At 60.5% G+C, this 44,021-nt stretch carries 49 protein-coding genes and 1 pseudogene; 31 read left to right on the top strand and 19 right to left on the bottom strand.

Annotation, left to right across the window (positions count from 1 at the left end; all coding sequences use genetic code 11):
- Positions 1 to 224 precede the first annotated feature (224 nt).
- Positions 225 to 770 carry a hypothetical protein gene (locus EN808_RS37450; protein WP_245525189.1) on the top strand — a complete coding sequence of 182 codons (546 nt, stop codon included), beginning with the start codon at positions 225 to 227 and terminating at the stop codon, positions 768 to 770.
- Complete coding sequence (locus EN808_RS34410; protein ID WP_245525188.1) at positions 746 to 1,654, top strand: porin; 909 nt, start codon at positions 746 to 748, stop codon at positions 1,652 to 1,654. The genes EN808_RS37450 and EN808_RS34410 overlap by 25 nt, the downstream gene beginning before the upstream one ends.
- A 329-nt stretch (positions 1,655 to 1,983) precedes the next feature.
- Here EN808_RS34410 and EN808_RS37445 read toward each other — a convergent pair whose 3' ends face one another.
- Positions 1,984 to 2,256: a hypothetical protein gene (locus EN808_RS37445; protein ID WP_127275987.1), complete on the bottom strand. Its 273-nt coding sequence runs from the start codon at positions 2,254 to 2,256 to the stop codon at positions 1,984 to 1,986.
- A gap of 93 nt (positions 2,257 to 2,349) precedes the next feature.
- Positions 2,350 to 2,934, bottom strand: coding sequence for an alpha/beta hydrolase (locus tag EN808_RS34400; RefSeq protein WP_245525187.1), 585 nt, complete (start codon positions 2,932 to 2,934; stop codon positions 2,350 to 2,352).
- 50 nt (positions 2,935 to 2,984) lie between these two features.
- Here EN808_RS34400 and EN808_RS37440 point away from each other — a divergent pair, with 50 nt between their 5' ends.
- From EN808_RS37440 to EN808_RS34370, 7 genes and pseudogenes are all read left to right on the top strand, one after another.
- Positions 2,985 to 3,377: a hypothetical protein gene (locus tag EN808_RS37440; RefSeq protein ID WP_245525186.1), complete on the top strand. Its 393-nt coding sequence runs from the start codon at positions 2,985 to 2,987 to the stop codon at positions 3,375 to 3,377.
- The gene (locus EN808_RS37435) at positions 3,287 to 3,754 is read left to right on the top strand and encodes a DUF1214 domain-containing protein (RefSeq protein WP_245464257.1); all 468 of its coding nucleotides are present in this window, start codon (positions 3,287 to 3,289) and stop codon (positions 3,752 to 3,754) included. Before EN808_RS37440 ends, EN808_RS37435 begins: the two co-directional genes overlap by 91 nt.
- Before the next feature lie 126 nt (positions 3,755 to 3,880).
- Positions 3,881 to 5,964 (top strand): annotated as a pseudogene (locus EN808_RS34390) (mechanosensitive ion channel family protein); the annotation flags it as partial.
- A 128-nt stretch (positions 5,965 to 6,092) separates the two neighbouring features.
- Positions 6,093 to 6,524 carry a potassium channel family protein gene (locus EN808_RS34385; protein ID WP_127275975.1) on the top strand — a complete coding sequence of 144 codons (432 nt, stop codon included), beginning with the start codon at positions 6,093 to 6,095 and terminating at the stop codon, positions 6,522 to 6,524.
- Positions 6,525 to 6,732: 208 nt separating this feature from the next.
- Positions 6,733 to 7,701: a helix-turn-helix domain-containing protein gene (locus EN808_RS34380; RefSeq protein WP_135918160.1), complete on the top strand. Its 969-nt coding sequence runs from the start codon at positions 6,733 to 6,735 to the stop codon at positions 7,699 to 7,701.
- A gap of 144 nt (positions 7,702 to 7,845) precedes the next feature.
- A complete protein-coding gene (adh, locus tag EN808_RS34375; RefSeq protein ID WP_127873536.1) occupies positions 7,846 to 9,363 on the top strand; it encodes an aldehyde dehydrogenase in 1,518 nt (505 codons plus the stop codon).
- Positions 9,364 to 9,425: 62 nt separating this feature from the next.
- The gene (locus EN808_RS34370; RefSeq protein WP_127275978.1) at positions 9,426 to 9,761 is read left to right on the top strand and encodes a DUF779 domain-containing protein; all 336 of its coding nucleotides are present in this window, start codon (positions 9,426 to 9,428) and stop codon (positions 9,759 to 9,761) included.
- Positions 9,762 to 9,864: 103 nt separating this feature from the next.
- On the opposite strand, the gene hemN is transcribed toward EN808_RS34370, so the two are convergent.
- Positions 9,865 to 11,214: an oxygen-independent coproporphyrinogen III oxidase gene (hemN, locus tag EN808_RS34365; RefSeq protein WP_127873535.1), complete on the bottom strand. Its 1,350-nt coding sequence runs from the start codon at positions 11,212 to 11,214 to the stop codon at positions 9,865 to 9,867.
- 162 nt (positions 11,215 to 11,376) lie between these two features.
- Between hemN and EN808_RS34360 the strand changes: the two genes are divergently transcribed.
- A complete protein-coding gene (locus tag EN808_RS34360; protein WP_127275980.1) occupies positions 11,377 to 12,105 on the top strand; it encodes a Crp/Fnr family transcriptional regulator in 729 nt (242 codons plus the stop codon).
- 2 nt (positions 12,106 to 12,107) lie between these two features.
- On the opposite strand, the gene EN808_RS34355 is transcribed toward EN808_RS34360, so the two are convergent.
- On the bottom strand, positions 12,108 to 12,518 hold the full coding sequence (locus EN808_RS34355) for a hemerythrin domain-containing protein (RefSeq protein WP_127275988.1): 411 nt from the start codon (positions 12,516 to 12,518) through the stop codon (positions 12,108 to 12,110).
- Positions 12,519 to 12,767: 249 nt separating this feature from the next.
- Between EN808_RS34355 and ccoN the strand changes: the two genes are divergently transcribed.
- From ccoN to EN808_RS34305, 10 genes are all read left to right on the top strand, one after another.
- Positions 12,768 to 14,378 (top strand): cytochrome-c oxidase, cbb3-type subunit I, encoded by a 1,611-nt coding sequence (gene ccoN / locus EN808_RS34350; RefSeq protein WP_127275981.1) that lies wholly within the window; start codon positions 12,768 to 12,770, stop codon positions 14,376 to 14,378.
- An 11-nt stretch (positions 14,379 to 14,389) separates the two neighbouring features.
- Complete coding sequence (gene ccoO, locus EN808_RS34345) at positions 14,390 to 15,121, top strand: cytochrome-c oxidase, cbb3-type subunit II (protein WP_135918159.1); 732 nt, start codon at positions 14,390 to 14,392, stop codon at positions 15,119 to 15,121.
- A gap of 12 nt (positions 15,122 to 15,133) precedes the next feature.
- Positions 15,134 to 15,283: a cbb3-type cytochrome c oxidase subunit 3 gene (locus EN808_RS34340; protein ID WP_127275983.1), complete on the top strand. Its 150-nt coding sequence runs from the start codon at positions 15,134 to 15,136 to the stop codon at positions 15,281 to 15,283.
- A 2-nt stretch (positions 15,284 to 15,285) separates the two neighbouring features.
- Complete coding sequence (ccoP, locus tag EN808_RS34335) at positions 15,286 to 16,149, top strand: cytochrome-c oxidase, cbb3-type subunit III (protein ID WP_135918158.1); 864 nt, start codon at positions 15,286 to 15,288, stop codon at positions 16,147 to 16,149.
- 178 nt (positions 16,150 to 16,327) lie between these two features.
- Positions 16,328 to 17,887, top strand: a complete 1,560-nt coding sequence (ccoG, locus tag EN808_RS34330) for a cytochrome c oxidase accessory protein CcoG (RefSeq protein WP_127873531.1) — start codon at positions 16,328 to 16,330, stop codon at positions 17,885 to 17,887.
- The gene (locus tag EN808_RS34325) at positions 17,884 to 18,381 is read left to right on the top strand and encodes a FixH family protein (protein WP_135884091.1); all 498 of its coding nucleotides are present in this window, start codon (positions 17,884 to 17,886) and stop codon (positions 18,379 to 18,381) included. Before ccoG ends, EN808_RS34325 begins: the two co-directional genes overlap by 4 nt.
- Complete coding sequence (locus tag EN808_RS34320; protein WP_135918157.1) at positions 18,378 to 20,666, top strand: cation-translocating P-type ATPase; 2,289 nt, start codon at positions 18,378 to 18,380, stop codon at positions 20,664 to 20,666. Before EN808_RS34325 ends, EN808_RS34320 begins: the two co-directional genes overlap by 4 nt.
- Entirely contained in the window at positions 20,663 to 20,818 is a 156-nt protein-coding gene (gene ccoS / locus EN808_RS34315) for a cbb3-type cytochrome oxidase assembly protein CcoS (protein WP_127275575.1), read from the top strand. Before EN808_RS34320 ends, ccoS begins: the two co-directional genes overlap by 4 nt.
- A gap of 206 nt (positions 20,819 to 21,024) precedes the next feature.
- Positions 21,025 to 22,131, top strand: coding sequence for a copper-containing nitrite reductase (nirK, locus tag EN808_RS34310; RefSeq protein WP_135918156.1), 1,107 nt, complete (start codon positions 21,025 to 21,027; stop codon positions 22,129 to 22,131).
- Positions 22,132 to 22,199: 68 nt separating this feature from the next.
- Positions 22,200 to 23,054: an SUMF1/EgtB/PvdO family nonheme iron enzyme gene (locus tag EN808_RS34305; RefSeq protein WP_245525184.1), complete on the top strand. Its 855-nt coding sequence runs from the start codon at positions 22,200 to 22,202 to the stop codon at positions 23,052 to 23,054.
- Between the two features lie 57 nt (positions 23,055 to 23,111).
- Here the strand turns inward: EN808_RS34305 and EN808_RS34300 are convergent, their stop codons facing one another.
- Positions 23,112 to 24,287, bottom strand: coding sequence for an NnrS family protein (locus EN808_RS34300; protein ID WP_135918155.1), 1,176 nt, complete (start codon positions 24,285 to 24,287; stop codon positions 23,112 to 23,114).
- A 99-nt stretch (positions 24,288 to 24,386) separates the two neighbouring features.
- Complete coding sequence (locus tag EN808_RS34295; RefSeq protein WP_127275571.1) at positions 24,387 to 24,824, bottom strand: pseudoazurin; 438 nt, start codon at positions 24,822 to 24,824, stop codon at positions 24,387 to 24,389.
- A 150-nt stretch (positions 24,825 to 24,974) separates the two neighbouring features.
- Between EN808_RS34295 and EN808_RS34290 the strand changes: the two genes are divergently transcribed.
- Positions 24,975 to 25,676, top strand: coding sequence for a Crp/Fnr family transcriptional regulator (locus tag EN808_RS34290; protein WP_127275570.1), 702 nt, complete (start codon positions 24,975 to 24,977; stop codon positions 25,674 to 25,676).
- Between the two features lie 3 nt (positions 25,677 to 25,679).
- Here the strand turns inward: EN808_RS34290 and EN808_RS34285 are convergent, their stop codons facing one another.
- Positions 25,680 to 25,895, bottom strand: a complete 216-nt coding sequence (locus EN808_RS34285; RefSeq protein ID WP_127275569.1) for a DUF1858 domain-containing protein — start codon at positions 25,893 to 25,895, stop codon at positions 25,680 to 25,682.
- Between the two features lie 169 nt (positions 25,896 to 26,064).
- Positions 26,065 to 26,760: a VIT family protein gene (locus EN808_RS34280; RefSeq protein WP_127275568.1), complete on the bottom strand. Its 696-nt coding sequence runs from the start codon at positions 26,758 to 26,760 to the stop codon at positions 26,065 to 26,067.
- A 331-nt stretch (positions 26,761 to 27,091) separates the two neighbouring features.
- Here EN808_RS34280 and EN808_RS34270 point away from each other — a divergent pair, with 331 nt between their 5' ends.
- The 3 genes from EN808_RS34270 to EN808_RS34260 are packed head-to-tail and all read left to right on the top strand — an operon-like array spanning position 27,092 to position 30,109.
- Entirely contained in the window at positions 27,092 to 27,853 is a 762-nt protein-coding gene (locus EN808_RS34270; RefSeq protein WP_127275567.1) for an FMN-binding protein, read from the top strand.
- Between the two features lie 25 nt (positions 27,854 to 27,878).
- Positions 27,879 to 28,601: an FAD:protein FMN transferase gene (locus tag EN808_RS34265; RefSeq protein ID WP_245464236.1), complete on the top strand. Its 723-nt coding sequence runs from the start codon at positions 27,879 to 27,881 to the stop codon at positions 28,599 to 28,601.
- The gene (locus EN808_RS34260; RefSeq protein ID WP_127275565.1) at positions 28,598 to 30,109 is read left to right on the top strand and encodes an RnfABCDGE type electron transport complex subunit D; all 1,512 of its coding nucleotides are present in this window, start codon (positions 28,598 to 28,600) and stop codon (positions 30,107 to 30,109) included. Before EN808_RS34265 ends, EN808_RS34260 begins: the two co-directional genes overlap by 4 nt.
- Positions 30,110 to 30,116: 7 nt before the next feature.
- On the opposite strand, the gene EN808_RS34255 is transcribed toward EN808_RS34260, so the two are convergent.
- Genes EN808_RS34255 through EN808_RS34245 form a run of 3 tightly spaced genes read right to left on the bottom strand, consistent with a single transcriptional unit; the run spans position 30,117 to position 32,394 of the window.
- Entirely contained in the window at positions 30,117 to 31,460 is a 1,344-nt protein-coding gene (locus EN808_RS34255) for a HAMP domain-containing sensor histidine kinase (RefSeq protein WP_135918154.1), read from the bottom strand.
- A complete protein-coding gene (locus EN808_RS34250; RefSeq protein ID WP_127275563.1) occupies positions 31,460 to 32,125 on the bottom strand; it encodes a response regulator transcription factor in 666 nt (221 codons plus the stop codon). The genes EN808_RS34255 and EN808_RS34250 overlap by 1 nt, the downstream gene beginning before the upstream one ends.
- Positions 32,125 to 32,394 carry a hypothetical protein gene (locus EN808_RS34245; RefSeq protein ID WP_245464237.1) on the bottom strand — a complete coding sequence of 90 codons (270 nt, stop codon included), beginning with the start codon at positions 32,392 to 32,394 and terminating at the stop codon, positions 32,125 to 32,127. Before EN808_RS34245 ends, EN808_RS34250 begins: the two co-directional genes overlap by 1 nt.
- A 185-nt stretch (positions 32,395 to 32,579) precedes the next feature.
- On the opposite strand from EN808_RS34245, the gene EN808_RS34240 reads away from it, so the two are divergent.
- From EN808_RS34240 to EN808_RS34230, 3 genes are all read left to right on the top strand, one after another.
- Positions 32,580 to 32,813, top strand: coding sequence for a hypothetical protein (locus tag EN808_RS34240; protein ID WP_127275561.1), 234 nt, complete (start codon positions 32,580 to 32,582; stop codon positions 32,811 to 32,813).
- A gap of 43 nt (positions 32,814 to 32,856) precedes the next feature.
- Positions 32,857 to 33,396 carry a DUF2231 domain-containing protein gene (locus tag EN808_RS34235; RefSeq protein WP_127275560.1) on the top strand — a complete coding sequence of 180 codons (540 nt, stop codon included), beginning with the start codon at positions 32,857 to 32,859 and terminating at the stop codon, positions 33,394 to 33,396.
- A gap of 135 nt (positions 33,397 to 33,531) precedes the next feature.
- A complete protein-coding gene (locus EN808_RS34230; RefSeq protein ID WP_127275581.1) occupies positions 33,532 to 34,230 on the top strand; it encodes a CBS domain-containing protein in 699 nt (232 codons plus the stop codon).
- Between the two features lie 76 nt (positions 34,231 to 34,306).
- On the opposite strand, the gene EN808_RS34225 is transcribed toward EN808_RS34230, so the two are convergent.
- The 4 genes from EN808_RS34225 to EN808_RS34210 all read right to left on the bottom strand — a co-directional run bounded on the left by EN808_RS34225 (position 34,307) and on the right by EN808_RS34210 (position 38,773).
- Positions 34,307 to 34,855: a hypothetical protein gene (locus EN808_RS34225; RefSeq protein WP_127275559.1), complete on the bottom strand. Its 549-nt coding sequence runs from the start codon at positions 34,853 to 34,855 to the stop codon at positions 34,307 to 34,309.
- Between the two features lie 107 nt (positions 34,856 to 34,962).
- The gene (locus tag EN808_RS34220) at positions 34,963 to 35,232 is read right to left on the bottom strand and encodes a DUF6455 family protein (protein ID WP_127275558.1); all 270 of its coding nucleotides are present in this window, start codon (positions 35,230 to 35,232) and stop codon (positions 34,963 to 34,965) included.
- Between the two features lie 113 nt (positions 35,233 to 35,345).
- On the bottom strand, positions 35,346 to 37,964 hold the full coding sequence (mgtA, locus tag EN808_RS34215; protein WP_245521058.1) for a magnesium-translocating P-type ATPase: 2,619 nt from the start codon (positions 37,962 to 37,964) through the stop codon (positions 35,346 to 35,348).
- Positions 37,964 to 38,773, bottom strand: a complete 810-nt coding sequence (locus tag EN808_RS34210) for a universal stress protein (protein ID WP_189343564.1) — start codon at positions 38,771 to 38,773, stop codon at positions 37,964 to 37,966. The genes mgtA and EN808_RS34210 overlap by 1 nt, the downstream gene beginning before the upstream one ends.
- A gap of 187 nt (positions 38,774 to 38,960) precedes the next feature.
- Between EN808_RS34210 and EN808_RS34205 the strand changes: the two genes are divergently transcribed.
- A complete protein-coding gene (locus EN808_RS34205) occupies positions 38,961 to 40,517 on the top strand; it encodes a PAS domain S-box protein (protein WP_127275556.1) in 1,557 nt (518 codons plus the stop codon).
- Positions 40,504 to 41,118: a response regulator FixJ gene (fixJ, locus tag EN808_RS34200; RefSeq protein WP_127275555.1), complete on the top strand. Its 615-nt coding sequence runs from the start codon at positions 40,504 to 40,506 to the stop codon at positions 41,116 to 41,118. Before EN808_RS34205 ends, fixJ begins: the two co-directional genes overlap by 14 nt.
- Here fixJ and EN808_RS34195 read toward each other — a convergent pair.
- Positions 41,115 to 41,339: a hypothetical protein gene (locus EN808_RS34195; RefSeq protein ID WP_127275579.1), complete on the bottom strand. Its 225-nt coding sequence runs from the start codon at positions 41,337 to 41,339 to the stop codon at positions 41,115 to 41,117. The two genes, fixJ and EN808_RS34195, sit on opposite strands and share 4 nt — an antisense overlap.
- Before the next feature lie 4 nt (positions 41,340 to 41,343).
- Complete coding sequence (locus tag EN808_RS34190; protein ID WP_127275554.1) at positions 41,344 to 41,598, bottom strand: hypothetical protein; 255 nt, start codon at positions 41,596 to 41,598, stop codon at positions 41,344 to 41,346.
- A 34-nt stretch (positions 41,599 to 41,632) separates the two neighbouring features.
- On the opposite strand from EN808_RS34190, the gene EN808_RS34185 reads away from it, so the two are divergent.
- Positions 41,633 to 41,872 (top strand): lipoyl domain-containing protein, encoded by a 240-nt coding sequence (locus EN808_RS34185; protein WP_127275553.1) that lies wholly within the window; start codon positions 41,633 to 41,635, stop codon positions 41,870 to 41,872.
- Between the two features lie 99 nt (positions 41,873 to 41,971).
- Here EN808_RS34185 and EN808_RS34180 read toward each other — a convergent pair whose 3' ends face one another.
- A complete protein-coding gene (locus EN808_RS34180) occupies positions 41,972 to 42,262 on the bottom strand; it encodes a cytochrome c (protein WP_127275552.1) in 291 nt (96 codons plus the stop codon).
- Between the two features lie 76 nt (positions 42,263 to 42,338).
- A complete protein-coding gene (locus EN808_RS34175; protein WP_127275551.1) occupies positions 42,339 to 42,722 on the bottom strand; it encodes a phasin family protein in 384 nt (127 codons plus the stop codon).
- A 213-nt stretch (positions 42,723 to 42,935) separates the two neighbouring features.
- Between EN808_RS34175 and EN808_RS34170 the strand changes: the two genes are divergently transcribed.
- The gene (locus tag EN808_RS34170; RefSeq protein WP_127275550.1) at positions 42,936 to 43,760 is read left to right on the top strand and encodes a universal stress protein; all 825 of its coding nucleotides are present in this window, start codon (positions 42,936 to 42,938) and stop codon (positions 43,758 to 43,760) included.
- The last annotated feature ends 261 nt before the right edge of the window (positions 43,761 to 44,021 follow it).

Genomic DNA, 44,021 nt, shown 5'->3' with positions numbered 1-44,021 from the left:
AGAAACCGGAGATCCATCTCAAGACGCTCGGCAAGTCGGCCGAAGAGATGGTAGATACCCTGGAACACTGGCTGGACGAGCGTGACATTGCCGAAGAGCAATATGACAATGGCGGCGGCATCTGACGCTTTTTGCTTTAGAATACGAGTGACGCGTCGATTGAAGGAGAACGCTGGCATGGTTCGGGTCGTTGGCTTCCTGCTCTGGCGTGTGCCAAGCCCGGCATGCTGATTGGCAAGCGGAACCCGTCGCCAGTTGCGCCCGTGGCACGGTCGTTCTCGAACGCTGCAAGCCTTTCGCAGGATGACAAAGAGGGCCGTCGGAAGCTGGGCGTGTTACGTGCGCCTGGCTCATCCGTTGACGCAAACAAGTCGCATGACGGTGTGTCGGCATCCACGGGACTGCGCCAAAACTCCGGCGAGGTAGTATTTGGGCGCCACGTTCGCCGCTTTTGCATGATCTGCTTGTGTCTCTTTCGCTTGTTGTCGCCGGCTTTCGCGCAGGACGATGGCGAGGACGAGGACGAAGAAGATAGCGCCGTGTGCGACATCGATGTCGGCGGGTCCGGCTCGGAAAGCAAACCGCTCAGCGCCACCGATGGCACGGGGTCGCATCGCTACCTCGTCAACGGCGTTTGCTACGATCTATCCGGAAGCCTGCAGGGCACCCTGCAACACACCAATGCTCCGGAGCCGCATTTGGGACTGGTTCAAGAACCGCCCGGACTTTCAGCTCCGAAGCGGATTTGCGCCTTGCAGCTGCGCGGCTGACGGGATCAGGACCGTTCAAGTTCGTCTTCGGTACTTCCTGGAGCTATAACTCCGACGATGGTTTCGACGCAGCGCCCACCTTGTCCGAAGCAACAATCGAATACGCGGGGGTAAAAGTTGGCTACGCTGAATCCCTCATGAACGTCTGGTCGGGCGATTTCCAGTTCACCGCGTCGTCGCCGTCGCTGAGCAGTTATCTGGCTTCCTACAAATACGAGATCACCGACGATCTATCGTCCTCTGTGGCGGTCGAGGCCGGTCCTCCGACCAGCCGCGGTGCAACCACCTGGGAATTCCCCAAGACGCCGCCGTATTTCACGGCGCAGCTCCATTACGAAAAAGACGACTGGATCATGCAGGTTTCGGCGGCCGCTCGTCGGCAAGAGACGCCGGCCGCGCGCTTGCTCGATTTGTCGGCCGGCAGCCGATTCGGTTGGGCAGCGGCAGCCGGCCTTACGGCGCCGGTTAGATTTGCCGGTGAAGACGATAATTTTAGCGCCGGCCTTGCCTATTCGGTAGACGCGCCTGCATTCCTTGGCACCGAAGCCGACGCCGCCGCTTTCGCCGCGCGCTTCCCCACCGTCGGCCCGATACAGGGTTGGAGCGCCGTGGCTTCGTACCATCATGAATGGTCGGACAAATGGGAGTCGAACGCGTTCGTAAGCTATGTCGCGGTGAATCTCGACCTGTTCGCGACCAACCCCTCGATCAGAACGAAGCGATACGGCGTAAATTTGATCTATCAGCCCGCGGAAAAGTGGACGATCGGCACGGAAGTGGATGCGCTTAGCACACATGTCGCGCTCAACGGCGCGGTCGGTCTTATTCCGGGTGCCGATTTGAAAGGGACGACTGACTTCCTGTGGGTTACACGTGAATTTTGATCGGTTCGATGTAAACACGATCATCAAAGCTGTTGCCTCGCGGGATCTTCGACTTTTCTCCGCGCTACGAGAGCAAGAAGCCCGACAAACCTATCGTGCTAATTAGTGGGCCGTTTCGGATCGCCGGCTGAAGCTCCTGGGCGGCATCCCCGCCCAGGAGCGAAAGGCGCGCGTGAACGTCCCGTGATCAGCAACAGCGCTGCGCTCCGGAACAAATGGGGCTCCTTCGGCGCAAACCGGGACGGTGGGACCGCAGAAGGCTGGCACGGCCCCAACGGACAGGCGCATCGCGCCTGTCCGGGAGCACTATTGCCAGAAGCCACCCAAAGTCACTGTATGTTGACGACGACGTAGCGCCCGCTGGAGGCCTGATAATACCTGCCGCCACAGTGCCACAGTACGGGGCCGTAGACGGTGGTTTTCACGCATGCGGCCGGGAGGCTGTTCACGTAGACACTCGTCCGACGGATTGTTCGGCGGGTGGTGCGCCTCGCAACGCCAGCGACGCTGCCGGGCGTGAGCGGATGGCCAACTCGCGCCTGCGCGTCGCCGACGAAAGAGGGGAGCGGTACAACTGTGTCGATCAGTCCGCCAAAAATCATGGCGACGGCGATCGCAGCCGCACCACCGGCCAATCTCAAGCTAAGTCTTGTCATCGTTCATCCTCTCTATAAGTCAAATACCTGCGGCAAGCGCTACTTGGCCGTCAGGATCTTTATCGGCGCCGCGACGGGTAAAGTAAGAACGCGGGTCGTGGCGCCGGCCAGCCCGCCCTCTTCCTGATCTGGAATACCCTGCGCCAGGGCCTTGCGAAGATCCGGCGCAATTTCCGCGACTTGGGCGAACTTGCCGTGATTGGTCGCATCGTTGGCTTTCACATCAGACAAGTCAACGACTATCGCGCCGAGTTCTGCGAGTTCCGCCGTGTTGCTGCTCGCCCCAATCCGATCTTTGCCGCCAGCGATAAGCCTCGACAGACCCAATGCTTTGTCGTCGCGCGAGACAATGATCAAAAACGGCTTTTTTGGTTTCCCAATTCGCTGCATTTCCGATTTGAATACGTCCTCGTCGATGTCGGGGGCGGCGAGTATCACCGTACCAAGCTTGCTGGCGGAAGTGAGGTTTCCCGATATCTTGATTTGCCGAAATGCCTCGACGGTCACCCAGTTGCCCATCGAATGCGCGAGGACGTTGATTTCATCGGCATCGCTGGCCAGCAAAAGGCGCAGCGTCCGCTCCAATCCGTCGCGAGCGATGGTCGCGCTGTTGTTGTCGTACACGCAGTCCAGCATCTTGCCCCGCGAGGCCCAAACGCGATAACCCGCCGAAGATGGAATTCATCAGCGGATCGCGGAAGCCGGTGAACACCATCCACGCCATCGACTACGAGTTCTATGAAGAGCTCCACACGGTCATCGAGCGTGAGCCGAGTTCGATGCTCGATCCGGAAATGCTGGGCCTGTTTGCCTCCATCGGCATCCAGAAGGGCAAGCCCTTCGCACCGGACGAGCGAATGAAGAAGCTGCTGGTCGAAGCGCTCGCTATCGGCAACGCAACCGCCCGCGCGCTGGCCTTCCGCCCTCGCCTCGACGGCGCCCAACTCTATCCAAACAGCTCCTGGAACGCGGCTTCGTGGACGGCAGCTATGAATGGCTCCGGGACGGCGGCGAGGGCGGCCGCAATCTCGACTCCAGGACCATGTTCTTCTACCAGGCGACGGTGAACACGCCCGCCATGGTGCAGAAAATGATCGGCGTCGGTTCCCAATACGCCTATGCCTCAACCGACGTGAACGGCGACTATCTGGACGGTGCCAAGACGTACAGCCTCCACATTCCCGCTAATCCGCCGGTCAAGGATTTCTGGTCCGTGGTGATCGGCGATCCGCAGACGCGCTCGGAGCTTGAGACGGGCCAGACCTTCCCGAGCAAGAACAACAAGCGCGACAAGCTCGCCGAGAACTCCGACGGTTCGGTCGATCTCTATTTCGGCCCGAAGGCCCCTGAAGGTAAAGAGGCGAACTGGGTCCAGACCGTCGCCGGGAAGGGATGGATGGTATCCGATTCTTCGGCTTTATGGCCCGCTCGAACCCTGGTTTGACAAGACCTGGCGGCCGGGCGAGTTTGAGGTGGTCAAGTAGCAGGGTTCCGCGTTCGATCCGGCATGGTTCGTTCGATTGCGGGAACGTCTGGTCGTACTGTCGATCGAAACTTGCCGGAGCGCTCGATGAGCAATGCACTGCCCACTCGAATTGGTCTTCTACTGTCGGCCGTCATTCCGATTTTCCTTTGGGTGCTCCTTGGAGCTTCCTGGGCCCAGCAGCCTCCGGACGGCGTGCCGCCCGAAAAGGCACGGCAATTCCTCGACCTGCTGTCCGATCCGGAGGTCAAGGTATGGCTCGAAGGAAAGATACCGGTAGCCGCCGAGGAACCGTCTGCCGCATCGCTGGCCGACGCAATCTCGAACTGGGAGCTGGCCGTTCGCGCACGTCTCGTCGCGCTCACCGATGCCATTCCTCGCATCCCGCAGGAGGCAGCTAACGCCGCCGGCGTCGTCTCGCGCGACGTGAATTCAGGTAGGCCCGGGCTGGTGATCCTGATCCTGGCAGTGCTGACTGTCGTCGGCTTCGGCGCCGAGTGGTTGGTCCGCCGGGCTTTGTCGCCTGGCGGTTCTGACCCAACAATTGATCCCGGACAGGCAGCCCTGTCCGAGGTCGCTGCCTTGCTGACATTTGCTCTGGCAGCCATCGGCTCGTTCCTCGCGTTCGACTGGCCGCCTTTGCTGCGCCGCATCGTGCTGACTTTGCTGCTCGCCTTCATCGCCGTGCGTGTCGTCCGCGCAATTGTCAGGTTGCTGTTTGGACTCGCCGGCGCGGAGAGCAGGACGCCGGATGAGACGCTGACAACAGTTCCTGTTGCAAACTCGACCGCGCAGCGTTTCTGGCTTCGGCGCGTGAGCCTCATCGCCGGCTTTCTGCTGTTTGGCTGGGCCGTGGTCAGCCTCATGCCGAGCATCGGTTTCTCGGTCGACGTGGCGCGGGTGGTTGCCCTGCTTTGTGGCCTGGGCATGTTGGCCATCGCCATCGAAATCGTCTGGCGGCGGCCGGGCAGCGCAGCTTCCGCTGCCAGGCATTCGCTGCTGACGCTCTATCTGATCGCGCTTTGGCTGGCCTGGGTGGCAGGACTGCTCGGCGTGCTGTGGCTCGGCCTCTATGCGCTGCTATTGCCGGTGGCGGTGCGTGGGGTTGGCAACGTCGCACAGGCCTTCGCCAGCAGAGCGCAGCGCAGCGGCGCCCTCGGCATCATGCTGAACGTGCTGATCGTCAGGGGAGCCAGGGCAGCGATGATTGGCGCGGCGGTCGCTTGGCTCGCCTATGTCTGGCGCATCAGGGCTGCTGCCCTTGCCGGCAGTGAAACAGGCGCGATCGTGATTTCGGGCCTGCTCAATAGCATCATCATCCTCCTGGTAGCGGATCTGCTGTGGCAGCTGGCGAAGGCGCTGATCGCTTATCGGATGGAGCTCGCGTCAAAAGACGGGTCAAGCGCGGACGACCTTGCCCGCAGCGGCCGGCTGCGTACGCTGCTGCCGATATTCCGCAACGTGCTTGCTGTCTTCATCGCGGCCGTCGCAGTGCTGACAATCCTGTCCGGACTGGGCGTGCAGATTGCACCTTTGATCGCCGGCGCGGGCATTTTCGGCGTCGCTATCGGCTTCGGTTCGCAGACACTGGTCAAGGACGTGCTGAGCGGCGTTTTCTATATGCTCGACGACGCTTTCCGTGTCGGTGAGTATATCCAGAGCGGCAGCTATAAGGGCACCGTCGAATCGTTCAGCCTGCGATCAGTCAGGCTGCGGCATCACCGCGGCCCAATTTTCACCGTGCCGTTCGGCCAGCTCGGCGCCATCCAGAACATGAGCCGTGACTGGGTGATGGACAAGATGGCTCTCAGCATCACCTACGATTCTGACATAGACCTCGCTCGCAGGCTCATCAAGAAGATCGGTCAGGAGCTGGCCGCGGATCCCGAGTTCGCGGCCGATACGATCGAGCCGCTGAAAATGCAAGGTGTCGACAGTTTTGGCGACTCCGGGATCGACATCAGGATGAAGCTGATGACCAAGCCGGGAGGTCAGTTCGGCATCAAGCGGCGAGCCTTCATGATGATCAAGAAGGCATTCGACGAGAACGGCATCAAGCTCGCTGTTCCCACCGTGCATGTGGAGGGTGGCGGCGACAACGCGGCCGCCGCGCAGCAACTACTCAAGCTGAAGCAGGCTAAGAGCTAGCGGCAAACCCGGCGCCTGATGGCACTTCCGAATCCGGCCCGCTTTGTGACAACGCCACTGCGAGACTTGGCGAAAAAGGCCGGGACACCCCCTGCACTGCAGATTTGATCTGGCACAAATTGGGTCGTGATTTCGATCGGTATGATTATCTATGGTTCTAAATCTGCTCATCGGCACAATCGTCATAAGCCTGACGGTGCTGGTTCATACCTTTGGCCTTATCGCCGTCACACATGCGATGGGATACCTTGTGTCCCGCTTTCGCATGCACGGGCGCCGCAGCCGCATCGTCGCGATGATCAGCGTGGTGATGGGTCTCTTTGCCGTCATGACCACGGAGGTCTGGCTTTGGGCTGGGCTATACCGGATGCTCGACATCTTCGCCGATTTCGAAACTGCCTTGTACTTTTCCACCATCACTTTCTCGACGGTTGGTTACGGCGACATCGTGCCCGCCCATGCGTGGCGCGTCCTGGCGGCACTCGAGGGCGTGAACGGGTTCCTGCTAATCGGCTGGTCGACAGCCTACCTGATAGCAGCAGGCACCCGCATCGGGCCCTTCAAGGCCGGCGAGCATTTTTGACCGCAGCAGATGCTCCCATTTGCTCCCGATCAATGAACGCGCGTCAATCTGTCGGTAGGCTTTCTGTCGATGGTAACCACGAATTGCTCAGAGACAGGCGAGAGGAAGACATCCGCTTTCTGCTTCTTTCGACGAATTGACTATGTGCTACGGGAACCGCAGACCGGTCAGATCGGGAGGAAAGACATCAGGTTGGGAGGATTTAAGCATGGGCGAGGATCTATACGGCCATCATGCCGACCGCATCCAGGCGGCGATTGCCTCGGACGCTGCAGCGAAGTCCGCACTGGTTGCTTCCTGGCGACGGTCTTCCAATTTGCATCGGCTCGATCCAGCCGACTGTAGCCCCCCACGCTATCTGACGGAGGCGGAACTGGGACAGGCCGGGCAACGCATCGAACCTCTCGTCCAAGCTGCCCAATCGAGTCTCGACCGGCTCTATCTCGCGGTTGGCGGCGTCGGGTGCTGTGTCCTGCTTGCCGATCGTGACGGGGTGCCGGTCGAACGGCGCGGTGCGCCCGTCGATGACGAGATGTTTCGTTCCTGGGGTTTATGGACTGGCTCCGTCTGGAACGAGGAAAGCCAAGGCACCAACGGGATCGGCACCTGTCTGGTCGAGCGGCGCGCTCTCACGATTCACCGTGACCAGCATTTCCATACGCGCAACACGCTGCTCAGTTGCACCACCGCTCCTATCCACGATCATGAAGGGAATCTTGTAGCCGCGCTTGACGTGTCTTCCTGCCGGGCTGATCTGACCGAAGCCTTCGCCAATCTCATCTCGATGGCTGTGGTCGACGCGGTGCGTCGGATCGAAGGTGAAAACTTCAAGATGGCATTCCCAAAGGCGCGAATTCTGCTCGCCCCAGTGACTGACAAAGGCTCCGGAGCGCTGATCGCCGTTGACGCGGACGATCTCGTGGTCGGCGCGACCCGTTCGGCGCGCCTGGCGCTTGGCATTACCCAGCAGTGTCTCGACAAGCCGATGCCCGCCGCCGATTTGTTCGGCTGGGCTGAGCGCGGCTCCAAAATTCTCGCTGAGGCAGAGCGCGGGGCTCTCCAGCGTGCACTCGCGCGCGCTGACGGAAATGTCTCGGCTGCAGCTCAGGCGCTAGGGATCAGCCGCGCGACGCTCCATCGCAAGCTCAACCGCCTGGATGTCCATCGGTCTCACTGAACTCCCTTGGCGACCATGACTGTCGCAATTCTGCGACACATCATGTCCGACCGCGGTGACCAGTGCGGTGACAACTACGGGCGAAAATCGCAAGTCTCTTCCGAAGCGTCGCATCCCGCGACGTCAGCTTTGGGAGGAAGACACATGAACAAGGTTGAATTTTCACGCTCGGTCAAGGCGCCCTTCGACAAGCGCTATGGCAATTTCATCGGCGGCAAATGGGCCGAACCGCGGTCCGGCCGTTACTTCGAGAACCACTCGCCGGTAAACGGGCAGCTGCTGTGCGAGGTGGCGCGCTCAGATGCCCAGGACATCGATGCGGCCCTGGACGCGGCCCATGCCGCCAAGGATGCCTGGGGACGGACCAGCGTGGCCGAGCGGTCGCTTATCCTCAACCGCATCGCCGACCGCATGGAGGAGAACCTCGATCTCCTCGCCTGTGCAGAAACCTGGGACAATGGCAAGCCGATCCGGGAAACGACCGCGGCCGACCTGCCTCTGGCCATCGACCATTTCCGCTATTTCGCCGGCGCCGTGCGCGGCCAGGAAGGCAGCCTTTCGCAGATCGACGACGACACCGTCGCCTATCACTTCCATGAGCCGCTCGGCGTGGTCGGTCAGATCATCCCGTGGAACTTCCCGTTGCTGATGGCATGCTGGAAACTTGCTCCCGCGCTTGCGGCCGGCAACTGCGTGGTGCTGAAGCCAGCCGAGCAGACCCCGGCCGCTATCCTGCTCTGGGCCGATCTTATCGGCGATCTGCTGCCGGCAGGCGTGCTCAATATCGTCAACGGTTTCGGCCTCGAGGCCGGCAAGCCGCTCGCTTCGTCACCGCGCATCGCCAAAATCGCCTTTACCGGCGAGACCACGACGGGTCGGCTGATCATGCAATATGCCAGCCAGAACCTCATTCCCGTCACGCTGGAACTGGGAGGCAAGTCACCCAACATCTTCTTCAAGGATGTCGTCGCCGAAGACGACGATTTCTTCGACAAGGCTATCGAAGGCTTCGTCATGTTCGCGCTGAACCAGGGCGAGGTCTGCACCTGCCCCAGCCGGGCGCTCATCCATGAATCAATCTACGACAGGTTCATGGAACGCGCCCTCAAGCGCGTCGAGGCGATCGTGCAGGGCGACCCGCTCGATCCGGCGACGATGATCGGTGCTCAGGCCTCGTCTGAGCAGATGGAAAAGATCCTGTCCTACATCGACATCGGCCGCCAGGAAGGAGCGGAGTTGCTGACCGGTGGGGCGCGCAATCTTCTGCCGGGCGACCTCGCCGGCGGCTACTACGTCCAGCCCACGGTGTTCAAGGGTCACAACAAGATGCGCATCTTCCAGGAGGAAATATTTGGGCCGGTGGTATCGGTCACGACCTTCAAGGACGACGACGAAGCCCTCAGCATTGCCAACGATACGCTCTACGGTCTGGGCGCAGGCGTCTGGACACGCGATGCCAACCGCGCCTACCGCTTCGGCCGGGCAATCCAGGCTGGCCGCGTCTGGACCAATTGCTACCATGCCTACCCCGCGCATGCGGCCTTCGGCGGCTACAAGCAGTCCGGCATTGGCCGGGAGACCCACAAGATGATGCTCGACCACTACCAGCAGACCAAGAACATGCTGGTCAGCTACAGCCCGAAGAAGCTCGGCTTCTTCTGATCGCTGCGCCCATGCGCGCGGCCCCAAGGGACCGCGCGCATGACTGGAAACCGGATAAGACCATGCATGCAAAAGTCACAGCGACGCCGGCAGCCCTTGAACTGATCACGGAGATCGTCACCGATCATGGCCCGGTGCTGTTCCATCAGTCCGGTGGCTGCTGCGACGGCTCTTCGCCAATGTGCTATCCGGTGGCTGGCTTCATCATCGGTGACCAGGATGTGTTACTCGGCCACATCGGTGAGGCGCCATTCTACATCGGGGCCTCGCAATTCGAAGCCTGGAAGCACACCGATCTCATTATCGACGTAGTGGCTGGTCGCGGCGGCATGTTCTCGCTCGACAATGGACGCGAGAAGCGATTCCTGACGCGGTCGACGATTTGCGCTGTCAGATGAGGATGTGGGTCATCCATCGGGTCATGGACACGGCCGTCATAGGCTTGGCGGCCCTGACACAACGTTCGGTCCCATCGCATTCGGTTCGCGACCAAGCCGCCGCTCAGACCGCTACCGAATGTCTCGCCTTGCCGGTTTCGAAATACTTGTCGAACTTCGCGGCGACGCTTCTGACAAAGGGCCGGCTTTCCACCGGCACGACGAAGTGGTCACCGTTCAATTCAAGCATCGGCGCTGGATCAAGCAGGGCGGTCGAGCTTGCCTTGCTGAGAAGCTTTTGGCCGGCTTCGCCGAAGCGCTCAACCAAGTCGATCGCGGAAAAGGCGAAATCGCACATCAGCCGTTCGATGATCCAGCCGCGAACGCGATCATCCACGGAGAACGCGATGCCTCTGACGGTCGCCAGCCCGCCGTCAGCCACCATGCGGCCATACTCTGTGGTCGAAGGCATGTTCTGTGCATAGCCTTGCCGATACTGGCTGATGGATGACGGACCGAGGCCGATCAAGGTTTCGCAGCGATCCTCGGTATAGCCCTGGAAGTTGCGGTGCAACGTCCCTGAGCGCGCGGCCAGCGCCAGCGCATCGCCTGGTTTTGCGAAATGGTCGAGCCCAATTGCTTCATATCCTTGGTCGAGGATGGCGCGCGCTGCCAGTTGCGATTGGGCGAACCGCTCCTCCGGGCCTGGCAACCAGGCGTCGTCGATCATTGTCTGATGTTTCTTGAACCATGGCACATGAGCATAGCCAAAAAGCGCGATCCGGTCCGGCTCCAGCGACAGCGCCTGTTGGACCGTGGATAGGACACTCTCCCTGGTCTGGTGCGGCAAACCGTAGAGCAGGTCCAGGTTGACCGATTCGACACCGCGCGAGCGAACGCCGTCGACGACGGCTTTGGTCTGCAAAAAGGTCTGCTCGCGATTGATGGCCTTCTGGACCTTGGGGTCGAAATCCTGGACGCCGAGGCTCGCTCTCGTCATGCCTATTTCGGCAAGCGCGTCGAGGCGGGCTTCGTCCATGTCGTTGGGTTCGATTTCGACGCTGATCTTGGCGCCGGGGAGGAATGCAAAGCTGTTGCGCAGCACTGTTGCCAGCGCCACTATGTCCTGCGGTTTGAGCATCGTCGGCGAACCGCCGCCGAAATGGACGGCATGCACGCGGCCCTTGCCTCCGACAAGACTGGCAACGGTAGAGATCTCGGCATGCAGTGAGCGAAGATAGGCCGTCACGGGCTCGTAGTGGCGCGTCTGCTTGGTATGGCAGGCACAGAACCAGCAAAGCTTGTCGCAATAGGGGATGTGCAAATAGAGCGAGATCTCGTCGCCCTCGTTGAGCGCCTGCAGCCAGCCACGACAAGCGGCAGCATCGACGCCCGGATGAAAATGCGGCGCCGTTGGGTAGCTGGTATAGCGCGGCACGTTCTCACCAAGTCTGGCAACTAGATCTGGCCGCATGTCGCAATCAACTCCGGGCTGTGTCGCGCGATACTGCTCACCAGGGGCGACAACCGCCTTGATCTCGGTCAATGCCCATCGGCTGCGGACAAACTGCCGCAAGGCTTTTTGCTGGGCCGATGCTATATCCTGACGGGACCTTTGGTTCCGCGGACGACCACGATGACAGTGCGCCAGGATGTACACAGCGCCGGCATTCCCGTGCTTTGCCAATCATGCGAAGCGCGGCACCACGGTGTTTGCGGAGCGCTCGATCCCGAACAATTGGTCGGCCTCGCCAAGACCTCGTCGAAGCATACCGTTGAACCGGGCGTGGAATTGATTGGCGACGCCGAAACCGTCGACAGTTACTCGAACGTGCTTTCCGGCGTGGTCAAGCTTACAAAGAGCCTTTCGGACGGGCGCCAGCAGATTGTCGGGCTTCAATTTGCTCCCGATTTTCTGGGCCGGCCCTTCAAGGTGGAAAGCGCGATCAACGCCGAAGCCGCAACGGCAGTCTCCCTGTGCTCGTTTCCGAAGGCCGCCATCGAACGGATGATGAAGGAATCGCCGGAACTGGAGCACCGTCTCTTCAAGCAGACGCTGAATGAACTCGATGACGCCCGCGATTGGATGGTGACGCTGGGCCGCAAGAGTGCTTCGGAAAAGGTGGCGAGCTTTCTTCTCATGATCGCCAGAAACATCGACCCCACGCTTGACCCGGCCGCCCAGTCGACAAGTTTCGACCTGCCTTTGACCCGCGCCGACATCGCCGATTTCCTTGGTCTGACCATCGAGACCGTCAGCCGCCAGCTGACCAGGCTGCGATCAGATAGCGTAATCCGGATAGAGAACAATCGGCATGTTGTCGTGGATAGCTTGGACCGGCTGCAGCGACGCTCCGGCGCCTAGGATCAATCGACGATCCCGATCATAGGGAGGACGTGCTCGCGTTCAAACGCTATGTGCCGGCGCAAGTTCTCGAACAGGCCGCGTAACATGAAGCCGATGGCCTCGGGGTTCTCGACTGTCTCGCCATGACCGATGGCCAGCAGAATTTCGGTCACCTCACCGGCAAAGCACTCATCTTCCACATGTTCAGCCCGCAGTCGCCGGGTTGAAGCAAGGTTCGCATTACTGCCGACCACGGCCTCCTCGTAGGCGGGGAAGATGACTGTCTCTTCATATCGATGGATGTCGCGCAGCAGCGGGACGATGGCGTTGGCCGTGCCGAGGCACTTCAGACGATCGACGCTGGGCAATGCATCCGCGATTCTCTCCAAGGCATCGCAGAGTTGCAACTTTTCCCTGTGCGCGCGCTTCATCACCGCGGCCGGGACCACTTCTGTGGATCGGTCAACTGGTGCGGCATCTCCATCGCGTACTTCGAACAGCGACGATCCTGGCCCTTTCTTCCGGCTCAACGGCGACCCTCCAGTCATTTGCAGACCAACGCTGCCCAATCCGAAAGCACTGAGCTTTGACATGGATCAAGGCGGCGACAACGCAACTGCTGAATTGGTGTCCACGCGGATTGGCGTCCGCGCATCGGTATACAAGGTCGGGGGCATCTCATGAAGTTCGGCACACCAATCTTCGCTTTGGGCCTGTTCACATTTGCGGCTCTGGTAGCCGCCGGCTTCGGTGCAGATGAGCCTTTCCGACAGCATATGTGGGTGCTTTTTTTCGTGCTGCTCGGTTTTGTCGCCATCCTCCTCCGCAACACGAAATTCGACGTGGCCGCGCCGGTCGACCCCTCCGCTTACATGGACGGACCCATCCGCTACGGCGCCATCGCTACAATGTTCTGGGGGGTGGTCGGCATGCTGGTCGGCGTCGTCATCGCGCTGCAGCTTGCCTACCCTGATCTCAATATCCAGCCCTGGTTCAATTTCGGCCGCCTGCGGCCGCTGCATACGTCGGGCGTCGTCTTCGCCTTCGGCGGCAATGCGCTGCTGTGCACATCATTATACGTCGTGCAACGCACCTGTCGCGCCCGGCTCTTCGGTGGCGATCTCGCTTGGTTCGTGTTCTGGGGTTACCAGCTCTTCATCGTGATGGCCGCGACCGGCTACTTGCTCGGTATCACCGAAAGCCGCGAATACGCCGAACCCGAATGGTATGTCGACATCTGGCTGACAATCGTCTGGGTTGCCTACCTCATCCTGTTCCTTGGCACGATCCTGAAGCGCAAGGAACCGCATATCTATGTCGCCAACTGGTTCTATCTGTCCTTCATCGTCACCATCGCGATGCTGCACGTCGTCAACAATCTGTCGATGCCGGCTTCTTTCCTTGGATCGAAGAGCTACTCGGCGTTCTCGGGTGTCCAGGACGCCCTGACGCAATGGTGGTACGGCCACAATGCCGTCGGCTTCTTCCTCACGGCCGGCTTCCTCGGCATGATGTATTATTTCGTTCCCAAGCAGGCGAACCGGCCGATTTATTCCTACCGGCTGTCGATCATTCACTTCTGGGCGCTGATCTTCCTCTACATCTGGGCCGGTCCGCACCACCTCCACTACACGGCCCTGCCCGACTGGGCGCAGACATTGGGCATGGTGTTTTCGATCATGCTTTGGATGCCGTCATGGGGCGGCATGATCAACGGCCTGATGACGCTCTCGGGCGCCTGGGACAAGATCCGCACCGATCCAATCATCCGCATGATGGTGATGGCCATCGCCTTCTACGGCATGTCCACCTTCGAGGGACCGATGATGTCGATCAAGACGGTCAACTCACTGTCGCACTATACCGACTGGACCGTCGGCCACGTCCATTCCGGTGCGCTCGGCTGGGTCGGCATGATCTCGTTCGGCGCGATCTACTACATGGTGCCGAAGCTCTGGAACCGTGAACGTCTTTATTCGCTGCGGCTGGTCACCTGGCACTTCTGGCTGGCGACGCTCGGCATCGTTGTCTACGCGGCGGTGATGTGGGTATCCGGCATCATGCAGGGTCTGATGTGGCGTGAATACGACGAGCAGGGTTTCCTGGTCTACTCCTTTGCTGAAACCGTCGCCGCCATGCACCCATACTATGTCATGCGTGCCATCGGCGGGGCCATGTACCTCTCCGGCGCCCTGATCATGGCCTGGAACATCACCATGACCATCCTTGGATACAAGCGCGCGGAAGAGCCGATGCCGGGCTCCGCACCCTCCCTGCAGCCTGCCGAATAAGGAGCCAGAGAATGAGCCTGATGGACAGACACGCACTCATCGAGAAGAACGCCACGCTTCTTCTCGTTGGCTCGCTTCTTGTGGTGACCGTCGGCGGCATCGTCGAGATCGCGCCGCTCTTCTACCTCGACAACACGATCGAGAAGGTGGAAGGCATGCGCCCCTATTCGCCGCTCGAACTTGTCGGGCGCAACATCTACGTGCGCGAAGGTTGCTACCTCTGCCACAGCCAGATGATCAGGCCGTTTCGCGACGAGGTCGAGCGTTACGGCCACTACAGCCTGGCTGCGGAGTCGATGTACGACCACCCCTTCCAGTGGGGATCCAAACGCACCGGGCCAGATCTCGCCCGGGTTGGTGACCGTTATTCGAATGCCTGGCACGTCGCGCACCTTGCCGACCCACGCTCGGTGGTGCCGGAATCGGTCATGCCGAGCTATGCCTTCCTGAAGGACGCGCAGATCGAGGTGAAGGATTTCTCTACGCACCTGATCGCCAACAGGCGTGTCGGTGTCCCCTATAGCGATGACATGATCGCCAACGCCAACGCCGATCTGATGGCGCAGGCCGACCCGAATGCCGACACCTCCGGCCTTCAGAAAAGATATCCCAAAGCCAAGGTCGGCGACTTCGACGGCAGTCCGCAAAAGGTGACCGAAATGGATGCCCTCGTTGCGTATCTGCAGATGCTCGGCACATTGGTCGATTTCAAGAATTACGACGAAGCCGCCGGCTACCGCTGAGGAGAGTTATCCATGCAATACAATTTGATGCGGGAGTTTGCTGACAGTTGGGGCCTGGTCGCCATGGCGCTTTTCTTTGTCGGGGCAATTGTCTTCTCCCTCCGCCCTGGCAGTCGCAAGCTGGCCGACGAGGCTGCCCGGATCCCCCTTGAGGACGAGTAATCATGAGCGACGAGCACATCGACGAAATCTCTGGCGTCTCAACCACGGGCCACGAATGGGACGGCATCAGGGAGCTGAACAATCCGCTTCCGCGCTGGTGGGTCATGACTTTCTACCTCACCATCGTCTGGGCGATCGGCTACACGATCGCCTATCCGGCATGGCCACTGCTGCACTCGGCGACGAAGGGTGTGCTCGGCTATTCCAGCCGCGGCGAGGTCAAGAACGAGCTGACCACGGCTGAAGCCGCCAAAGGCAAATATGTCGCGGCGGTGCAATCCAAGACCGTCTCGGAGATAGCCGCGGACGATGCCTTGCGCGAATTCGCAGTCGCTGCAGGTGGCGCCGCATTCAAGGTCAATTGCGTGCAATGTCACGGCTCCGGTGCCCAGGGCTCCAAGGGCTTTCCCAATCTCAACGACGACGACTGGCTTTGGGGCGGCAAGGCTGAGCAGATCCAGCAGACGATCACGCACGGTATCCGCTTCGCGTCCGATCCGGACACGCGCTTGTCGGAAATGCCGGCCTTTGCCGACATCATTACCGCCGACCAGATCGCACAGGTCAGCGCCTACGTCGCCAGCCTGTCCGGCAAGGTCCACGATGCTAGTCTGATCCAGCCCGGGGCCAAGGTCTTCGCAGAAAACTGCGTTGCCTGTCATGGTGACAACGCGAAAGGCAACAAGGAGCTCGGCGCCCCCGACCTGACCGACGCGATCTGGCTCTATGGCTCGGGCGAGACGGCAATCGCCGATCAGGTTCGCGCACCCAAGCAGGGCGTCATGCCAGCCTGGGGAGCGCGTCTTGGCGAAACCAAGGTCAAGGAACTGGCCGTCTACATCCATTCGCTTGGCGGTGGAGAATAGGAAGCGGGGACCTGTTCTCGACCCTTCACCTTCCAGGCGACGAGGCCCGGCCCAGCCGGGCCTCGACTCTTTTCCGCAACGCCAAGATTGACCTGCATCAACGCGGGCAGGTCCACCGGGCGGCATTGTTGCCCGGCGCATTCAAATCGCCGTCTGCGTGTAGAGCGGAGAAAAGTCGTTGCTGGACAATACGCAGGTAGAGCGGTTGGAAGCCGAGGCGGTCAATTCCGCCAAGATCCGTCAGCCTCTTTATGCGCCGCGCAAGAAGATCTTTCCAAAGCGCGCCTCAGGCAGCTTTCGCCGCTTCAAATGGCTGGTGATGGCGATCACGCTTGGCATCTACTATCTGACGCCGTGGCTGCGTTGGGACCGTGGTCCGTTTGCACCCGACCAGGCGGTGCTGCTCGATGTCGCCAATCGGCGCTTCTACTTGTTCTTCATCGAGATATGGCCGCAGGAATTCTTCTATGTGGCGGGCCTCCTGGTCATGGCCGGCGTCGGTCTTTTCCTGATCACCTCGACTGTCGGCCGTGCCTGGTGTGGCTATGCGTGCCCTCAGACGGTGTGGGTCGATCTGTTCCTCGTCGTCGAACGCGCGATAGAAGGCGACCGCAATGCCCGCATGAAGCTCGATACGGGTCCCTGGACCGCCCGCAAACTGGTGCTGCGCGTATCAAAGCACGCGATCTGGCTGGTCATCGGCGCGGCGACTGGAGGCGCCTGGATTTTTTACTTTGCTGACGCACCGACACTGCTCGGCCAGCTCTGGACCGGCAGCGCCGCACCCGTGGCCTACATCACCATCGCCGTGCTGACGGCAACCACCTACACGTTCGGCGGCCTGATGCGTGAACAGGTCTGCACCTATATGTGCCCATGGCCGCGCATTCAGGCGGCCATGCTTGACGAAAATTCTCTCACCGTCACCTACAACGACTGGCGCGGCGAACCGCGTTCGCGTCACGCCAAGAAAGTGCTGGCGGTTGGCCAGCCCGCAGGTGACTGTGTCGACTGCAACGCCTGTGTCGCGGTCTGCCCGATGGGGATCGACATTCGCGATGGCCAGCAGCTCGAATGCATCACCTGCGCGCTTTGCATCGACGCCTGCGACGGTGTCATGGACAAGCTCGGCAGGGAGCATGGGCTGATCGCTTATGCGACGCTGTCCGACTACAACGCCAATATGATGCTGGCGACAGCAGGCGGCTCCAGCCCAGTCAATCCATCGCTCGTCAGGACCGCTGGCGGCGCTTTCTCCGACAAAGTAGCGCATTTTCACATTCGCAAGATCTTTCGGCCGCGCACCTATGTCTACATGGGCTTGTGGTCGCTGATCGGCCTTGGCCTGCTCTATTCCCTGCTGACGCGCGATCGGCTCGAACTAAACGTGCTGCATGATCGCAATCCTCAGTTCGTCACGCTTTCCGACGGGTCTATCCGCAATGGCTATACCGTCAAACTGCTCAACATGATCCCCGAGCCGAGGACGATCGTCGTCACGATTCAAGGCTTGTATGGAGCTGACATGAGCGTGGTCGGCGAAGACATCCCGGCAGGCCGCTCCTTTGCCATTCCGGTCGAACCCGACCGCCTGAAAATGCTGAAGGTCTTCGTCCGCCAGCCGGCGGACCAGATCCGCGCCCCGGCGCAGACCTTCAAATTCCGCGTCGAGGACAAGGCCAGCTTCGAGTCCAACGAATACACCGCCACTTTCAACGCTCCAGAGGCCGCCAGATGACCGCCAATGCCCAGAAGCCTCGGGAATTCACGGGCCGGCACATGCTGGTCATTGTCCTCGCCTTTTTCGGGGTGGTGATCGCGGTCAACCTGACCATGGCAACGCTTGCCAACACCAGTTGGACCGGCCTCGTCGTCGAAAATACCTATGTTGCGAGCCAGCAATTCAACAAGCAGGCGCAGGAGGGCCGCGCGCAAGCGGCACTCGGCTGGACAGGCAAGCTAACCATCGCATGGGGCGAAGTCCGCTACAGCATCGCCGACGCAGCCGGCAAGCCGGTTCCTCTGCACGGCGTGAAGATGCTGTTTCGTCATCCCGCATACGAGAAGGAGGACAAGTCGGTCACGCTGGCCCTTGCTTCAGGCCAGGAATTCGCGGCGCAGCATATGCCAAAGGACGGCGTCTGGATCGTCGAGGTCGACGCCGATGCCGGCCTGGACAGGCCGTACCGCGACGTCCGTCGAATCATGATTTCCCATGGAGGGCTGCAATGAGTTGTTGTGCACCGGGCGCCGAAATGGCGCTGGACCTGGGCAGCTCCGCATCGACGCTGCCATCCAGCCAGGAGATCCGGCTCGCCAGCCGCTCGCTTGGCGACAATCTTCGGCAGACCGATCTTTCAGTGCCGACGGTTCATTGCGCCGCCTGCATCCAGACGATCGAGACGGCGCTGGGAAAGCTCGGCAATGTCGAAGGCTCGCGTGTCAACCTTTCGACGAAACGCGTCGCGATCCGGTGGCGTGGGGACGAGGTGCCACCCTTCGTCGCCGCGCTTGGCAGACTAGGCTACGAGGCGCACCTGTTCGAAGCCGACGCTGATAGGAGAGACAGAACGCTTGCCGAACTGATCCGCGCCGTCGCCGTTGCCGGCTTCGCGGCCGGAAACATCATGCTGTTGTCGGTCTCGGTCTGGTCAGGCGCCGAAGGGGCCACCCGCGACCTGTTTCACTGGGTCTCCGCGCTGATCGCCATCCCGGCGCTCGCCTTCGCCGGCGGTATCTTTTTCCGATCGGCCTGGAATGCGCTGCGCCATGGCCGCATGAACATGGACGTTCCGATCGCGGTCGGTGTTTCACTTGCCTACGCGATGAGCCTCTATGAGACGATCAACCATGGCGAGCACGCCTATTTCGATGCTTCGGTATCGCTGCTGTTTTTCCTGTTGATCGGCCGCACGCTGGATCACGTAATGCGGGAACGTGCCCGCACCGCGGTGAAAGGCCTGTCGCAGCTGGCCTCGCGTGGCGCCATGGTGGTTCGCGGCGATGGTGCGCGCGACTATCTACCAGTCGGCGAGATCGAACCGGGCATGCGGTTGTTGATCGCAGCTGGCGAAAGAATCCCCGTCGACGGCAAGATCATCCAGGGAGCGTCGGATCTCGACTGCTCGCTGGCTTCAGGCGAAAGCACGCCAAAAAACGTAGGGCCCGGTGAAGCCGTGCAGGCCGGCGTGCTCAATATCACCGGCCCGCTGACCATCGAAGCCACTGCCGCCGCAAGGGATTCGTTCCTGGCGGAGATGGTGCGGCTGATGGAGGCCGCGGAGGGCGGCCGCGCGCACTATCGCCGCATCGCCGACCGCGTCTCGGCGCTCTACGCCCCCGTGGTGCATCTCACCGCCTTCTTGACATTCCTTGGCTGGGTGGCGGCGACCGGCGACTGGCACCGGGCCATGACGATCGCTATCGCTGTTCTCATCATCACGTGCCCCTGCGCGCTTGGCCTGGCAGTGCCGATCGTTCAGGTGGTCGCCGCGCGGCGCCTGTTCGAGAACGGCATCATGGTCAGGGACGGCTCGGCCATGGAGCGCCTGGCAACAATCGACACGGCTGTGTTCGACAAGACCGGCACGCTGACGCTCGGCCAGCCCCGACTCGTCAACGCGCCATCGGTCAGCCCAGATATGCTGGCCCTGGCAGCCGACCTGGCCACGCATTCGCGCCATCCGTTCTCAAAGGCCATAGCCGGCTTTGCCACTCTGGGCGGCCGGTTCAAATTCGAGGCCGTCACCGAGCATCCTGGGTTCGGAATCGAGGCCACTGCAGCCGGGAACACATGGCGCCTGGGCCGACGCGGATGGGCCGGCTGGAAGGCTCGAACTGGCGGCGAAGGCAAACACGGATACGGTGGAACGGTCCTGACAAAGAATGGGATGATTGTCGCATCCTTCATTTTCGACGATGTGCTTCGCGCCGATGCCACACCAGCCATCGATCGGTTACACGACGCCGGGGTATCTGTCGAAATGCTGTCAGGGGATACAGCGGCAGCCTGCGCCGACGTTGCGAAGGTGCTTGGTGTCGAAGACTTTGTCCCCTGCCTGCTGCCATCCGGCAAGGTCGAACGCATCGAGACCTTGGCGAAAGACGGACACAGGGTTCTGATGGTTGGCGACGGTCTCAACGACACGCCGGCCCTAAGCGCTGCGCATGTATCGATTGCACCGGCGACCGCCGCTGATATTGGCCGCAACGCTGCGGACTTCGTCTTCCTGCGCGAGAGCCTTATGGCCGTCCCGCTGGCGTTGGACGTCTCGCGCCAGGCAGGACGCCTGATCCGGCAGAACATCGTCATCGCGATCGTCTACAATGCGGTCGCAGTACCGATAGCGATCCTCGGGCACGTTACGCCCCTGATCGCGGCGATCGCCATGTCCGCCTCATCGCTGCTTGTCATTGGCAATGCTCTACGCCTGCGATCGTCGCAACCGTTCTCAACGGCCAAGGATGTTCGCCGCAACAGGGTGTCCAACTTCAACAACCTGGTCCGATCGTCATGACCACTCTCACCTACCTCATACCCGTCGCTCTCTTTCTTGGTGCGCTTGGCTTGGGGGGATTCCTGTGGGCATTGAAGAGTGGCCAATACGAAGATCTCGACGGAGCCGCCGAGCGAATCCTGATTGATCTGGAAGACAAAAGCGGCGACTGATATTCAGAAAGACGCTGGTGGAAGCGCACCGTTACTGAAAACCGCGACACCGAACTTTTACATGTCAAATCGTGACCCACAAGACCTCTGCATCCCGAGCTGTTGTTCCTGCGATTAACAACACAGTTTGAGCCAGCGCAAAGAGGGCTAGCGTCAGGTCATGTACCTTCTGCTCATCCGCAACGGTCGAGAGACAGGAGATTGACATGATTACGCGACGCGAAGCCCTCTTTGGAGCCGCGCTTGGCGCTGTTGCTGTTGCAGCACTGCCCGCATTGTCGGCCACGGTTACAAAGGCAGAGATTCGCGGGCTGCCCCGCGAGAAGATCACGCTCGTAGCACCACCGTTCGTGCATCCGCATGATCAGATCGCCAAGGGCGGTCCGAAGATCGTCGAATTTGCCATGACGATCGAAGAAAAGCCTGTCGTCATCGATGCCGAAGGCACGAAGCTCAATGCGATGACGTACAACGGCTCGATCCCTGGCCCACTGATGGTCGTGCATCAGGACGACTATATCGAGCTGACGCTCATCAATCCCGATACCAACTCGCTAGCCCACAATATCGATTTCCACGCGGCTACCGGCGCGCTGGGTGGCGGCGGCTTGACCTTGATCAATCCCGGTGAACAGGTGACCCTTCGCTTCAAGGCGACGCGGACGGGAACGTTTGTCTATCACTGCGCACCTGGGGGCGCGATGATCCCATGGCATGTCGTTTCCGGCATGAACGGCGCCATCATGGTGCTGCCGCGTGACGGGCTCAGGAACGACAAGGGCGAACCGGTCAAGTACGACAAGATCTTCTACATCGGCGAGAGTGATTTCTATATTCCGCGCGACGAGAAGGGCAATTTCAAGAGCTACGAATCCGCCGGCGACGGCTACGACGACACCGTCAAGGTCATGCGCGGTCTCGTTCCGACGCATGTGGTGTTCAACGGCAAGGTCGGATCCCTGACCGGCGACAACGCCATGAAGTCGAAGGTCGGCGAAACGGTGCTTATCGTCCATTCACAGGCCAACCGCGATACGCGGCCGCACCTGATCGGCGGCCACGGCGATTACGTCTGGGAACAGGGCAAATTCGCCAACCCGCCGTCCAAGGATCTCGAGACATGGTTCATCCGTGGCGGTTCTGCCGGCTCGGCGCTCTACACCTTCCTGCAACCGGGCGTCTACGCCTACGTCAACCACAATCTGATCGAGGCCGTCGAACTTGGAGCCACCGCTCATTTCAAGGTCGAGGGCGAGTGGGATGACGACCTGATGACGCAGGTCGAAGCGCCCAAACCCATCGCCACCAATTGAATGGCACTCCGATATGCCCGGACAGAGACACTCTCCGGGCATGGAGAAAACACATGCCGCCTCTCATAATGAAGCTCGTTCCGATCGCTGTGGCAGCCTTAGCCTTGCCGGTTTGGCTCTCGATGCAGGCAGCCGGCGGTCATCGGCCGCCCGACGCCGTTGCCAGGACGATCAGCATTGATCCCCATTCGATCGTCTATCCGATGCCGGGCGAGTATCTTAAGGACGGACGCCCTCAGGCCAATCCCAAGGTTGAGCGGCACCTGGAAGGCCCCCTGGAGATCATGGCGTACCAAGTCAGCGCGGCCGATTACGCAGCTTGTGTGTCGGCCGGCGCCTGTCGGCCGGCGGAGGAAACCCGCTCAGTCCCGCGTGACGCACCCGCAACCGGCGTGAGTTACCTCGACGCCGTTGCCTACGCCCGGTGGTATACTGAGGCAACCGGCAGTCAGTGGCGGTTGCCATCCGACGAAGAATGGGCCCTTGCGGCAGCCGAGCGGTTCGCTGGCGAATTCGAGGGTGTCGAAAACGATGCCAACAACCCCGCCAGGCGTTGGCTGACCAGCTATCAGGCGGAGGTCGAACTCAATCGCAAACCGGACCCGTTGCCCAGGAGCCGCGGCTCTTTCGGACTGAATTCGCGCGGTCTTGCCGACTTTTCCGGCAACGTCTGGGAGTGGACTTCAACCTGCTATGTCCGCACGACGCTCGCCGAAGACGGCAGCGATGTTGCGAGCTCGGTCAACAATTGCGGGGTTCACGTCCTGGAAGGCCTGCACAGAGCCTATATGTCGAATTTCGTCAGCGACGGGAAAAGCGGAGGTTGCGCCGTTGGTTTGCCTCCCGACAATCTGGGGTTCAGGTTGGTCTTGGACCATCGGGGGTGGGTGGGCCGTATCCTCGCCCACCTCAGCTTCGGCTGACAAAATCAGGAATAGCTCCGCTCCGTTCTCGTCTTGGGGGTCGCCTGCTCTGCCGCCTCACCGCGCCTTGGGCGTCATCAATGCCATCCCGTAGACCAGGATGAAGCCGGCAAATGCCGCGACCCATGCGACGCCCGCCATGTCGATTACCGCGCCATAGGGGACGAAGGCGGCCAGAATTCTCAATAATCCCGCGAGAAGGATGGCTACGAAGATAAACAAGGCGCCCTTTCCAGCCTTCAGCTCTCGGCCGGTGTGCCCGAGCGTCGCGCGGGTCATGACAGCAAGCGTCATGGCGCCGACCGCACCAGTTCCAAGCGCGTGGAGCCCTGCAGCGGCCGGCACGATAACAGGAAAGAAAATCGCCGCCGAAACCAAGGCGAGACCGATCGGCACAAAGGCGTATGCAAGATGGAGCATGAGCACCAGCGGATCCGGCAAGGTGCGCTCGCCAGCCCAGCGCGACAAACGCCACGCCTGGCAGGTTGCGGCAATGGCCATGAGCGTTCCTGAGGTGGCGCTGTCGGGGGCGAACGTCCATGTTGCCAATGCGATGGCCGAGATGGCTATCGAAGCGATGTCGAATCGGTCAAATGGCGCCGGCAGCCTGCCGGGATTTTCGCGCACGAGCCAGTTGCGTGTGAAGCTCGGAATAATTCGCCCGCCGATCAGCGAGATGAGCAGGATCGCCGCAGCCATGCCGAGTCTTCGGCTGATGTCCGACACGCCCTCAACATGGGCCTCGATGTGGAACGCGCCGTTCGCGGACGCCAGCACGACGAGCGGCAGCAGCACCTTGAGGTTTCGCCAGTTGCGTCCCGCGACGATTTCGCGGGCTGCCGCGGCAGCCACCGCAAGCAGAAATGAGCCATCGACCATAGCTGCTGCTTCCCAGCCAATGTCTGCCGAGAAGAAGACAGCGGCGCGGCCGGCAAGCCATAGGACGACCAGCGCCAGCAGCGGCAGTCCTTGCACGGGAAGCCGGCCGGTCCAGTTGGGGATGGCTGTCAGCAGAAACCCGGTCACGATCGCCGGCAGATAGCCGAACAGCATCTCGTGGACATGCCAGTCGACCGGAACAAACACACTATGGGCTTCGAGGCCGCCCGCATACATCGGCAGCCAGAGCAGAATGGAGAGCCCCGCATAAAGCGACCCGAGAAAGAAGAAGGGTCTGAACCCATAGGAGAGAAAAGCCGGACCGGAATAGTCCCGCAGACGTGGAATTGCCATGACCTACATCCTGAAATGAACAGGGCCGGATGAACCGCCGCCCTCGGTCCGTCCGGCCCATGCCTGCCCGTTTGTGGCAGGCAGGCTATCTCATGCCGATCAGTTGGCGGGAATCTGGGTGAACAGATCCGCGAACACCGTCTTTGCCTTGCCAGGATGCTTGACCGCTTTCGCGGTATCGAGATTGACCGGCTTGCCGACGACGATCATCGCGACCATGCCCATGCCGTAGTGGGGCGCGCATTTGACGCCATAGACACCCTCCTTGGTCAGCGTGACGGTGATTTCCTCACTGGGCTTGCCCTTGAAAGGCTCGGCGCCATCCGGGATCATGCCCTTGATCGACTCGGCGTCGTGGCTCTTGTCGGTCGGCACGAACTTGACGGTGTCGCCGGGTGCGGCCTTGACGAAAGCCGGCTGGAAAACCATTGCGCCCTTTTCGCCCTTGTTGAGCATCTGCACGACGTGCTCTTCGGCGCTTGCGCCGCCAGCGAGCGCGAGAAGGGAGATTGCGGCGGCGAAGATAGTGCGTTTCATCGAATTGTCCTTTGTCTCATGTTCGCGGCGTTGCGCCGTTCCCTCTCATTTAGCCTGATGCCCCCGCGAACAATTTGCGCTGGCGCAAACTCGCGATAAGAATGGTTGGCGCGTCCTGGCGCGGTGTCTTGGGGTCGTGAGGAGATACGTTTGGCTGCTCTGGACCGATCTCTGATATCGCAGCTGCCGCTCTTCCAGGGGATGACTGCGGAAGAACAAAGCGAAATCCTGCGAAGCGCACGGTCGTCACGCTATGCCAAGGAATCCGCGATCTTCGAGCAGGAGACAGAGGCTCATTCGTTTTTTGTGCTGATTTCTGGCCATATCCGCGTCGTTCGCACTACGCCGGACGGACAACAGGTCATTGCCAGATACATCAGTGAAGGCGAAATCTTTGGTGTCGCCGCGGCGCTCGGCCGAACGACCTATCCCGCCAGCGCCCTCGCGGCCGTCGACTGCGTGGTACTGACGTGGCCCAACGCTCTGTGGGCGGAGATGGCGCGACGATTCCCGGCATTTGGGGCAACCACCTACAGAACCGTCGGTACCCGGCTGCAGGAGACCCAGACGCGGGTGGTGGAGATGTCGACCGAACAGGTCGAGCAAAGGATCGCGCATGCCTTGTTGCGGCTGGCAAACCAGACCGGCCGAAAGACCGAAAGCGGTATCGAAATCGACTTCCCGATTTCGAGACAGGACATCGCCGAGATGACAGGCACGACGCTGCACACCGTCAGCCGGGTGCTCAGCAGGTGGGAAGACATCGGAATAATCGCCAGCGGCCGCCAGAAAGTCACGGTCAAGGATGCCCATCGCCTTGTGGTTCTCGCCGAGAACCCGGGCAAACACTGACGATCACCGTTCGCCCCGGATAGTCGCGTCCAGATCGGCCAGGAAACGCGCCTCATCCACGCAGTGCTCATGGCACGCCTCGGCCACGGTGTGGAACGTGCCGATCGGACAGCCGACACAAAGCATCCTGTAGCTGAGCAGCACGGCCACGCTTGCCGGCCATTTCCTCATCATCTCGTCAACCACCGTATTGGGAGTGATAGACTTGGGTTTCTTCACGACGCAGTCCTCCGCGATTTGCGAAGCCCTCGTCATAGTTCGCTCAGGGGACGGCTTCGTTGCGCTTTCGCAACTTCATGGAACCAGCGCTGAAACGTCTTGAGGCAATACTATCTTGCGTGACGAAAAAGTACTCGCAGCCATCGGAGCGGATATGGCTGCCGCGCCGTCATATGGCAGTGCCGACGAGCGCGCCGATACCGGCGGTCAGCGCCATTGCCGCCGCGCCCCAAAAGGTGACGCGAATCGTTGCTTTCAGCACATTGGCTCCGCCGGCTTTGGCTCCGATGGCGCCCAGGACCGCCAGGAACAGGAGTGAGGCAACAGACACCGTTGCGGCAAGCCAGGCGGCCGGCGAAACAAGCACCATCGCCAAAGGCATGGCCGCGCCAACCGAAAATGCTGCCGCCGAGGTCAGCGCGGCCTGGATTGGTCTGGCCGTGGTGACTTCGGAGATGCCGAGTTCGTCGCGAGCGTGGGCGCCGAGCCCATCCTTCGCCATCAATTGGTCGGCGACCTGCGAGGCAAGGGTCGGCTCGACGCCTCGTCTGACATAGATCTCTGCAAGTTCCTGCCGCTCGAAATCTGGTTGTGTCGCCAATTCCTCTCTCTCACGCGCAAGGTCGGCTCGTTCGGTGTCGGACTGCGAACTGACCGAGACATACTCGCCTGCCGCCATCGACATCGCACCGGCGACCAGTCCGGCGACGCCGGCCACCAGAACATTGGAGGCCGCGGCATCGGCTGCCGCCACGCCAACGATCAGGCTTGCCGTCGACACGATGCCGTCATTGGCGCCGAGCACGGCAGCGCGCAACCAGCCGACGCGGGATACAAGATGGTTTTCATTGTGCAGCCGGCTCATGATATCACGGCGCCCCGCCGTTCAGGTCGCAGCATCCTGACCAGCGCCGCAATTGTCCAATGCAGCAATATCTGGGTTCCGGTGTATCCGGCTGGCTTGTTGGCAACAATCATAGGCAGTTTACCTGGTTTGAGAGAACCTTCCTACATCGCCGCTCATGCGGCAATCTTGATCTAGGACAAGCCAATCTACCGTCCCCCTAGAGCTTTCACTGTCCCCTCGCAGTTCGACCTCGGCTGACAGCCAGTTGTCAGCTTGGTGGTGGGATATTGCCTCCGAAGCGGACCAGACGGGTCGCGTTTGCAAGGTTCAATGTGGAAGCACAATTCCGATGAAAGAGATTGCCCTGTCACTTTTGGTGATCGCCGCCTCGGGCGTTTATGTCTGGGATCAGGCCGGCAAGGATTCGGCAAACGATATGCTCGGCGAGGCGCTGCCGGCCGACGCAGCCGAAGCGCCTTCCGTGCAGCCAAAAGAACCCGCATCCGCTGCGGCTTTGCAGCTGCTTCGCACCTCGCCGGCGCCCCTCGATCTCCGGTTTAGAACAAGGTTCCCGATTTCCGGGGAAACGACAGCTGGCATAGGAACGCCTGCCGAACGCCCCAATGATCCAGTCAAGCCGACAGTGGTTCCGGTGGCGCCACAACCGTCCCCAACGCCAGTGGCGCCGTCTGTCGCCGATCCTGCCTCGTCAGCGCCTTCCTTCGCCGTTACGCCCGCCGTCTACATACCAGTCCCGCAGCCGAGGCCGGCATATCCGGATGCACCAGCACGGGTCGTCCGGGTGGGCATGAAGCTCGCCGCAAAGAGCTATGCCGACGGCGTCTACACCGGCCCGACGGCCGATGCCTATTACGGCATCATCCAGATTCAGGCCCTCGTACAGGGCGGGCAACTGACGGCGCTGAAAGTGCTGAAATATCCCTCCGACCGCCGCACCTCCGTCAACATCAACAGGCAGGCGCTCCCCATGCTGCGCGACGAAGCGATCAGCGCCCAGAGCGCCGATGTCGATATTATTTCGGGCGCGACGCTAACCAGCAGGGCTTTCATCCAGTCGCTGCGCGGCGCGCTGAAGAAAGCGTCGTCGTAGGTCCATGCGCGACACGCGAATTTTGATGGGCATGCCCATTGCCGTCGACCTCGGCGGCGCGTCGAATGCTGAACTGATCGAAGCCGTCTTCGGCTATTTCGAGCACATCGACCGGCGCTTCAGCACCTACCGGGCCGACAGTGAAATCACGGCCATCAACCGAGGCGACGTTCCGGTCGTCGACTGGAGCGGCGAGATGATGGAAGTGTTCGCTCTCGCCCGACAGACGAAAGACGAGACGGACGGATACTTCGATATTCGCAAGCCCGACGGGTCGCTCGATCCTTCCGGCATCGTGAAGGGCTGGGCCATTCGCAATGCAGCGGAGATTGTTCAGCGAGCCGGCATCAGCGATTTCTTCATCGAGGCGGGAGGCGATATCCAGTCCTGCGGCAAGAATGCATCGGGCCATGACTGGAGCGTCGGCATCCGCAATCCCTTCAATGCGGACGAGATCATAAAGATCGTCTATCCCCGCGGTCGCGGCGTCGCAACCTCCGGCACCTATGTCCGCGGTCAACACATCTACAATCCGCATGGAATTGGCAGTCAGATACAGGACATCGTCAGCCTGACCGTGATCGGCGCCGATGTGCTCGAAGCCGATCGTTTCGCCACCGCGGCCTTCGCCATGGGACGTGACGGCATTCTCTTCATCGAGCAGACGCCTGGCCTGGAAGGCTATCTCGTCGACGCCAATGGCCGCGCCACGCCGACAACCGGGTTCGGAGCCCTTTGCCTGCCATGATCAAGACCATCGACCGATTTCTCGATCACCTGACCATGTACAGGCTGGTCCTCTACTATCTGATGACGCTGGTCGGCGCAGCGTTCGTGCTCGGCTTCGTCAAGCTGGTGCCACACGATCCGATTGCGCTTGCCTTCACCACAACGCTTGCGCTGGCCGCCTGCTGGATCACCAACAAGGTTTTTGCGCATGTCTTCGCAGTTCCGGCCAACAACGAGTCCGTCTACATCACCGCGCTCATCCTGACGCTTATCCTCGATCCGGTTGCGGTCACGGACATCATGGGGATTGCGGCAGTGGTATTCACATCCGTCTGGGCGATTTCATCCAAATTCATTCTCGCCATCGGCCGGAAGCACCTTTTCAACCCGGCTGCGCTGGGCGTGGCGCTGTCCGCGCTGCTGCTCGACCAGCCAGCCACCTGGTGGGTGGGCGGCAATCTGCCATTGCTTCCGATCGTGCTCGTCGGCGGCATGCTCATTGTCCGGAAACTGCGCCGGCTTGACCTTGTCTCGACCTTCGTTGTCGTGGCGCTGGCGACCATTCTGGCAACCACGGACCCATCGCAATACTGGACCGCGCTTGCAGAGACACTGGGTTCATCGCCGTTGCTGTTCTTTGCCTTCGTGATGCTGACCGAGCCGCTGACCGCGCCGACGATGCGTTGGCCGCGTATCGCCTTTGCCGCCATTGTCGGCTTTCTGTTTGCTCCCAACATCCATATCGGCTCGTTCTATTTCACGCCGGAACTGGCGCTGCTTGCCGGCAACGTGTTTGCCTATGCGGCTGGCCCCAAGGCACGCTTCGTGCTGACCTTGGAACGCATTGAGCAATCGGCCGTCGACAGTTTTGACTTCGTCTTCCGGTCGCCACGCAAGCTCGCATTCGAGGCCGGCCAGTACCTCGAATGGACGCTTGGCCTCGATCGTGCCGACAATCGCGGCAACCGCCGCTATTTCACAGTCGCCTCGGCGCCGACGGAGGAAACAGTCCGCCTCGGCGTCAAGTTCTATCCGCAATCAAGTGCCTTCAAGCGCGAGCTGATGACCATGAAGCCAGGCAGCACGATCCATGCCGCGCAACTGGCCGGCAATTTCACGCTGCCCGCCCGGCGTGAAACCAAGATCGCGTTCCTGGCCGGAGGCATCGGCATCACGCCGTTCCGCTCGATGCTGCAATATCTCATCGACCGCAAGGAGTGGCGACCGATCGTCATCCTCTACGCAACAGAGAGACAGCAGGACATCGCTTATCGCGACGTGCTTGGCGCGGCCAGGCAGGAGCTTGGCATCAAGACGATCCACGCTGTGGCGCACGGTGGCGAGCGCGGGCAATATCCCGGATATATCGACGAGCGCCTGATCCGTCTGGCCATACCCGACTACCTCGAGCGCACTTTCTACATTTCCGGCCCGCAAGCGATGGTCAAGGCGCTGCGCCAGAAACTGCTGGCCATGGGCGTTCGCCGCTCGAAGATAAAGGTCGACTATTTCCCGGGTTTTGCCTGAAGCAGGCTCAACTGTGTCGCGGCAAGGAAATGGTCACCACAAGGCCCGGATCGGCGTTAGCCATGGCAAGGCGTCCGCCATAGGCTTCGACGATGTCGGAAACGATGGCCAGGCCAAGACCGCTGCTGCCTCCCTTGCTGTCGAGCTGGACACCACGTGACATCGCGGACTCCCGATCGGCATCCGGTATACCTGGGCCATCATCAGCAACACTGACGGTCACCTCGTCCCAGGCAGTGGATGCACCGACACGGACTGACGATTTTGCATAGCGCGCGGCATTCTCGACCAGATTGCCGAGAACTTCTGACAAGTCGCCTTCGTCGATTGGGGCCGTCAAATCTTCGGCGATATCCAGCTTGAAAGAAAGCTGCTTGCCGCTTGGTGTCCGTTTGACGACGGCAATGACGCCAGCCGCGACGTCCGACACAAGGCAGGATGCCTTGCCGGAAACGCCGGGGGCGAGGCGCGCTCGCGCGAGCTCCCGCTCGACATGGCGCCGGATCGCTCCGGCGCTCTTTTCAATCTCGTCAGCCAGAACCGTCTCGCCTTTCTTGCGCAAGGCCCGGATGTCGGCCGACAGCACTTGCAGCGGTGTCTTGAGGCCATGCGCCAAATCGGTGGCGCGCGAGCGGGCTCGCGCAAGCGCCTTCTCCTGGGCATCGAGAAGACGATTGATTTCGTCCGCGAGCGGCTGCACCTCGCTCGGCGCCACCACATCGAGCCGTGCTGATCGCTGCGCAATCACGTTTCTGACCGAAACCCGCAAGGTCTCCAGAGGCGCAAGACCGACGGTGATCTGGATGAAGAAGGCGGCCATGAGGGCAATGGCGAGCAGAACAAGGGCTGGCGCAAGGTCGCGGACATACCCATCGATGGATTCCTTCACCGTTTGATGGTCTTCCGCCACGACGGCGCGAAACGATCGCCCACTGGCGTCGATGATCGTGCGCTCGACGGCGATGGTGAGCTCCCCTTGTGGCCCCTTGAATTCCTTGATCTCCCTGAATTCGCCGTTGGTTGCGCGATCAGGCAAGGCAAGCGTCGCGTCCCATAGTGAACGCGAGCGGACAAGGTTGCCGGATCCGGTATCCTGCACCTGCCAGTAGTGGCCGGAAAAGGGAATGGAGAAACGTGGGTCGGCCAAGGTCGCCTGGACCGAAAGACGGCCATCGGCGGCAAAATTGGTCGCGCCAATAAGATCGTTCAGGTCGACTGTCAGCTCGCTGACAACGCGCCGCTCGACGTTAAGTTCGAACAGATAGCGCAATCCAACGCCGGCGATGGCAAGAGCAACCAGGATCGAGATCGTTGCCGCCAACCAGAGCCTGAACCGGATCGAGTTGCCCATCAGCGGGAATCGTCGGGCATCAGATACCCGAATCCGCGCCTCGTTTCGATGACGTCGCTCCCGAGCTTGCGACGCAGGCGCGCGACGATCACCTCGATCGTGTTCGGATCGCGGTCGTTGCCTGAATCGTACAAATGCTCGGCAAGTTCGGTCGGCGCCACCACCCGGCCGGCGTGGTGCATCAGAAACGCCAGGAGCCGGTATTCCAGCGGCGAAAGCGCAACGGGAATGCCGCGAAGCGAAATGCGCATCTGGCGTGTGTCCAAGAGCAACGGCCCGGACCTCAACACGGGTGCCGCCTGCCCGGCCGAGCGACGCAGGATTGCCCGTAACCGGGCGAGCAGTTCTTCCATTTCAAAAGGTTTGGGAAGATAGTCGTCGGCACCGGAATTGATGCCGTCGACGCGTTCGGTCCACATGCCTCTTGCGGTCAGGATGAGAACCGGGAACCTGCGCGCATTCGCCCGCCAACGTTTCAAGACCGTAAGACCATCGAGCTTGGGCAAGCCGAGATCCAGAATCGCGGCGTCATAATTCTCGACATCGCCTGCGAACCAGGCAGCTTCACCATCCTTTACGATATCGACCGCCATTCCCGATGCTTTGAGGGCGGTCGCGATATCGGCAGCGATACGGGGCTCGTCTTCGGCCAGGAGGATCTTCATCAGTCACCCTCCCCATCGCGCATGATGACACCGGCACCGGCGTCGACGTCGACGGTCTTTCGCCGGCCATCGGCACCCACGACCTGAAAACGGTAGACCCATCTGTCGGCCTTGCGGATGAGATCGACCGCAACAACATCGCCGGGAGCTTTGGTGCGGACAACGTCCAGTATATTGGCAAGGCCCTTGATTTCGCCGCGTTCGTACAAATCCCGCGCCCGGTCATGGTCGCCGTCATCGTCCTCGTCGGCACGGGCAGCGAGAGGCATGGCCAAGACAAGTCCCGCGAGAACCAGCACCGCCAAACGCTTCCATTGTCTTTTCATCGGCAAGGCATGTCGCACGTTGCAGCTTTCAATTTGCTGTCAGTTATCCTCAGCCCACAGCAAGCAAGGGGACCATATCAGGGCATCATCGCGTCCAATCATGGCCGCGCCAAGAAGGATACGAGACCATGCGCAATTCCATGCTTGTCCTTGCAGCACTTGCAAGCCTCACGATCTTCGCGCTGCCGGCGGCCGCTGAATCGGACGAAGGATCATGTGGGGCGTCATCGTCTGTTGTCCCATCCGGTCCGATCGATCTGCAGGCCATCCCGATGCAGGACGCCTCCACCCCGAAAGCCATCAAGGGTGGCGACGATGCGTGTGACGACCAACAAGGCGATGAGGCCGACGAAAACGACTAGGTCTCCCACGGCGCGTGGCCGCCACCGCATATGACGGTTGCCAATGTCGTGGGCCAAGGCTCGCTGCAAAGTCGGCAAATTATCCAAGCTCCTTGCCAATTTCTGGAGAGTTTTCGTGATCCCTATTCAACATATCCACCCAATTCTTGTTCATTTCCCTATTGTTCTGATCTACATGCTTGTGGCTATCGACCTTGTGGCGCTGGTTGGCGGCAGCGCCGTTACCAAGAGATCTGGCGCCGGTACGATCTCTACTTTCGTAGCCCTGTCTGCCGGAGTGTTCGCCATTGGGACCTGGTTCTTTGGAGGTCTTGCCCTGGATCATGCCGAAGCGGCCGGCTTCAGCAGCGATATCGCGGAGATCCACGAAAGCCTGGGAGGTATCACTGCCTTTGCCTTCCTGGTCTGGGGACTTGTGCGGTTCGCGCTTTGGATGCGGAACCGTGACATGCGGGCTGTAACGATCGCCATTCCTTTGATTGAAATTTGCGGTGCATTCCTGGTCACTGCGACAGCCTACTATGGTGGGCTGCTTGTCTACGAACTTGGTGTCAACGTCGCCAAGACCGCGGTCGCTGGTTGACCGGTTCGCGCCCAGTCATTCAAGGTTGCAATTTTGGATGACCATTTGCCTCGACCGAAAAATGATTCAGATCAAGGCGCTTCGTGCATGTGCAATCTAAGAAGCCGGAGGTTGGAAAAACTCCGGAGAACGACCATGCAAGCCGAAGCCATAATGAGCAGGCCAGTCGTCGGCATAGACCCGTCCGCATCGATCGCCGAGGCTGCCGGGTTGATGCTCTCCAAAAAGGTCAGCGGCCTCCCCGTCATTCGCAACGACGGCAGGCTGGTGGGGATCGTCAGCGAGGGCGATTTCCTGCGACGCGGGGAACTGGGCACGGAGCGCAAGCGCTCGCGCTGGCTGGAGTTTCTCGTCAGCCCCGGAAAGGCCGCCGACGAATATGTCCGCGCCAATGGTCGACGGGTTGAAGAGGTGATGTCGCAAGATGTCGTGACGGCATCCCCTGCAGCATCACTCGCGAAAGTCGTCGAGCTCATGACGCGTCACCATGTCAAACGCATTCCGGTCGTCGAAGCTGGGAAAGTCGTTGGCATCATCACCCGCTCTGATCTTCTGCGGGCATTGCTCGGCGTCCTTCCGGATGGAGCCGCTACGGTCATCGATGACGAACAGATTCGGCAGAACATCGCTACCGAGCTTGCGAGGCAGAGATGGGCCGGCAACGATTTGATCAACGTGACGGTGGACAAGGGTGTGGTGACACTGAGCGGCGCCATCTTCGACGAACGCGAGCGCCAGGCAGCGACAGTCGCCGCCGAAAACGTCGCCGGCGTCAATGCTGTCAAGGACAATCTCTTCTGCGCCGATCCCGTGTCGGTCATCCTTGTTTCGTAGCGGAGTAGACATTGATCCGCAGCGAGGCACCACTGCCTCTCTGCGTTGCTGGTCCTTGCCCAAGGCTTCGCCATGCTTAGGGCGCGACCAGGGGTATCAATGGTCGAAGGAGTAACAGGGCAAAGCCAATAAGCGCCGCGCCCGCAACTTTTTCTGCCAGTGTTTTGCCTCCGCAGAAGCGCCGCCCCAGCAAAAGCCACACCGATCCGCTGGCAGCTGTCATCACCAGAAGCGCAATCCAGAAGATCCCCAGTTCGCGCGGTTCGATGTTCATCGGCACGATAGACAGGCAATAGATGAAGGCCTTCGGATTGAGAGCACTGGTCACCGCAACAGAAATGGCGTCGCCGCTTTTGGCAGCGTTGATCCGGGCGCTTGCCGTCAGACGCAGGCCAAGAATGACGAGCCACCCGGCCGCTACCAGCCTGAGTATTTGAATGGCGTCAGGCGACATGAAGGGACGCAGTGAAAACCAGCACGCGGATGCGATCCCGTATCCGCATGCCTGAGCGGCCAAGAGCTTGACCGCTTTCTCCCGCTTGACCGACCCTGTCAGCAAAAGAGCGTTGGTTGGCCCTGGTGCGACAAAGAGCAGGAATGCTTCCAGAAAAAATAGGGTGTCCAACTGCCTGGTCCCGTGGAATGCAAACCTGTCAACTGCAAGACTCGGTTTGCGTTGACTCTGTCAAAACACGGACAGCACGACATCGTCCAGGCTGAGTACTCGAATGACTAGCGTTGGCCGGCCGCATGCTGCAGTCGAGCGATCAGGTCGCCGTTGCGGCAATAGTCTGGCGGGTTATTGGCTTGCTGATGTTCGTCGAGCCAGACCGAGCATTCATCCTGATGTCCGCAGGAACGGCAGCGATCCACTGCCCTGCTGGTGACGGCGGCATGGTCGGCTACGACTTTCAACTGTCTGTCGACGCCGAGCTTCCGCATCATGCGATCCATCAAGGTGGTTCTGGCATCAACTGAAATCAGGTAATCGAGAAAGGTCATGGTAATCACTCCTGCCTGCTGGCCATCATGGCATGTTGGCGGCAAGCGGCGTTGATCTCGATCAACAGGCGGTATCGTTGCCGATCCCTGAGCCTCAAACAGGGAGCATGGCGCTAAACCTTGGCCACAAGGCGATCGAGAAAGGACCGCTGACCGGCAAGCAACTTCTTGCGGGCCCGGCTCTCTTGTCCGAAGAACCAGCGCTTGGTCGCCTCCGAGGCGCATAGGTAGAGTGCGGTAATCGCGACAAGCGCGACAAGTACGGGCAGAGGCAAGGGCACGAAGCCGAACCAGGCTGCAAACGGCAGATAGGGGATCATGATCGCCATAATCCCGACGGCCAATGTAAGCCAGGCAAGCAACGGGCTTGGACGGCTCGCCCAGAAAGCCCTGTGCGTGCGCACGATGAGCACGATGGCAAGCTCCGTCAGCAACGACTCGACAAACCAGGCGGTCTGGAATGCGGCCTCCGTGGCGTGCGCAAAAACCAGAAGGAAAACGAAGGTCGCGAAGTCGAACAGCGAACTGACCAGGCCAAAGCTGATCATGAACCGCCGCACAAAACGGATATCCCAGTGGCGAGGCCGGCGCAGTCGGTCGGGATCGACGTTGTCGCTTGCAATGGCGAGTGAAGGAACGTCAGAGAGGAAATTGTTGAGCAGGATCTGCTTGGCAAGAAGCGGAAGGAAAGGCAGGAACAGCGAGGCGACAGCCATGCTGATCATGTTGCCGAAATTGGCGCTGGTGGTGATTGAAATGTACTTCATCGTATTCGCGAAGGTCTTGCGGCCATCGTCGACGCCGCGCACCAATACGCCGAGGTCCTGCTTGAGAAGGATGATATCGGCCGCCTCGCGCGCGACATCGACAGCGGTGTCGACCGAGATGCCTATGTCTGCCTCATGAAGGGCAGGCGCATCATTGATGCCGTCGCCAAGGTAACCAACGACATGGCTCCTGCTCCGCAAGGCCTGAACGATGCGCTCCTTCTGGTTGGGGTCGATCTCGACGAAGAGGTCGGTGTGCTGCACGCCCGCGAAGAGCGCGCTCTTCGTCAATTTCGAAAGCTCCTCGCCGGTCATGATCCTGTCGGCGCGCAAGCCGATCGCCTGGGCGAGATGCGCGGCAACGTAACGGTTGTCGCCAGAAATGACCTTTACCGCGATGCCGCGGTGGGCGAGTTCGGCAAGCGTCTCCTTGACGCCCTTCTTTGGAGGGTCGAGGAAAAGCAGGAAGCCAGCGAAGGCGAGATCGATCTCGTCTTTCCTGCTGAACGTTTTCTGGCTCTCGAACTGACGGATTGCCAGGCCCAGAACGCGGTAGCCGTCCGCGCTCCAGCGCCGGAATTTTTCGTCGATTGCCGCACGGTGCGTTTCATCGAGGGGTTCCAGCCCGGTGGCTGCTCGGGCGAAGCTGCAGGTTTCGAGGACATTTTGTACGGCACCTTTGGTAATCAGAAGGTTCTGGGCGTCCTTGGTCCGGACCACAACGGATAGCCGCTTGCGAATGAAATCATAGGGGATTTCGTCGACTTTCGTGAAGGCCGCCAATAATGCGCCTTCGCCCGGCGCACCGGCGATTGCTTCGTCCAGCGGGTTCTTCAGTCCGGTCTGCAGGGTCGCGTTGAGACGTGCCCAGAGCAGGATATCGGTTGACGGATTGCCGTCGACATCGAGCCATCCATCCAGGTGGATAACGCCTTCCGTCAGCGTCCCCGTCTTGTCGGTGCACAGCAAATCCATGCTGCCCAGATTCTCGATGGCATCGAGACGGCGCACGATGACGCCATTGGCTGCCATCGCGCGAGCCCCTCGAGCCAGCGTCACGCTGATGATGGCCGGGAGAAGTTCGGGCGTAAGGCCAACCGCCAGTGCCAGCGAAAACAGCAGCGATTCAATCAGCGGTCGATGCAGCAGCAGATTGGCGAAGAACACCAGGATGACGATTGCCAGCATGATCTCGGTCATCAGATAGCCAAACAGCCTGATACCCCGGGCAAACCCTGTTTCGGGGATTTGTCGCTCCAGGGCGGCGGCGATCGATGCGAATTCAGTGCTGGCGCCGGTCGCTGCCGCAAGCACGGTTGCAGTGCCGCTGCGGACCGACGTGCCCGTGAAAACGGCATTGCTGCGCTGTGCTATGGAGGCCTCGGGCGCCGACCGCCCCGGTGCCTTCACGACGGGAAAGGTTTCGCCGGTCAGTACAGCCTCGCTGACATTGAAATCGCGCGCGTCCAGAATGATACCGTCCGCGGGAATGAGGTTTCCGGCCGAAAGCCGGATCACGTCGCCCGGCACGATATCTTCGGCGGCGACCGAGCACTCGGCGCCGTCGCGCAACACAATAGCCTTGCGCGAAATGCGCTGTTTCAGTGCTTCGGTCGCCAGCGACGCACCGTACTCTTGGGTGAAGCTCAGGACGCAGCTTGCCAGCACGATCGCGCCGATGATCGCAGCCTCCTGGCCCTCCCCGACGAAGGCTGATACGCAGGCCGCGAAAATGAGGATCAGGACCAGCGGGCTGCGGAACTGGCGGGCAAACACTGCCAGGGCCGACGCGCCTGACGTCGACGCGGGTGTGTTTCGGCCGAATTTTGCGAGCCTCGATGCCGCTTCGGACGAAGCAAGCCCCGAGACTGAGGTCTCAAGACCTAACAAGAGGTCATTGGTCTCGATCGACCAATAGGCACCGTCCTCTGGCGAGACGGATTGCTGGCCAGCTTCGCCTATCATCAATACGACATGAAGCGGTTGATGCCGCTCTCTTCGATCAGCGTGCGGGTGACGCCGCCGAACGCCCATTCCCGCAAGCGGCTATGGCCATAGGCGCCCGAGACGATGAGATCCGCATGGATCGAGCGTGCGAATGTCAGCAACCGGTCGCCATCAGCCTTACCGGCGATCAGCTCGGTTCGCGCCTTGATGCCATGGTGCTCGAGAAAGACCGCGACATCGGCGAGGCTGTCGCGAATGCTTTCGTCGCGCTCGGTGTCGATCGTGGCAATCACGACTTCGCTGGCTTTGGCCAGGAAAGGCAATGCGTCAGTCATCGCTCGCCGAGCCTCCCTAGTGTCCTTCCACGCTACGAGAACAGTTTTTGCAAGGACGTGCTCGACGTTGGTTGCGGCGACCAGAACCGGACGCCCGGCGCCCAGTGTCAGACTGCCGACATCCACGGCGCGAAACACATTGTCTCCTGCCTGGCCGGTAACGATAAGGTCGGCTGCTCTGGCCGAAACGCTGAGGAACCGGGTCGGGCTGCAAACGGCTTGGCCCCATTCGCTAAAGATCGAAGCAGGAACCAGCCTCTCGAACTCGGCACGCAGTTCGGCAAGCCGCTTTTCGATTTCTGTTCGCTGGATCTGCATGATCTCGCCTTCGTAGACCATGCCTTGGCCGGTCGCGACCAAGGGCGGAACATCGGCTGCCGCCAAGCCGATAAGACGGGCTCCGAACCGTTCCGCGAGTTCGACCCCCACCTTTACAATAGGTGCAGGAGGCGCATCGATGGCGAGGTTGACGATGATTGACTTGTAAGACATTGCGGACGCCTTTCGCTGAACTATGGAATGCGTGATGAATTGCATTCGCCAGCGTCCAATGCCTTGACGCGCGTCAAAGATCGCCAACTGCGCCTGCGCACGAAAACGTCGGCTCGATCCGTTTTGCGTGAGCGGCGAGAAGTGATAATTAGCCCCGGTAGCACCGTCTCGAACTCAGGAACCTCAGGTGATCAAAGACGAAGCGCTCAGTTTGTCGCCCGGCGGGACGACACTCAAATCACTGCTGTCGCGAATGTTCGATCAGGCTCCGGGATTTATAGCGCTCATGCGCGAGCCAGGTCACGTTTTCGAACTGACCAATGCCGCCTACCAGCAATTGATCGGCAACAGGCAAGTGATCGGAAAGTCCGTGCAGGATGCCTTTCCCGAGCTCGAAGGATATGAGTTTTTCGACCATCTGGACCAAGTCTACACGACCGGCGAGCCCTATAGGGGCTACGGGGTGAAGGTTGGCCTTCGCAACACAGCCGACGGCCCGGTCGAAGAGCGCATCCTTGATTTTGTCTATCAGCCGATCAAGGCTGACGATGGCCGTATCACCGCGATCTTCATTGAAGGCACGGATGTCAGCGAACTCTCCTTTGCAAACGCCGCACTTCGGCTGCGCGAGGACCATTTGCGATCCATCCTGGCAACAGTTCCGGACGCAATGGTCGTCATTGACGAACAGGGCCGGATCCAGTCCTTCAGCACCGCTGCCGAAACGCTGTTCGGCTATCAGTCAAGCGACGTCATTGGTCAAAACGTGAGAATGCTGATGCCCTCGCCCTACCGCGACGAGCATGATGCCTATCTGCTTCGCTATCTGACGACGGGAGAGCACCGGATCATCGGACTCGGCCGCACCGTTACCGGCGCGCGCAAGGATGGCACGACATTCCCAATGGAGCTTTCCGTCGGCGAGATGCATCCGGGAACCGGACGTTTCTTTACCGGCTTCTGCCGCGACCTCACCGAACGCCACCGGGCAGAAGCAAGAATCCAGGAGCAGCAGCAGGAACTGCTGCACATGGCGCGGTTTACAGCACTCGGCGAAATGGCTTCGACGCTTGCTCATGAGATCAACCAGCCACTGACGGCGATCACGAACTACCTCAAAGGCAGTCGTCGACTGCTCGAGAAAAGCCAGGACGAGAATGCGCCTATGCTTCGGGATGCTGTCGAAAAGGCAGCTGAGCAGGCATTGCGAGCAGGCGACGTCATCCGTCATCTGAGGGATTTTGTGGCCAGGGGCGAAAGCGAGCGCCAGGTCGAACGACTGCCGGTTCTCATCGAGGAAGCCGCGTCCCTGGCCCTGGTCGGCGCAAGGGAGATAAATCTCCTTGTCAGCTACAAGCTTGACCCTGCCGCCGAACTGGTCTTGACCGATCGCATCCAGATTCAGCAGGTTCTGCTCAACCTGATGCGCAACGCGGTGGAGGCTATGCAGGACGCGACGCGACGCGAATTGAAAGTCACAACCGTTGCCCGGGATGATGGGATGGCCGAGGTAAGCGTAATCGATACAGGTCCGGGTCTCGCGCCGGAGGTCTCGGCCCAGCTCTTCCAGCCGTTCGTAACGACCAAGAAGCAAGGCATGGGTGTTGGCCTTTCCATTTGCCGTACCATCGTTGAATCGCACGGTGGCCATATATGGGCCGAGGTAACGCCGGCCGGCGGAACCGCTTTCCGGTTCACCTTGCGCATCGTAGAGAAGGAAGAGGTCACAAATGGCCGACAGTGATCTGGTGCACGTGGTCGACGACGATGTCGACGTCCGCAAGTCGCTCGGTTTTCTTCTGGCCACAGCGGACTTCGCCGTACGCCTGCACGAATCGGCCACGGCATTTCTTTCGACGGCAAAAGGCAACCTCGAGGGCTGCATTGTCACCGACGTACGCATGCCGGGCATAGACGGTATTGAGTTCCTGCGGCAACTCAGGGCGGGCGGGCATACAATTCCCGTCATTGTCATGACGGGCCATGCCGATGTGGCGCTTGCCGTTCAGGCAATGAAGGAAGGCGCTGCCGATTTCATCGAGAAGCCGTTCGACGACGAAATGCTGATCGAAGCGATTCGCTCCGCGCTGGCCAATCGGAACCAAGCAAACGCGGCGCATCCCCAGTCTGCGGATATCCGCACGCGTCTGTCGGCCTTGTCAGAGCGCGAGCGGCAGGTGCTGGATGGACTTGTTTCGGGTCTGCCTAACAAGACGATCGCCTACGATCTGGGCATCAGCCCGCGCACGGTCGAGATCCATCGCGCCAATGTCATGAGCAAAATGGGCGCAAGCAGCTTGTCACATCTTGTGCGCATGGCGCTGATCGTGGAATCCCGACCCTAGGAAGAGTTTTCAAGAGGTTTGCGAATTCCGACCTGGGCCCGCTCCAAGTCCCAATCGCGCCAGTGGGTCGGCCGGATGTCGACACGGGCACCGCTGGCAGCATTCTTCCAACCCTCCGTCACCCTTCTGCAGGCAAACACAAGCGCGTGCTCGCCGTCTTCGTCGAAGACGGCGAGTTCGAGATCGCGACCAAACGGAGCGCTTAGGATTGGTTTCCACATCGCATCAAAATCTTCGCAAACGGTGCGTTGCGCATTGATCTGCATCATTTTCTGGAATCGCCGAATAGGCATGCGCGTTGCCGGGCGTCGAGCTGATCTGGCTAATAGCTGCTGCGGCAGACGCCATATCGTCATCGGTGCCAATCACATGCATGGCGCGGGCAGCCCAATTGATTGCCAACGCAGCGCTGATACCTGATCCGGCGCCCATCGCGACGCTGGACGCCGATTGATCGGGATCAAGGACCGTGCTGCGCAAGCGCATATCATCAGACGGTATAGGGAGAATTGGGATGCACTATATCAAGGCCGATGAAGCCCTGTGGGCCTCCAGCATGTTGCCGGAAGGCATCCTGGAGCGCTGGTTCATTACGAGCGGCGACACAATCAAGGCCGGCGAGCGAATAGCCGAAGTTCGCGTTGAAGACGCGCTGCACGAGATTGTAGCGCCGGTAGGTGGCCGCGCGACGATTGTCGCCACCGCGAATACCGTCATCGAACCAGGCTCGATTCTGGCAACGCTGGAGTCTTAGCCCTGTGAGGACGCCTCACCGGGCTGATTGCGCTCATTCCTCACTTGTAGTCTCAAGGAGAGTATCAGGCTTGGTCGCCAGCTGCGTCCGCAGCTCCGATCACGGTTTCTGCAAGGTGTTGATGTAAGCGATTATTGCATCGATCTGGTCGGGGCTGGCGATCCACTCAGGCATGTCCGGATGGCCCGTCGAAATCCCCTCGGCGAGGGCTTCCTCGAGATCGGTGATCGGATAGCGCTTTGACAAGGTGCGAAACGCCGGGGCGTCGGGATGACTGCTCTTGTCGGTTTTTCCAATGGCGTGGCAGCGGGCGCAATTGACTTCCACCAACGCCTTCCCGTGATCCGTTAGGCTATCGGCACGGGCTGGGTGCACATATCCGAGCAGCATCAGTGCAAGGACGGAAGCCGGCAGACGACGATGCCCACAAAAGCTGTTCATGTCTGACGACCTCTGCATTGCCGATCTACGCGACTGTCTTCGCCGCTGCGTCCTCGATCGCGGTTCTGGCTTCCTCGCGGACCCGTTTGGCCGTTTCCGAAGCAAGCCTGGAGGTCAGTGCGGCGACCTTGCCGGCTTCGCTGACGTATTGCGATGTCGCATTCTGCAGAAAAGCAGAGAAGATGTCGAAAGCGTCATTGAACTCCGGACAGGTGATGAGATCGTCGGCCAGCTTGATGTCCTGTTCGCAACGATGCTTCAGAAATGCCAGCGTTTCGACGTTATAGCGCATCATCACCTTGAAGGCGTGGACTTGAAGAGACGCGGCAGCAAGGAAGAACGTCTGGCCATTTCCCGCAATCGGCAACAATTGTGTGCCGAATGAGGATGGCTCGGGCTGAGTGTGCATTATCGACTACTCCATCCTGAGGCATGCGAACATAATCTCCACAGCGCAACGTTGACGCCATTCGTCGCCGTGTCCTTGATCAGGATCAACCCTCTGACCTTGCGGACTGTACGAGCGCCCCGGCACCAACCGGTCTCGTTGCGTTTGACCCGCATCAAGGTGCTTGCCTCTATTTGATGGCCAAGTCGCGTCAACCGCAGATGGAATGACGCGATGGCTTTCAAGACGATCATGGTTCAACTGGACGTGGACGCAATCGCAGCGCCACGCATCGCGATGGCGTGGGATCTTGCTCAACGGATCGAGGCCGACCTGATCGGCTTCTGCGCCGCCGAGCCGCATTTTGTCCTCCCAACCAGCACTGATGACCAGGCCGCGACCAAGGCGTTGTGGCGCCAGGTAGAGGAGATAGAAGGTCGCCTCGACTGCCTGAGGGAGGAATTCCTGAGCATCGTCAACGGCAGCAATCGTGCCTCGTGGCGCGGAGAGGTAGGCAATCCCACGCGCCAACTTGCACTCAATGCGCGTGCCGCCGACTTGATCCTCGCTGGCCCGCCGACGGCCGATCTGGTGGTCGACCGTCATCGTGTGCTTGATCCGGCAAGTCTCATCCTTGCGGCGGGCCGTCCGATACTCGTGGCATCGGAACCCCTTGCGCCGATAAGAGCCGAAAGCATCCTGATTGCGTGGAATGACACGCGGGAAGCGCGACGTGCCGTCGTCGACGCTATGCCTTTCCTGATCACCGCCAGGGATGTCGTGATCGCCACCGTGGACAATGGGAATACTGGACCCAGGGAAAATGCAGCGGATGTCGAACTCTTTCTGACGCGCCACGGTGTGAAGGCGCGATCCGAAATCTTGGATGCGTGCCGCTCCGAACCGGCGGAAATCCTCCTCCAGATCGGACAGGATATTGCGGCCGATCTCATCGTTCTCGGTGGCTACGGTCATAGCCGGGTACTGGAGAGGACCTTTGGCGGCGTGACGCGTTCTGTGCTGCGCAGCGGATCATTGCATCGGTTCATATCGAACTGAGGAGGTGACACCTCCAAATCGTGGTTTTGACATAAATCAAGGTCTTCCGCTCCCGCAAACGGTTACGTCTAACCTTGCCAAGTTCGGTGTAGCTGATGCCCGCAGCGCAACCGCGAGCAAATAAGGAAATTCGGACATGAATTACCAGCGGTTCTTCGAGGACGCGATCGACCAGCTCCATGCCGAGCGTCGCTACCGCGTCTTCGCCGATCTAGAGCGCATCGCGGGCAAGTTTCCGCGCGCCATCTGGCGTTCCAACGG

Source organism: Mesorhizobium sp. M8A.F.Ca.ET.165.01.1.1, assembly GCF_004792065.1.
Lineage (GTDB): Bacteria > Pseudomonadota > Alphaproteobacteria > Rhizobiales > Rhizobiaceae > Mesorhizobium.
Note: the sequence above shows the minus strand (reverse complement) of the source record. Positions and strands in the feature narration are given on the sequence as shown.

Bases quoted from the DNA above. Each gene is read 5' to 3' on its own strand.
- EN808_RS34270 (WP_127275567.1), top strand. From the start codon at position 27,092: ATGAAAGAGATTGCCCTGTCACTTTTGGTGATCGCCGCCTCGGGCGTT.
- hemN (WP_127873535.1), bottom strand. From the start codon at position 11,214: ATGCGGCCAGATCTAGTTGCCAGACTTGGTGAGAACGTGCCGCGCTAT.
- EN808_RS34265 (WP_245464236.1), top strand. From the start codon at position 27,879: ATGGGCATGCCCATTGCCGTCGACCTCGGCGGCGCGTCGAATGCTGAA.
- EN808_RS34220 (WP_127275558.1), bottom strand. From the start codon at position 35,232: ATGACCTTTCTCGATTACCTGATTTCAGTTGATGCCAGAACCACCTTG.
- fixJ (WP_127275555.1), top strand. From the start codon at position 40,504: ATGGCCGACAGTGATCTGGTGCACGTGGTCGACGACGATGTCGACGTC.
- ccoN (WP_127275981.1), top strand. From the start codon at position 12,768: ATGAAGTTCGGCACACCAATCTTCGCTTTGGGCCTGTTCACATTTGCG.
- EN808_RS34325 (WP_135884091.1), top strand. From the start codon at position 17,884: ATGACCGCCAATGCCCAGAAGCCTCGGGAATTCACGGGCCGGCACATG.
- EN808_RS37450 (WP_245525189.1), top strand. From the start codon at position 225: ATGCTGATTGGCAAGCGGAACCCGTCGCCAGTTGCGCCCGTGGCACGG.
- EN808_RS34255 (WP_135918154.1), bottom strand. From the start codon at position 31,460: ATGGGCAACTCGATCCGGTTCAGGCTCTGGTTGGCGGCAACGATCTCG.
- EN808_RS34320 (WP_135918157.1), top strand. From the start codon at position 18,378: ATGAGTTGTTGTGCACCGGGCGCCGAAATGGCGCTGGACCTGGGCAGC.
- ccoO (WP_135918159.1), top strand. From the start codon at position 14,390: ATGAGCCTGATGGACAGACACGCACTCATCGAGAAGAACGCCACGCTT.
- EN808_RS34175 (WP_127275551.1), bottom strand. From the start codon at position 42,722: ATGCACACTCAGCCCGAGCCATCCTCATTCGGCACACAATTGTTGCCG.
- EN808_RS34280 (WP_127275568.1), bottom strand. From the start codon at position 26,760: ATGAGCCGGCTGCACAATGAAAACCATCTTGTATCCCGCGTCGGCTGG.
- EN808_RS34230 (WP_127275581.1), top strand. From the start codon at position 33,532: ATGCAAGCCGAAGCCATAATGAGCAGGCCAGTCGTCGGCATAGACCCG.
- EN808_RS34180 (WP_127275552.1), bottom strand. From the start codon at position 42,262: ATGCTGCTCGGATATGTGCACCCAGCCCGTGCCGATAGCCTAACGGAT.
- EN808_RS34380 (WP_135918160.1), top strand. From the start codon at position 6,733: ATGGGCGAGGATCTATACGGCCATCATGCCGACCGCATCCAGGCGGCG.
- EN808_RS34355 (WP_127275988.1), bottom strand. From the start codon at position 12,518: ATGAAGCGCGCGCACAGGGAAAAGTTGCAACTCTGCGATGCCTTGGAG.
- adh (WP_127873536.1), top strand. From the start codon at position 7,846: ATGAACAAGGTTGAATTTTCACGCTCGGTCAAGGCGCCCTTCGACAAG.
- EN808_RS34250 (WP_127275563.1), bottom strand. From the start codon at position 32,125: ATGAAGATCCTCCTGGCCGAAGACGAGCCCCGTATCGCTGCCGATATC.
- EN808_RS34360 (WP_127275980.1), top strand. From the start codon at position 11,377: ATGACAGTGCGCCAGGATGTACACAGCGCCGGCATTCCCGTGCTTTGC.
- EN808_RS34245 (WP_245464237.1), bottom strand. From the start codon at position 32,394: ATGCCTCTCGCTGCCCGTGCCGACGAGGACGATGACGGCGACCATGAC.
- EN808_RS34305 (WP_245525184.1), top strand. From the start codon at position 22,200: ATGAAGCTCGTTCCGATCGCTGTGGCAGCCTTAGCCTTGCCGGTTTGG.
- EN808_RS34385 (WP_127275975.1), top strand. From the start codon at position 6,093: ATGGTTCTAAATCTGCTCATCGGCACAATCGTCATAAGCCTGACGGTG.
- EN808_RS37440 (WP_245525186.1), top strand. From the start codon at position 2,985: ATGGAATTCATCAGCGGATCGCGGAAGCCGGTGAACACCATCCACGCC.
- EN808_RS34340 (WP_127275983.1), top strand. From the start codon at position 15,134: ATGCAATACAATTTGATGCGGGAGTTTGCTGACAGTTGGGGCCTGGTC.
- EN808_RS34240 (WP_127275561.1), top strand. From the start codon at position 32,580: ATGCGCAATTCCATGCTTGTCCTTGCAGCACTTGCAAGCCTCACGATC.
- ccoP (WP_135918158.1), top strand. From the start codon at position 15,286: ATGAGCGACGAGCACATCGACGAAATCTCTGGCGTCTCAACCACGGGC.
- nirK (WP_135918156.1), top strand. From the start codon at position 21,025: ATGATTACGCGACGCGAAGCCCTCTTTGGAGCCGCGCTTGGCGCTGTT.
- ccoS (WP_127275575.1), top strand. From the start codon at position 20,663: ATGACCACTCTCACCTACCTCATACCCGTCGCTCTCTTTCTTGGTGCG.
- EN808_RS34295 (WP_127275571.1), bottom strand. From the start codon at position 24,824: ATGAAACGCACTATCTTCGCCGCCGCAATCTCCCTTCTCGCGCTCGCT.
- EN808_RS34170 (WP_127275550.1), top strand. From the start codon at position 42,936: ATGGCTTTCAAGACGATCATGGTTCAACTGGACGTGGACGCAATCGCA.
- EN808_RS34235 (WP_127275560.1), top strand. From the start codon at position 32,857: ATGTCGTGGGCCAAGGCTCGCTGCAAAGTCGGCAAATTATCCAAGCTC.
- EN808_RS34195 (WP_127275579.1), bottom strand. From the start codon at position 41,339: ATGTGGAAACCAATCCTAAGCGCTCCGTTTGGTCGCGATCTCGAACTC.
- EN808_RS34300 (WP_135918155.1), bottom strand. From the start codon at position 24,287: ATGGCAATTCCACGTCTGCGGGACTATTCCGGTCCGGCTTTTCTCTCC.
- mgtA (WP_245521058.1), bottom strand. From the start codon at position 37,964: ATGATAGGCGAAGCTGGCCAGCAATCCGTCTCGCCAGAGGACGGTGCC.
- EN808_RS34210 (WP_189343564.1), bottom strand. From the start codon at position 38,773: ATGTCTTACAAGTCAATCATCGTCAACCTCGCCATCGATGCGCCTCCT.
- EN808_RS34260 (WP_127275565.1), top strand. From the start codon at position 28,598: ATGATCAAGACCATCGACCGATTTCTCGATCACCTGACCATGTACAGG.
- EN808_RS37445 (WP_127275987.1), bottom strand. From the start codon at position 2,256: ATGATTTTTGGCGGACTGATCGACACAGTTGTACCGCTCCCCTCTTTC.
- EN808_RS34370 (WP_127275978.1), top strand. From the start codon at position 9,426: ATGCATGCAAAAGTCACAGCGACGCCGGCAGCCCTTGAACTGATCACG.
- EN808_RS34185 (WP_127275553.1), top strand. From the start codon at position 41,633: ATGCACTATATCAAGGCCGATGAAGCCCTGTGGGCCTCCAGCATGTTG.